Source organism: Winogradskyella sp. KYW1333, from assembly GCF_003335675.1.
Lineage (GTDB): Bacteria > Bacteroidota > Bacteroidia > Flavobacteriales > Flavobacteriaceae > Winogradskyella.
In genome coordinates this window covers 1-57671 of sequence record NZ_QPHL01000015.1, presented here as the reverse complement: position 1 = coordinate 57671, position 57671 = coordinate 1, and the positions used below count along the sequence as shown (strand labels likewise).

56 protein-coding genes, 1 other RNA gene and 1 pseudogene (1 of these 58 running past the window's edge) are annotated in these 57671 nt (G+C 32.9%); 35 read left to right on the top strand and 23 right to left on the bottom strand.

From position 1 onward, the window contains the following. The 5 genes in view from gldG to DUZ96_RS05910 are tightly spaced (at most 32 nt apart) and all read right to left on the bottom strand, a layout consistent with a single transcriptional unit that may run on beyond the window. A protein-coding gene (gene gldG / locus DUZ96_RS05930) for a gliding motility-associated ABC transporter substrate-binding protein GldG (protein WP_114301040.1) crosses the window boundary here: on the bottom strand, positions 1–782 show its 5' portion. It extends 880 nt beyond the left edge of the window; the window shows 782 of its 1662 coding nt (coding positions 1–782); its start codon is at positions 780–782; the stop codon falls past the left edge of the window. Next, positions 775–1242: a hypothetical protein gene (locus DUZ96_RS05925; RefSeq protein ID WP_258774330.1), complete on the bottom strand. Its 468-nt coding sequence runs from the start codon at positions 1240–1242 to the stop codon at positions 775–777. Before DUZ96_RS05925 ends, gldG begins: the two co-directional genes overlap by 8 nt. A gap of 32 nt (positions 1243–1274) precedes the next feature. Then, positions 1275–1997: a gliding motility-associated ABC transporter permease subunit GldF gene (gene gldF / locus DUZ96_RS05920; RefSeq protein WP_114301038.1), complete on the bottom strand. Its 723-nt coding sequence runs from the start codon at positions 1995–1997 to the stop codon at positions 1275–1277. Between the two features lie 9 nt (positions 1998–2006). Continuing rightward, positions 2007–2303 carry a putative quinol monooxygenase gene (locus tag DUZ96_RS05915; protein ID WP_114301037.1) on the bottom strand — a complete coding sequence of 99 codons (297 nt, stop codon included), beginning with the start codon at positions 2301–2303 and terminating at the stop codon, positions 2007–2009. Positions 2304–2306: 3 nt separating this feature from the next. Next, positions 2307–3143 (bottom strand): S-adenosyl-l-methionine hydroxide adenosyltransferase family protein, encoded by an 837-nt coding sequence (locus DUZ96_RS05910; RefSeq protein ID WP_114301036.1) that lies wholly within the window; start codon positions 3141–3143, stop codon positions 2307–2309. A 111-nt stretch (positions 3144–3254) separates the two neighbouring features. Between DUZ96_RS05910 and DUZ96_RS05905 the strand changes: the two genes are divergently transcribed. Next, the gene (locus DUZ96_RS05905) at positions 3255–4208 is read left to right on the top strand and encodes a PhoH family protein (protein ID WP_114301035.1); all 954 of its coding nucleotides are present in this window, start codon (positions 3255–3257) and stop codon (positions 4206–4208) included. A 3-nt stretch (positions 4209–4211) separates the two neighbouring features. Further along, on the top strand, positions 4212–5162 hold the full coding sequence (locus tag DUZ96_RS05900; protein ID WP_114301034.1) for a phosphoribosylaminoimidazolesuccinocarboxamide synthase: 951 nt from the start codon (positions 4212–4214) through the stop codon (positions 5160–5162). Between the two features lie 612 nt (positions 5163–5774). On the opposite strand, the gene DUZ96_RS05890 is transcribed toward DUZ96_RS05900, so the two are convergent. The 3 genes from DUZ96_RS05890 to rlmD are packed head-to-tail and all read right to left on the bottom strand — an operon-like array spanning position 5775 to position 8495. Then, entirely contained in the window at positions 5775–6536 is a 762-nt protein-coding gene (locus DUZ96_RS05890) for a DUF6048 family protein (RefSeq protein WP_220222699.1), read from the bottom strand. Continuing rightward, entirely contained in the window at positions 6502–7041 is a 540-nt protein-coding gene (locus DUZ96_RS05885; RefSeq protein ID WP_114301032.1) for a DUF6452 family protein, read from the bottom strand. The genes DUZ96_RS05890 and DUZ96_RS05885 overlap by 35 nt, the downstream gene beginning before the upstream one ends. A gap of 2 nt (positions 7042–7043) precedes the next feature. Continuing rightward, positions 7044–8495, bottom strand: coding sequence for a 23S rRNA (uracil(1939)-C(5))-methyltransferase RlmD (gene rlmD / locus DUZ96_RS05880; RefSeq protein WP_114301031.1), 1452 nt, complete (start codon positions 8493–8495; stop codon positions 7044–7046). Positions 8496–8790: 295 nt separating this feature from the next. Here rlmD and rocD point away from each other — a divergent pair, with 295 nt between their 5' ends. Next, entirely contained in the window at positions 8791–10068 is a 1278-nt protein-coding gene (gene rocD, locus DUZ96_RS05875) for an ornithine--oxo-acid transaminase (RefSeq protein ID WP_114301030.1), read from the top strand. A gap of 62 nt (positions 10069–10130) precedes the next feature. On the opposite strand, the gene DUZ96_RS05870 is transcribed toward rocD, so the two are convergent. Both DUZ96_RS05870 and DUZ96_RS05865 read right to left on the bottom strand, forming a co-directional pair. Further along, entirely contained in the window at positions 10131–10463 is a 333-nt protein-coding gene (locus DUZ96_RS05870; protein WP_114301029.1) for a CCC motif membrane protein, read from the bottom strand. 22 nt (positions 10464–10485) lie between these two features. Next, positions 10486–10692, bottom strand: coding sequence for a DUF2752 domain-containing protein (locus tag DUZ96_RS05865; RefSeq protein WP_409010765.1), 207 nt, complete (start codon positions 10690–10692; stop codon positions 10486–10488). A 179-nt stretch (positions 10693–10871) separates the two neighbouring features. Here DUZ96_RS05865 and DUZ96_RS05860 point away from each other — a divergent pair, with 179 nt between their 5' ends. Both DUZ96_RS05860 and DUZ96_RS05855 read left to right on the top strand, forming a co-directional pair. Next, positions 10872–11084: a hypothetical protein gene (locus DUZ96_RS05860; RefSeq protein WP_114301027.1), complete on the top strand. Its 213-nt coding sequence runs from the start codon at positions 10872–10874 to the stop codon at positions 11082–11084. Next, on the top strand, positions 11074–11631 hold the full coding sequence (locus DUZ96_RS05855; protein WP_114301026.1) for a Smr/MutS family protein: 558 nt from the start codon (positions 11074–11076) through the stop codon (positions 11629–11631). The genes DUZ96_RS05860 and DUZ96_RS05855 overlap by 11 nt, the downstream gene beginning before the upstream one ends. Here DUZ96_RS05855 and DUZ96_RS05850 read toward each other — a convergent pair whose 3' ends face one another. Further along, positions 11632–12555 carry a hypothetical protein gene (locus DUZ96_RS05850; RefSeq protein WP_114301025.1) on the bottom strand — a complete coding sequence of 308 codons (924 nt, stop codon included), beginning with the start codon at positions 12553–12555 and terminating at the stop codon, positions 11632–11634. Between the two features lie 86 nt (positions 12556–12641). Here DUZ96_RS05850 and DUZ96_RS05845 point away from each other — a divergent pair, with 86 nt between their 5' ends. Next, positions 12642–13787, top strand: coding sequence for a cysteine desulfurase family protein (locus DUZ96_RS05845; RefSeq protein ID WP_114301024.1), 1146 nt, complete (start codon positions 12642–12644; stop codon positions 13785–13787). On the opposite strand, the gene DUZ96_RS05840 is transcribed toward DUZ96_RS05845, so the two are convergent. Both DUZ96_RS05840 and DUZ96_RS05835 read right to left on the bottom strand, forming a co-directional pair. Then, a complete protein-coding gene (locus DUZ96_RS05840; protein WP_114301336.1) occupies positions 13784–16210 on the bottom strand; it encodes a carboxypeptidase-like regulatory domain-containing protein in 2427 nt (808 codons plus the stop codon). The genes DUZ96_RS05845 and DUZ96_RS05840 overlap by 4 nt on opposite strands. 48 nt (positions 16211–16258) lie before the next feature. Continuing rightward, the gene (locus tag DUZ96_RS05835) at positions 16259–17947 is read right to left on the bottom strand and encodes a M23 family metallopeptidase (protein WP_114301023.1); all 1689 of its coding nucleotides are present in this window, start codon (positions 17945–17947) and stop codon (positions 16259–16261) included. Between the two features lie 179 nt (positions 17948–18126). Between DUZ96_RS05835 and DUZ96_RS05830 the strand changes: the two genes are divergently transcribed. The 4 genes from DUZ96_RS05830 to rny all read left to right on the top strand — a co-directional run bounded on the left by DUZ96_RS05830 (position 18127) and on the right by rny (position 20546). After that, positions 18127–18417, top strand: a complete 291-nt coding sequence (locus DUZ96_RS05830) for a hypothetical protein (protein ID WP_114301022.1) — start codon at positions 18127–18129, stop codon at positions 18415–18417. Positions 18418–18435: 18 nt separating this feature from the next. Further along, on the top strand, positions 18436–18723 hold the full coding sequence (locus DUZ96_RS05825; RefSeq protein WP_114301021.1) for a cell division protein ZapA: 288 nt from the start codon (positions 18436–18438) through the stop codon (positions 18721–18723). A 58-nt stretch (positions 18724–18781) separates the two neighbouring features. Then, a non-coding RNA gene (gene ssrS, locus DUZ96_RS05820) (6S RNA) lies at positions 18782–18911 on the top strand. Positions 18912–18968: 57 nt separating this feature from the next. Further along, on the top strand, positions 18969–20546 hold the full coding sequence (gene rny, locus DUZ96_RS05815; protein ID WP_114301020.1) for a ribonuclease Y: 1578 nt from the start codon (positions 18969–18971) through the stop codon (positions 20544–20546). 46 nt (positions 20547–20592) lie between these two features. Here rny and xerD read toward each other — a convergent pair whose 3' ends face one another. After that, on the bottom strand, positions 20593–21501 hold the full coding sequence (gene xerD, locus DUZ96_RS05810; protein ID WP_114301019.1) for a site-specific tyrosine recombinase XerD: 909 nt from the start codon (positions 21499–21501) through the stop codon (positions 20593–20595). 77 nt (positions 21502–21578) lie between these two features. Here xerD and DUZ96_RS12915 point away from each other — a divergent pair, with 77 nt between their 5' ends. From DUZ96_RS12915 to DUZ96_RS05800, 3 genes are all read left to right on the top strand, one after another. Continuing rightward, complete coding sequence (locus DUZ96_RS12915) at positions 21579–21740, top strand: hypothetical protein (protein ID WP_181855239.1); 162 nt, start codon at positions 21579–21581, stop codon at positions 21738–21740. Between the two features lie 131 nt (positions 21741–21871). After that, complete coding sequence (aroQ, locus tag DUZ96_RS05805) at positions 21872–22288, top strand: type II 3-dehydroquinate dehydratase (RefSeq protein ID WP_114301018.1); 417 nt, start codon at positions 21872–21874, stop codon at positions 22286–22288. Positions 22289–22294: 6 nt separating this feature from the next. Next, entirely contained in the window at positions 22295–22771 is a 477-nt protein-coding gene (locus DUZ96_RS05800) for an outer membrane beta-barrel protein (protein ID WP_114301017.1), read from the top strand. 51 nt (positions 22772–22822) lie between these two features. Here DUZ96_RS05800 and lpdA read toward each other — a convergent pair whose 3' ends face one another. Genes lpdA through msrB form a run of 3 tightly spaced genes read right to left on the bottom strand, consistent with a single transcriptional unit; the run spans position 22823 to position 25294 of the window. Next, a complete protein-coding gene (gene lpdA / locus DUZ96_RS05795; RefSeq protein ID WP_114301016.1) occupies positions 22823–24199 on the bottom strand; it encodes a dihydrolipoyl dehydrogenase in 1377 nt (458 codons plus the stop codon). A 56-nt stretch (positions 24200–24255) separates the two neighbouring features. Next, entirely contained in the window at positions 24256–24807 is a 552-nt protein-coding gene (locus DUZ96_RS05790) for a DUF1572 family protein (RefSeq protein WP_114301015.1), read from the bottom strand. Next, positions 24800–25294 carry a peptide-methionine (R)-S-oxide reductase MsrB gene (gene msrB, locus DUZ96_RS05785; RefSeq protein WP_114301014.1) on the bottom strand — a complete coding sequence of 165 codons (495 nt, stop codon included), beginning with the start codon at positions 25292–25294 and terminating at the stop codon, positions 24800–24802. The genes DUZ96_RS05790 and msrB overlap by 8 nt, the downstream gene beginning before the upstream one ends. A gap of 165 nt (positions 25295–25459) precedes the next feature. Between msrB and glgA the strand changes: the two genes are divergently transcribed. The 9 genes from glgA (at position 25460) to DUZ96_RS05740 (ending at position 39406) form a co-directional block, all read left to right on the top strand. Further along, positions 25460–26671: a glycogen synthase gene (gene glgA, locus DUZ96_RS05780; RefSeq protein WP_114301013.1), complete on the top strand. Its 1212-nt coding sequence runs from the start codon at positions 25460–25462 to the stop codon at positions 26669–26671. Further along, positions 26668–27936 carry a glucose-1-phosphate adenylyltransferase gene (locus DUZ96_RS05775; protein ID WP_114301012.1) on the top strand — a complete coding sequence of 423 codons (1269 nt, stop codon included), beginning with the start codon at positions 26668–26670 and terminating at the stop codon, positions 27934–27936. The genes glgA and DUZ96_RS05775 overlap by 4 nt, the downstream gene beginning before the upstream one ends. Before the next feature lie 128 nt (positions 27937–28064). After that, positions 28065–30002, top strand: a complete 1938-nt coding sequence (locus DUZ96_RS05770) for an alpha-1,4-glucan--maltose-1-phosphate maltosyltransferase (RefSeq protein ID WP_114301011.1) — start codon at positions 28065–28067, stop codon at positions 30000–30002. A gap of 2 nt (positions 30003–30004) precedes the next feature. Continuing rightward, positions 30005–31636, top strand: a complete 1632-nt coding sequence (locus tag DUZ96_RS05765) for a trehalose synthase (protein ID WP_114301010.1) — start codon at positions 30005–30007, stop codon at positions 31634–31636. A 4-nt stretch (positions 31637–31640) separates the two neighbouring features. Next, on the top strand, positions 31641–33551 hold the full coding sequence (glgB, locus tag DUZ96_RS05760; RefSeq protein WP_114301009.1) for a 1,4-alpha-glucan branching protein GlgB: 1911 nt from the start codon (positions 31641–31643) through the stop codon (positions 33549–33551). Between the two features lie 152 nt (positions 33552–33703). Beyond that, positions 33704–36109, top strand: coding sequence for a glycoside hydrolase family 31 protein (locus DUZ96_RS05755; protein WP_114301008.1), 2406 nt, complete (start codon positions 33704–33706; stop codon positions 36107–36109). Positions 36110–36191: 82 nt separating this feature from the next. Further along, complete coding sequence (locus tag DUZ96_RS05750) at positions 36192–37022, top strand: M48 family metallopeptidase (RefSeq protein WP_114301007.1); 831 nt, start codon at positions 36192–36194, stop codon at positions 37020–37022. 67 nt (positions 37023–37089) lie between these two features. Then, positions 37090–38424 (top strand): MFS transporter, encoded by a 1335-nt coding sequence (locus DUZ96_RS05745; protein ID WP_114301006.1) that lies wholly within the window; start codon positions 37090–37092, stop codon positions 38422–38424. A 46-nt stretch (positions 38425–38470) separates the two neighbouring features. Next, positions 38471–39406: a hypothetical protein gene (locus DUZ96_RS05740; RefSeq protein ID WP_147267057.1), complete on the top strand. Its 936-nt coding sequence runs from the start codon at positions 38471–38473 to the stop codon at positions 39404–39406. A gap of 52 nt (positions 39407–39458) precedes the next feature. Here DUZ96_RS05740 and DUZ96_RS12910 read toward each other — a convergent pair whose 3' ends face one another. Next, positions 39459–39635, bottom strand: coding sequence for a hypothetical protein (locus DUZ96_RS12910; RefSeq protein ID WP_181855238.1), 177 nt, complete (start codon positions 39633–39635; stop codon positions 39459–39461). Positions 39636–39863: 228 nt separating this feature from the next. On the opposite strand from DUZ96_RS12910, the gene lon reads away from it, so the two are divergent. The 4 genes from lon to cmk all read left to right on the top strand — a co-directional run bounded on the left by lon (position 39864) and on the right by cmk (position 44806). Continuing rightward, positions 39864–42317 (top strand): endopeptidase La, encoded by a 2454-nt coding sequence (lon, locus tag DUZ96_RS05730; RefSeq protein WP_114301335.1) that lies wholly within the window; start codon positions 39864–39866, stop codon positions 42315–42317. Further along, positions 42301–43017 carry a LysM peptidoglycan-binding domain-containing protein gene (locus DUZ96_RS05725; protein ID WP_181855237.1) on the top strand — a complete coding sequence of 239 codons (717 nt, stop codon included), beginning with the start codon at positions 42301–42303 and terminating at the stop codon, positions 43015–43017. The genes lon and DUZ96_RS05725 overlap by 17 nt, the downstream gene beginning before the upstream one ends. A gap of 71 nt (positions 43018–43088) precedes the next feature. Further along, positions 43089–44108: a type IX secretion system protein PorQ gene (gene porQ, locus DUZ96_RS05720; protein ID WP_114301003.1), complete on the top strand. Its 1020-nt coding sequence runs from the start codon at positions 43089–43091 to the stop codon at positions 44106–44108. Continuing rightward, entirely contained in the window at positions 44108–44806 is a 699-nt protein-coding gene (gene cmk, locus DUZ96_RS05715) for a (d)CMP kinase (protein ID WP_114301002.1), read from the top strand. Before porQ ends, cmk begins: the two co-directional genes overlap by 1 nt. A gap of 29 nt (positions 44807–44835) precedes the next feature. On the opposite strand, the pseudogene DUZ96_RS05710 reads toward cmk, so the two are convergent. Continuing rightward, positions 44836–45213: pseudogene (locus DUZ96_RS05710) on the bottom strand (LysM peptidoglycan-binding domain-containing protein). Between the two features lie 228 nt (positions 45214–45441). Here DUZ96_RS05710 and DUZ96_RS05705 point away from each other — a divergent pair. From DUZ96_RS05705 to DUZ96_RS05680, 6 genes are all read left to right on the top strand, one after another. Next, the gene (locus tag DUZ96_RS05705; protein ID WP_114301001.1) at positions 45442–46050 is read left to right on the top strand and encodes a hypothetical protein; all 609 of its coding nucleotides are present in this window, start codon (positions 45442–45444) and stop codon (positions 46048–46050) included. A 255-nt stretch (positions 46051–46305) separates the two neighbouring features. Further along, complete coding sequence (rpsA, locus tag DUZ96_RS05700) at positions 46306–48141, top strand: 30S ribosomal protein S1 (RefSeq protein ID WP_114301000.1); 1836 nt, start codon at positions 46306–46308, stop codon at positions 48139–48141. A 605-nt stretch (positions 48142–48746) separates the two neighbouring features. After that, positions 48747–49286 (top strand): bifunctional pyr operon transcriptional regulator/uracil phosphoribosyltransferase PyrR, encoded by a 540-nt coding sequence (gene pyrR / locus DUZ96_RS05695; RefSeq protein WP_114300999.1) that lies wholly within the window; start codon positions 48747–48749, stop codon positions 49284–49286. A 27-nt stretch (positions 49287–49313) separates the two neighbouring features. After that, positions 49314–50237, top strand: coding sequence for an aspartate carbamoyltransferase catalytic subunit (locus tag DUZ96_RS05690; protein ID WP_114300998.1), 924 nt, complete (start codon positions 49314–49316; stop codon positions 50235–50237). 9 nt (positions 50238–50246) lie between these two features. Then, a complete protein-coding gene (locus tag DUZ96_RS05685; RefSeq protein WP_114300997.1) occupies positions 50247–50579 on the top strand; it encodes a ribonuclease Z in 333 nt (110 codons plus the stop codon). 3 nt (positions 50580–50582) lie between these two features. After that, a complete protein-coding gene (locus DUZ96_RS05680; RefSeq protein WP_114300996.1) occupies positions 50583–51488 on the top strand; it encodes a ribonuclease Z in 906 nt (301 codons plus the stop codon). 8 nt (positions 51489–51496) lie between these two features. On the opposite strand, the gene DUZ96_RS13235 is transcribed toward DUZ96_RS05680, so the two are convergent. Next, complete coding sequence (locus DUZ96_RS13235; protein ID WP_181855236.1) at positions 51497–51808, bottom strand: DUF3784 domain-containing protein; 312 nt, start codon at positions 51806–51808, stop codon at positions 51497–51499. Positions 51809–51877: 69 nt separating this feature from the next. Here DUZ96_RS13235 and pdxH point away from each other — a divergent pair, with 69 nt between their 5' ends. From pdxH to DUZ96_RS05660, 3 genes are all read left to right on the top strand, one after another. Further along, positions 51878–52525, top strand: a complete 648-nt coding sequence (gene pdxH / locus DUZ96_RS05670) for a pyridoxamine 5'-phosphate oxidase (protein WP_114300994.1) — start codon at positions 51878–51880, stop codon at positions 52523–52525. A 190-nt stretch (positions 52526–52715) separates the two neighbouring features. Next, a complete protein-coding gene (locus DUZ96_RS05665; protein WP_114300993.1) occupies positions 52716–53213 on the top strand; it encodes a CAP domain-containing protein in 498 nt (165 codons plus the stop codon). Positions 53214–53233: 20 nt separating this feature from the next. Beyond that, the gene (locus DUZ96_RS05660) at positions 53234–53632 is read left to right on the top strand and encodes a gliding motility-associated C-terminal domain-containing protein (RefSeq protein ID WP_114300992.1); all 399 of its coding nucleotides are present in this window, start codon (positions 53234–53236) and stop codon (positions 53630–53632) included. Positions 53633–53686: 54 nt separating this feature from the next. Here the strand turns inward: DUZ96_RS05660 and DUZ96_RS05655 are convergent, their stop codons facing one another. The 3 genes from DUZ96_RS05655 to DUZ96_RS05645 form a co-directional block, all read right to left on the bottom strand. Beyond that, complete coding sequence (locus DUZ96_RS05655) at positions 53687–55591, bottom strand: OmpA family protein (RefSeq protein ID WP_114300991.1); 1905 nt, start codon at positions 55589–55591, stop codon at positions 53687–53689. Between the two features lie 12 nt (positions 55592–55603). Continuing rightward, positions 55604–56539 carry a type IX secretion system membrane protein PorP/SprF gene (locus DUZ96_RS05650; protein ID WP_114300990.1) on the bottom strand — a complete coding sequence of 312 codons (936 nt, stop codon included), beginning with the start codon at positions 56537–56539 and terminating at the stop codon, positions 55604–55606. Between the two features lie 9 nt (positions 56540–56548). Continuing rightward, positions 56549–57671, bottom strand: a 1123-nt coding sequence (locus DUZ96_RS05645; RefSeq protein ID WP_147267056.1) for a gliding motility-associated C-terminal domain-containing protein, incomplete at its 5' end; no start/stop codon positions are given.

Genomic DNA, 57671 nt, shown 5'->3' with positions numbered 1-57671 from the left:
TATTGATCCAATACTAACTTCTCGTTTTCACTAAAAGCCTGCGTAGGTTTTGCAACTATAATCAAGTCGTAAAACCTTAACTTATCTAAAGTACCTTGTGGATTGCTGGATACACTATCTAAAGTAAATTGTGCTAAATTGTAATAAGGCTTAACAGTTTGAAGGAAATCCGCTATATACAAATCATCTAGCTCACCATTTCCTTTTAAAACTGCTATGTTTTTACTTTTAGGCTTAATTAATTTATTAAAACCATCTGCAAAAGCATATTCTAATGATTGAATAGAGTTCGTAATTTGTTCTGCTAAACCTTTTGTTATACTACGTTTAAGTAAGGGGATTTTAACAGTTTGGTCCTTATAGCTTGCAAATGCCCATGGAAAAATAATCTCTTGAGTAACTTTGCCAGTACTATTGTCAGTATTTATAAAGGGTTCCAGGCCAGATTTTGTTAATTCATCAATATTGAGTTGGCGCGTTGCTTCATCTTCAATAGGATTGATGTAATTAATTAATATCTGATTAGATTCTAGACTGAATTCTTCTAAAATTTGTTTGGTTTCTGAACGGAGTAACCTAAATTCTGACGGAAAATCACCTTCCAAGAACATATCTATAATTAGAGGAGCGTCAATATCCTTAATTAGGTCCTTTGAGGTATCGGATAAAGTATAACGTTTATCCTTAGTAAGATCAAAGCGATGATAAACCTTACTAGCCAAAAAATTAATTATGATTAATCCTAATAAAACACCAACTACATTACGGATATTTTTATTCATCTTCTTTGTTAAACGTTATTTCTTCTTGATAATTTAATATCTTAATGAGTGTGTCATTTTTAAATTGTAACTCCGCACATTCTTTTTGATTATTGAATGCTCCAGGTTCAATTCCTAGACCGTAATTCCATTTATTTTCATCAAGGTCCTTTTTAGCATCATCCCAAGAAAGCCATTCATGTTTACCGAGTATTTCTTCTATTTTGCTTTTTGAAAGCCCAATCAAAGTATCAGATTCAATAGTTTGGTCAATCATTTCATAACGTAGAGCTGGCGTATCTATCCAAGCTTCACTATTAAAATATTTTTGATGATGATAACTACTTATAATATTTATAAATGGGTAAAACACATAGTAATATGCAAACGGAGTCAGTATTAAACTTATTAATATGGTCAGCCACTTACGTCTGTCTACTGTATTTAAAAATAAAAACAATAGTAAAAAAACTACAAACATAAAGATGATTAAAATAGGAGTAATGATCATAGTTATGATTCTTGAATTTTAAGTTTTGTAAACAACAGAAAAGCTATTGAAATACTAATAAAGTAAATAAGATCTCTTGTGTCAATAACGCCTCGACTCATACTGTTATAGTGAGCAGACATTCCTAGATCTTCCAAATAGAATAAATCTCCTAATAAAGCATAATTTGATAAGCCTTCGAAGCCGAAATAAAAAAAGAAACAGATAAAAACTGCTATTATAAAAGCAACAATTTGATTGTCTGATAATGTTGATGAAAATACGCCTATGGAGGTGTAAGCACCAATTAAAAATATTAAACCAAAGTATGACCCAATGGTACTGCCAATATCGATTCCTGTCTCAGGACTACTTAATTCTAAAATTGAATATACATATAGCAACGTGGGCAATACTGCCAATAAAATTAATACTAATGCTCCAAAATACTTTCCTAAGACTATTTGAAAATGAGTCAATGGCTTAGTTACCAATAATTCTAATGTTCCCTGTTTTTTTTCATCACTAAAACTACGCATTGTAACTGCTGGAACAAGAAAAATGAGAATCCATGGTGCTAAAAGAAAAAATGAAGATAGACTGGCTTCACTAGCATTAAAAACATTGAAATTGCCTTTAAACAACCAAAGAAACAAACCATTTAATAAAAGAAAAACACCTATCACCAAATAACCAATAGGTGATGCAAAAAATGTATTTATCTCTTTTTTTAAAATAGCTAACATTATGAATTATTAATTTAAACTTTCAATTTTATCTACACTCCAAGCCTCTGGTTTGCCATTGAAAAATGGTTTTGTTTTTGCCCAAACTGCTTTAAACAGATCTGAATTTCTATAAGCGCTTAATGATTTTTCAGAATCCCAATAACTATATGTAATAAAGATATTTGTATTGTTTTTATCTCTATATAATTCTAATAGATTACATCCTGAAAACGCCCTTATTTTATTTTTATTGATCTCAAAATTAGCAATGAATTCATCAATTCTACTAGGTTCAAAACTCATTTTTACAATTCTTACTAACACAGTCTAAGTTTTATTAAAGTTGACGGTAACGGTATCCATTGTTTTTAAGCCCATTAAGGTAGATGCACTTCCTGTAGTACTGCAATTACTTTTATAAACTGCAATTTCTAGATAATCTGATGAATTAAAGACTACCATTCCTTTGCCTTCATCATTTCGTCTAGATTCCTCAATATCAAAATTTACGATATCGCTGTATTTGTTATAAACCCTACTGAATTTATGGTTGCGAGCAGAAATTTCAAAAGACCTCGTTTTTTGAATGTTTTCAAAAAAAATCCGTTTAATATTGGTAACTACATTACCATAGTTGTCTATATAGATAACACTACCTATAATTTGATTTTTTTCATCATTAACAAAGGGCACTAAATTCTTAATTGGTTTAATGTTGTTAATAACTTTTCCTATAACCTCTAGAGTACCCCCTCGAGCGATATGACAGGCGACTTTTACAAAAATGTCTAAAACAGGAAAACTTGTTTCAATCTTGTCATGTATATTTATTTCTACAATCTTTTCTGGTGCTATTTCAGCGCAAATCATACTCATTATCCCATTGTTTGCACAGATAAAGTAATGGTCGTCTAATTTTATTGCAATATGCTTATTTTCAGGACTTAACTCTGAGTCAATACCTATAACATGAATGGTTCCTTTAGGGAAACTGCTATAAGCATTCAAAATTATATATGCAGCTTCAGAAATATTAAAAGGAGAAACGGAATGAGAAATATCTACAATTTTTGTGTTAGAAAGTTCACTATATATAGCACCTTTAATTGCTCCGGCAAAGTGGTCTTTTTCTCCAAAATCAGTCGTTAAAGTGATTATTGCCATGAATTAATTGTTGATAATTTTTTTAAGAAACCTGATAGTAAAATTGCTAGATTTGTGTGACTACAAAACTAATAAAAGAAAACAGATTAAAATACTAAATCCTTCACGCTTTTGAATGAAATTATACTAGAACTAGAAGAAATTACTCCCAAAGAATTCTTTGGTGCCCAAAATGCAAATATTGAACTTTTAAAGAAGTATTTCCCAAAATTAAAAATTGTTGCTAGAGGTAATAAAATTAAAGCGTATGGCGATGAAGATCTGCTCGAGGAGTTCGACAGAAGGATGATGATGCTAATGAAGCATTTTGGTAAGTATAATAAGCTTGATGAAAATGTTATAGAGCGCATTTTAACAAGTCAAAGTAGTGATGATTATACAACTTCTGCTAAGAGTGGAGAAGTTATAGTTCATGGTGTTGGTGGTAGATTAATTAAGGCACAAACTGTAAATCAGAGAAAATTAGTTGAAAGTATTCGTAAAAACGATATGGTTTTTGCTATTGGTCCAGCTGGTACGGGTAAAACCTATACTGGTGTTGCCTTGGCCGTTCAAGCATTAAAAAATAAAGAGGTAAAACGCATTATACTAACGAGACCAGCAGTTGAAGCTGGTGAGAACCTAGGATTTTTACCAGGTGATTTAAAAGAAAAATTAGATCCTTACATGCAACCGTTATACGATGCATTAAGAGACATGATTCCTCATGAAAAGTTAGACGCATATATAGAGAAAGGTGTTATTCAAATTGCGCCATTGGCTTTTATGAGAGGACGCACATTAGATAATGCATTTGTGATTTTAGATGAAGGACAAAACACTACCCATGCTCAAATGAAGATGTTCCTGACTCGTATGGGTAAAAATGCAAAATTCTTATTAACGGGTGATCCTGGTCAGGTGGATTTACCAAGACGGACCATTTCCGGTTTAAAAGAAGCACTACTTGTATTAAAAAATGTGGAAGGTATTGGGATGATATATTTAGATGATAAGGATGTTATTCGCCATAAGTTAGTGAAGAAGGTAATTGCTGCATATAAGAATATAGAAAATAGAGACTAAGAAATGCGTAAGACCATAATAGATACAAATTTTAATTTTCCTAATCAGAAAAGTGTCTACAAGGGAAAGGTTAGAGAAGTTTATAATATCAATGATGAGCAACTTGTAATGATTGCTACAGATAGATTATCAGCTTTTGATGTAGTAATGCCAAAAGGTATTCCATACAAGGGTCAAATCCTAAATCAAATAGCCACTAAGATGATGAAGGAAACTGAAGATCTTGTTCCAAATTGGCTTTTAGCTACACCAGACCCTAATGTTGCAGTAGGACACCTTTGTACTCCCTTTAAGGTTGAAATGGTAATACGAGGTTATATGTCTGGTCATGCAGCTAGAGAATATAAGGCAGGTAACCGATTGCTTTGTGGTGTGACAATGCCAGAAGGAATGAAGGAAAATGACAAATTTCCTGAACCAATTATTACACCAGCGACAAAAGCAGAAAAAGGAGATCATGATGAAGATATATCACGGGAGGATATTTTAAAACGTGGTATTGTGTCTGAAGAAGACTACCTAACTCTTGAAGACTACACTCGTAAATTATTTCAATGCGGTACCGAAATTGCGGCAGAGCGCGGTTTAATTTTAGTTGATACTAAGTACGAATTTGGTAAAACCAAGGATGGTAAAATTGTATTGATTGATGAAATCCATACTCCAGATTCTTCACGTTATTTCTATGCTGAGGGCTATAAGGAACGACAGGATAGAGGAGAAGCTCAGAAACAATTATCTAAAGAATTTGTGCGTCAATGGTTAATTACCAATGGATTTCAAGGATTAGAAGGACAGTTGGTACCTTTTATGTCCGATGAATATATTGAAACTGTTAGTGATAGATATATTGAACTTTACGAAAATATAACTGGTGATACTTTTGAAAAAGGCGATATATCTGATATTCAAGGTAGGATAGAGGCAAACGTCCTTGCATATCTAGAAAAGTAATTTTTAGATATAATTATTTTTTAAGGTATTTAGATGATGTTCAACATGATAGGCTGTCCACATTATTAATTCTCGCACAGGTATTTTACCCATAAGTGGATGAGGTAAAATGACATCATATAAGTTTTTATAACTTATTTTTTAGTCTTGTACTATAGCTTTTTATTTTCAGTTTGAAGCCTATTAATTATATAATGTTTGTCTTCCAAATTGAGTCTTTTCATTTTTTGAGACCCTTTGAATGTTTTGCCTTTTGATTCCTCAAGTCTTTCATGGTAACGATTTACTATGGCGTCGCAACTCTAACAGGTCTATTCGCTTTTCCGAATCTATATTTTAAGAAAAACTTAGGTAAGCTTAAAGAATTGTTTAATGGTTTTATACTCTGTAAAAGGTGCAGTGCTTGTTCACCTGCTGACCACTTACCTTCAGGTCCTTCGGTCCATTTTTCATCAGGATGATTTTTTAGCCAAGTAATTAATTCAGAGTATTTGCTTTCTAATAATTCTATGATAGATTATTTATCCATAAAGGGAAGGTTTGATAAAGAAAAGAAAGAAAAAAATGAGCAGCCTTAAAATCCTTAACGTGTTTTCAGATAATTAATCGACTTTATTCGTCAGCTTCTTTTTCTTGCACAACAATTTTGTCTTTTTTGAAAATTGGAATTAAATAGGATAGGTTAAAGTTAAATCCAGTGCCAAATCTTCCACTATCGTACGTGCGATTAAATCCTGGAATATATAGGTTTTCAAAATTATTAGGTTCTGTTTCGGTAATAAGTCCTTTGAGCTGTACATTAAAACCAGCATAGAAGTTATTGAACATTTCTGCTTTTATACCGATTTGAATCTCTAGCCATGTCGCAGTGAGACCCTTGAATTCTTCACTTTCATTTATTGAAACCTGTTCATTCCAGTATTGATTATTTATATTATATACACCATAACTATTCAAAGTTTGACTAAACGTACTTGCCCCAGCTCTAAAACCTGCATAAATCATGTTCTCCATGTCTAACCAATTCCTATAGAAGTTAAGATCGATACCACCTTTAAAATAACTTCCTTTCGTAGTATTATTTAAAACTTCGTTCTCAATTGTACGCTCTTCATTTCCAATTTCCCCAGCTAGGTATATGCGTTTTGTTAAACGATAATCACCCATTAGCTCTAACCCTGTATAATTATCATCAACAAATGTTCTGGCAATTTTACTTATATCGGCACCCAAACGAAGGCCATACTTTTGCTTATAAATAAGCGTGTCTTTAACTGTTTCTATTTCTTCGCTTTGGGCTGTTGCAATTAATGAAAACAACAGCATAACTAAAACGCATCTAATGGTAGATGCGAACATGAACTGTGTCTTCATCTTGTACGGTTGATTCAACGATTTCAATATTACTTATCCATAAATCACTATCGGCTTCTACATTTAAAGAGAGTCCAATAAATTGACTCTTATACCCACACGCCCTAGATACATAGACATATTCTGTTGTATATGAAATTTCTATAATATCCATATTTGAATTTGTAGTGTCGTTTTCATCCAATCTCAAATTGGTATCTTTTTCTAAAATGAACCTACTCGTATTGAGTTCATTCTCATTACCTATTAATAAGGGTAATGTTATTTCATTTGTATTTGTATTGAATACTAAGGTCTCATCTAAACTGGTATCAGGATCAGTTACTAAACCTTCCCCATAAACTGAAAGTCTAGACACACTTTTAAGGTCATCCGTATTAACCACATCGTAAAACTCAACAACTAACCTCGGAGTCGTAGAAGTTGTTGCTGCACAAATATCATCGCGTTCACATGCAAACAGAAGAGTGGCTATACTAAGTATTAAAAATTTTATTCTATTCATATTTATTTTTCAAACAGTACCACTGTTTCTATGTGTGCTGTGTGAGGAAATTGATCCACCAAGCTTAGCTTTTTAATTTTATAACCTGCTAACATTAACTGCTCTGTATCTCTAGCTTGTGTTGCTGGATTGCAAGATACATAAACCAAACGTTCTGCGTTGAGGTTTATTATTTTTTTAAGGGTCTTAGGAGCAATTCCGGCACGTGCAGGATCTAATATGATGGTCCTTATTTTATTATAGTATTCTGGATGCTCTGTTAAAAACTTACCAACATCTGCAGCAAAAAATTTTAGGCCATCAATTTTGTTCCGTTTTGCGTTTTCTTTTGCATCTTCAATAGCTGATGCAACAATGTCTACTCCAACGATCTGAGCATTATGGGCTTTACTTGCCAATATTTGCCCAATTGTCCCAGTACCACAGAACAAATCCAAAACAATATTGTTATCTATGGAAGCTTTGTTTTCTAGGGCATAGTCAATTACCTTAGAGTATAATTTTTCCGCGCATTTTGGATTGGTTTGAAAAAAGCTTTTCATACTTATTTCAAAGTTCAGACCAAGAAGTTCTTCAACTATTTTATCATCTCCATATACTAAATTAATTGACCCTGTAGTCGCAATTGTTCTATCACCAATTTCATCATTTATGGTATGCAATAAACCGGCAACTCTCTCTTCAAAAATTTCTACTAAATATTTGGCGAATTTGTCTAAATGAAATTGATCTAAACCATTGGATGTTGTAACTAGGTTAAAAAGAAGTCTGTTGGTGTTATAAGATTTTCTAATCACAAAATACCGAAAGAATCCTTCTTTTTTTGGACCATGCCATGATGGTAAACCACTTTTCTGGCAGTACTCTCTTATGTTTTTAAGATTGTCTTCAACTTGTTGGTCAAAGAGTCCCGAATCTTTATTTAAGTTTTCACCGCACCACCAAAGTCCTCTTCTTTTAAACCCTAGAGTAAACTCATCTACATCGGTTTTCAATTCTCTATCGTATCCAATAGCCGAAAACCCATATTCCATTTTATTTCTATAATGAAAAGTGTTAGGTGAATTTACAAATTCATCTAGCTTTTCCTCAATATTTGAAACCTTCCCAATACGTTTAAAAAGCTCTAACGTACTTTGTTTTTTATAAAGGTGTTGTTTCTCAATGGGTAATTGAATATATGGTGCACCAGGAATGTCTTGGTAAGACACTTCAATTTCGTCTTCTGACGACTTTAAAATTTCAAGAAGTTTACCTTCTGCATATTTTTTACTCGATTTTTTTATCTGTGCCTTTACTAATTGGCCAGGAAGAGTATTAGGAACGAATACTACAAATTCTCCATGTTCGTTACGAATACGTCCAATCCCTTTTCCGCCAAAGGCGTAATCCTCAATTGAAATTTCAATTATTTGTCCACGTTTTACAAATTTGTTGCGCTCTCTTCTTGGCATATATTGGAAAATATGAGTGCAAATATAAGTGCATTTAGACGATCTTTAAATGGTTTGAAAATAAATTTGGTTCTTTTCTAATTTTACAATTATGATGAGAATAAACAACAATTAAAACTTTAGGTACCTTAGGTAAGTGGCAAAATATTAGAATAGGATTTTAAATCAACGGGAATATTTATTAATTTGCACATTCCTAGGGATGATTTCTTTCCCACGCTGAATTTTCGGAACTTCTTCGAAAGAATAAAGGTAGATAAGGAATGGTTATTTTTTAATTTAAAAACGATTTAAAATGGCTGTTTTAGACCACATTTCATCGCAGGAAGCGATGGCACTAGAAAACAAGTATGGAGCCCAGAATTATCATCCGTTACCAGTGGTACTTAATAAAGGAGAAGGTGTGTTTGTTTGGGATGTGGAAGGAAAAAAGTATTACGACTTTTTATCTGCATATTCTTCATTAAACCAAGGGCACTGTCATCCAAAGATTGTAAATGCAATGACAGAGCAGGCGCAACGCCTTACATTAACTTCAAGAGCGTTTTACAATGATATGCTTGGGCGTTATGAAAAGTACGCGACAAAGTACTTTAAATTTGATAAAATGCTACCAATGAACTCAGGAGCAGAAGCTGTAGAAACAGCTATTAAGATTTGCAGAAAATGGGCTTACGAGGTAAAGGGTATTGATTTAAATAAGGCTGAGATTATTGTTTGCAAAAATAATTTCCATGGTAGAACTACAACTATAATTTCATTTTCAAATGACCCTGTAGCACGTCAACATTTTGGACCATATACAGATGGTTTTATTAAAGTTGAGTATGATAATTTAAAGGAATTAGAGCAAGTGCTAAGTTCCAATGAAAATGTTGCAGGATTTTTGGTTGAACCAATTCAAGGTGAGGCTGGTGTATATGTACCTAGCGAAAATTATTTAAAAGAAGCTAAGGCTTTATGTGAAAAGTATAATGTACTCTTTATTGCTGATGAGGTACAAACTGGAATAGCGAGAACCGGTAGATTATTGGCTACTTGTGGCAATTGTACTTGTAAAAACAAAGATTGCTCAGGTACGCCAGATGTAAAACCAGATATTCTTGTTTTAGGAAAAGCGTTAAGTGGCGGTTTATACCCAGTTTCTGCTGTAATGGCTAATAATTATATTATGAAGGTTATACAACCTGGAAACCATGGTAGTACTTTTGGTGGTAATCCTATTGCAGCTGCAGTTGCTATAGCTGCTCTAGAAGTTGTAAAAGAAGAGAATTTAGCAGAAAATGCAGATTACCTTGGAAATCTATTTAGAGCCGAAATGAATAAATATATTAAATGTAGTAATATTGTCAGCTCAATACGTGGTAAAGGATTGCTAAATGCAATTATAATTAATGATGATGAAGATAGTGATACAGCCTGGAATATATGCTTAAAGTTAAGAGACAATGGACTTTTGGCAAAACCTACTCATGGTAATATGATACGTTTTGCACCACCATTAATAATGACTGAAGATCAGTTGCTGGAATGCGTATCGATTATTAAAAAATCATTAAAAGAATTTGAATAAGAATTCGTTTAAGAATAAAAAAAAGCGACCATTTGGTCGCTTTTTTTAGTTATTTAAAATTCTTATTGCCCCATCATTTCTTGCATTCTCTCTTGCATAAGTTCTTGATCTTGTAAGGCTTCCCAACCAAAAGTAACTACTAACCATACGTAAAACAAAACCAAAAGTATACTTAAAACTATACCTATGATACCCATTATTTTTCCAGCTTTAACGTTACCGTAGCCAAGATAATTTTCTGGATTTTCTTTATACAATTTTTCAGATTTAGTAGATATAATAATTGCTACTATTCCGAAAATAATTCCTGGTAATCCGTAACAACAACAACCTACTATTGATAAAATACCCATAACTAGGGCTAGTGTTGCATTAGGTAACATTTGTTTTTCCATGAGAGTTGATTTATTTTTAAGGTTAAAATGTTTTGATTAGAAAACTTATTACAATAATACTAATATTTAAAATAAAAAGACCGAGTAATATTTTATGGCCGTTTTTAAAATGAAATTTTAAATGGATTAGTAAAAAGGTAAACATAGCAATCAACGTGTAAATTGCTGGATACATATATAAAGCAGCAACAAATTTACCTTCAAGAATTAAGGCAATTGACCGTTGCATGCCACAACCCATGCAGTCTACGTTAAATGTTTTTTTCCACATGCAGGGAAGCATGTATTCGTCTATTCCTTTTATCATAAAAAGCATTACGCTAATTTAAGAAATGAAAAATACTTTTAGGGAATTGATTAATAAAAAGTACGTTGTCTTATTTTTGTAGCTCTTAATTCTCTAATAAGATGAACATTTCAAGAATAGTTAATTTATTGGCAATAATTATAGGTGGAGGCATAGCCCTTTATGCGCAAGCAGATGAGAAACAAGATACATATATGTTAATTGCAGGTATCGTTTTATTGATGTTTGGGATATATAGAACTTCAAGAAATATTCCAAGCAAATTTGATAAGCAAGAAGGTGAAACTTTTATTAAATCTGAAGATGAAGATTAGTATAGGTGATAGTGTTGAAACGATTGACGATAACATAAAAGGTGTTGTCAATAATATTTCAGGTTTAGTAGTTACTATCGAAGATGAGGATGGATTTGAAATACAATTTGAAGCTCATGAACTAATTGTTACTTCAACCGATAAAAGGTTAAAGCAAGCTGTGATCAATACCGATATTGACACTATCAAAAAAGAAAAAGAAGTAATAAGGAGAAGACATCAAGCTACCGCAAAACCAAAGCATAGACATGCACCAAAGATAGTTGTGGATCTGCATATACATCATTTAACGGATTCTACTAAGGGTATGACTAATTTTGACATGTTGAATTTACAAGTTAATACAGCTAGAAGGCGATTAGAAAATGCGATCACAAACAGAATACCCAAGATAGTTTTTATTCATGGAGTTGGTGAAGGTGTATTGCGACAAGAATTAGAAACACTATTTAGGCGCTACAATAATGTACAGTTTTATGACGCAGATTATAAAACTTATGGTTTAGGCGCAACTGAAGTAAGGATATTTCAGAATATAAGTCCTTAATTAATCGTTTTCTGTGGTTACATTTTCAATAGGACTAACGAAACTACCTAGATTTATTATTGTAGCATTGATAATATCTAGACCAATATCCTCTAAAATAAAAAAACTTGTTGTTGTCCGGGTGTAGGTGTTATTTATAAAACCAGATTCAGGAAACGCTTCCATAGCTGTTGGGTGATTGTAGAGAAACCTTACAACATTGATACCTTCCTCATTTGGTACAAAATCATTTAACGGATTCTTATCCTCTGTTGGGTCTTCAAGACGCGTTAAAACACCATCATTATCATCGTCATTATCTAAATAATCAGGTTCGTCTTCACCATCTGTATTCCTAGGATTTGTAAATGGATTATTATCTCCATCGTCATTATCATCCTCGTTAATTGTTTTTACATTGTCATTATCATCATCTTCGTCTAAATAATTTGGAATACCATCACCATCAAAATCATCATTGTTAGGATCACCGTCACCATCTAAATCTTCATCTTCTGTTGGTATACCATCATTATCATCGTCCACAATTGTAACTGTTACATTAACATTACCACCATCTGTTTCGTAGTCATCTATAACCACTAAACTAGCATCACTCAATTCATCACATAAAACATTATTACCAATTACATTACTGTATGTTCTATAGTTAAACCTGATACCTGTACCAGAGCCAATTTGTACCATGTGAGGTTCATTTTCAGCAGTTTCATCCGTAAATAAGTAGTCATATGTTGGCTTTGGTAATGATAATATTAAAGCTTCGTTAGGATCATTACGCGTATCGAATAGTAGATAAAAATTCTCAAAGTTATCACATCGATCTAATTCCTCGTCAAATTCTAATTGTACATTAATAATGTCACCATCATCACACGAGGATAAGAAGACTAATAAAATAAGAGCAAAAAAACGACGTGTCATAGAATTAATTTTCAACAAAAATAACGGATTTGTGAAATTATAACGCTGAAGTATTTAATTAATTTTATTTATGATATTTTTGCACCATGAAGTCAGTATATTTAGATAATGCAGCAACAACCGCATTGCGACCGCAAGTGATTGATAGGATGACTGAAGTGTTAAAAGAAAACTTTGGTAACGCTTCATCTACTCATAGTTTTGGACGTTCTTCTAAAGCCCTTTTGGAGCAATGCAGAAAAAATATTGCAAGTTACTTTAATGTATCTCCGGGTGAAATTGTATTTACCTCAGGTGGTACTGAAGCAGATAATTTAGCTTTGCGAAGTGCAGTAAGGGATCTAGGTGTTACTGAAATAATTACTTCTCTAATCGAGCATCATGCCGTTATACATACTGCAGAACAGCTTCAAAACGAGTATGGTGTTAAAATAAACTTTGTTGAAGTTGATATTAATGGTTTTATCAATTACGACCATTTGGAGGAGTTATTAAAAAGAAGTGATAAGGCATTAGTAAGTCTTATGCATATTAATAACGAGATTGGGAATATATTGGATATTGAAAAGGTAGCAAAATTATGTGAATCCTATGGTGCACTATTTCATACGGATACCGTTCAATCGATTGGACATTTTAAATTAGATCTAGATAAAATCCCTGTAGATTTTCTTGCAGCAAGTGCACATAAATTTCATGGCCCTAAAGGTGTTGGATTCTGTTTTATTAGAAAAGAATCTGGCCTAAAACCATTGATTTTTGGTGGAGAACAGGAGAGAGGTTATAGAGCTGGTACAGAGTCTATTCACAATATAGTTGGTATGGATGAAGCTTTAGGGCAAGCCTACAAAAAATTGGAAAAGGAACATGAATACGTGCTAGGTTTAAAATCATATTTTATAGAAAGACTTCAGCACATAATACCGAGGGTAGGTTTTAATGGAGGATGTAATGATTTAGAAAATAGTACATATACACTTGTAAACATATGTTTACCAATTAATCCTGAAAAAGCACCTATGCTACAGTTTCAATTAGATTTAAAAGGAATAGCCTGTTCTAAGGGTAGTGCATGCCAAAGCGGTAGTAGTCAACAATCACATGTTCTGAGCGCTATCCTTAATAAAGATGATTTAATGAAACCTTCTGTTAGATTCTCGTTTAGTAGTTTTAATACAAAAGAAGAACTAGATTATGTAATAGATGTATTGAATGAATTTGTAAATTCCTAAAATCTAGCAGACAAGCGTAAATTAAAAACACGAGGCGTCAGGTAATTAGGAATAGCAAACTGACGTTTACTATATACATCTCTAACCCAAGTATTGGTAATAGAATTTTGGTTATTGAACATGTTGTAGATTTCAAAACCAATCGAGAATTCTTTAAATGCTTTTTTCCAATTACTTCTGTACCTTCTTTCAGGATTTACGATTTCGTATGAAATACCTAAATCTGCACGACGGTAGTCTCTAAGTCTAATTTGAAAATCATAAGGATCGGCGTAACTAGGTGAACCGCCCGGAACTCCGGTATTATATACTAAATTTAAATACATTTTCAAATCTGGCATGTTAGGTACATAATCTTGAAATAAAGCACCAAATTTTAATCTTTGATCGGTTGGTCTTGCTATATAACCTCGATTATCAATATTTTCTTCGGTTTTTAAATAACCAAAACTAAACCATGATTCTGTACCAGGTACAAATTCCCCATTTAACCTCATATCTAACCCATAGGCATAGGCCTCTGCATTATTTTTGGCTCTATAACGAATTCTCACATTTTCCAAGGTATAAGGATTTACATCGGTCATACCTTTATAATAGGCTTCAGTAACCAGTTTGAAAGGTCTATCCCACATCTCAAAACTATATTCGTTACCAACAACAATATGAAATGATTTTTGTGCTTTCACATTTGGTTGTACAACACCGGATGAATCTCTTAACTCCCTATAAAATGGTGGTTGGTAGTAAAGTCCTCCTGCTATTCTAAAGAGCATGTCTTTATCCCAATTTGGTTTAATTGCAAATTGAGCTCGAGGGCTAAAAACTGTTTGTGTGTTTGATTCAATCCCCACACCGCTAACTGTCCAATTGTGTGCTCTTATACCTGCATTGTAGAAAACTTCATTGTCACCCCAAGAGGTACGTTTACTGTATTGAGCAAACGCTTGAATTCTCTGAATTTTTGCTCTGTTGAGCGCTCTAATATTTTCAAAAGCGGTTAATGGTCCTGAAAATGGTTCGTAAGGCTGTAAGTTTGGTTGATTAAAATTTGGCGGTCTAATAGAGAAACCTGCTGAGTCAATAACTTCATATTCAACAAGTCGATCGCGAATATCTTCATCGGTATACTTAATTGACCACTCCACAGTACTTTCTTCGTCAACACTGTAATCTCCGCGATGTTCAACATTAACAATAAAAGCATCTAATTCATTCCTAGCATGAGTTAATTGAGAACCTATACCTTCACTAAATTCAACTTCACCTAAATCATCATCTCCAATATTGGTATTTACTTCACCTAATCGGTATTGAGCAAAAATATCGAAGAATTCTTGTTCAACTGTATGATAAGCAGAACCAATAAGTTTAAGTGTGAGATCATCATTTACAAAATAACTGGCTTTAAATGCTCCAAAATAAGTTTGGTATTCGTCCTCTTCTTGTCCATCATAAAACACTAAAAGAGCTACAGGTTGTTCTAAAGTACCAAAATTGGTCTGTCTATTTTCTGGTTGAAAGTTATACTTGTTTAATGAAATATTTCCTAAGAAATTTAGATGAAACTTATCAGAAAAACGATATGTAAGATAAGTTTGTGCGTCCGCAAAAACAGGTTCAACATTTCCATCGGTTTCAAGATTGTTTAAAATTAAACTATTGTCTCTATATCTAACTCCAGCAATACCAGAGAATTTACCATCTTTAGAAACTGTCTCGCCAGCTATACTTCCACCGAGCAAACTAAGATCAGCCCTAATTCCAAAATCCACAGGATTACGATAGGTAATATCTAATACTGAGGAGAGCTTATCACCGTACTTAGACTGAAAGCCTCCAGCAGAAAAATCAACGTTTGCAACTAAGTCTGTATTGACAAAACTTAAACCTTCTTGGTTACCAGATCTTATTAAAAATGGTCTGTAAACTTCAATTTCATTGACGTAAACTAAGTTTTCATCAAAATTTCCACCTCTTACAGAATATTGTGTGCTCAGTTCGTTCGATATATTCACACCTGGTAAAGTCTTAAGGATATTTTCTACTCCAGGCTGAGCACCTTTTATAGTTCTAATAACCTTTGGGGCAATTGTTGTAACACCATTTACTTTTTGTCTAGTACTACTGGTCAATACAACAGTAGCTATTTGCTCTACTTCTTGCTTCATAACAGGATTAAACTCAACTTCCTGCCCATTTTTTAAATTAAAAACCTGAAGAATACGTTTGTGACTAATATGCGTGAATTCTACCGATACCTCTTGACCAGAAGATATCTTTAATTCGTAAAATCCATTAATATTTGTAGCAATTCCTTCTCCAGTACTTGCTTTGATATTTACTTCGCTTATCGGGTAATTATTCTCATCTAGTATTACACCTCTTATAGTAGCTGATTGTGAGAAGGACAAGAGTCCTATCAAGAGGGTGACGAATATTATTATATTAGAGCGTTTCAATAGATTAATTTATTTTCTAAAAAAGGTTGCTTCAAATGTAGAACTATTTCCAACATTATCCGTAACAATAATTTTTAAATCATTCTTGGTATCCTTGACAACATTATCATTAAAATCGTGTATTAAAGATTTTGTTTTGTAATCGTATTCCATCAGGATCCATTTGCCATTTACAGTTGCTCTATATTTGCTTATCCCTGACAAATCATCATCAATTTTAATTTTGAGGTAACGGTATTTGCTTAACCACTTTTTCCGTTGGAAATTTAAGGGTTTAATTGTAGGAGCTATTGTGTCCATTGCTAGGGTATATGTTCCAAAAATCTTACTGCCAGCACTTAGTGTATTTCCTTTTCTAGTTGTGTAAACGTAGCTGGGTTTTTTGTAATACCCATATAATCTGGCAATAAATAATTTATCCTGATGTTGAATTTTGTAATTGCTTATATCATAATTAATATAAAAATTCTTCTGAAGTGGTATTTTGTCTTCATGTAATTGAAGCGTATCTGAACTTACACTAAAATCGATCCATTCATCATCGTACACTGTATTTTTATAAAAATTTACTGTGACATTTTCAGAATTTAATTCTGTACTTCGATCACTATAAACTAATGATTTCCCACTAATAATTTCCTCTAATTTTATTTGAAGTTCTAGTCGTTTTCCTTTAATGGGAATGTTAACCCATGTTTCATTCTGTTTATAATCTCTTATCCTAATTTTGTATACTGAAGAGGTGCTGTCTTCAACTTTAACAAACCCACTGTCATAGGCATCTTTATACAAACTTAGAGGGTTGTTAGGTTCAATAAAAAGTTTTTGAATTCTAGATTTTTTGGTCTTCCAGTACTCATAGTCAATCAATCGCTTAATATGCTTCGTTTCATTAAAACTGAAACGTTTAAAATCGATCTCAAGGCTTTTGTTACCATTAAAAAAAGTTTGTATGTTGCTTACACCATTGCTGTTTGGAGCAAGATCTTGTTTGTCATAGGTTGTAACTCCAAATCCTATATCTCCTTGAGCTGTAATTTTTTCAACCTCATAATCACCATTTTTCTTAGGTATTAGTCTCAATGGTACGCGCTTATTTTTACCATTAATCAAAGCATCCTTATTTTTCGGATAAGCATAAACTCCAATAACAAATGGTGCTTTGGTATCTTTAATATCAATACCAAAAAGCATTGGGTTAATTGGTCTTTCCTGATTGTCCCTAATTTCAAAATGAAGGTGTGGTCCACCAGAACCACCAGTATTTCCAGAATAGGCAACTATCTCATTGACATCTACTTGCAACTCTTCAGGTCCCGGAAATACTTCAACCTCATAACTTTCCTTTTGATATTGACACATTTTGATGTATTCTTCGATTCGCTTTGAAAATTTTTGCAAATGACCGTAAACAGTAGTATAACCATTAGGATGTGTTATGTAAAGTGCTTTTCCATAACCAAAATGAGATATCTTAATGCGACTTACATATCCCTCAGCAGAAGCATACACTTTTAGACCTTGTTTGCGCTGGGTCTTAATGTCTAAACCACCATGAAAGTGTGAAGATCTTAATTCTGCAAAGGTGCCTGAAAGTACAAGTGTTATATCTAGAGGGTTGTTAAAATAATCTTGAGGGTACTCTGATTGCGAATACAAGGAAGTGCTTAAAAAAAGTAGAATCAGAAGTTTTTTCATTAAAAATTTCAATAGTAGCTAAAATATTAATTTGAATAAGAATTGCAAACTCAAAAACACTAATATTTTTCTTAACGTTTTTATTTATGGATCGTTATTGTAAACAAAAATAATTGTAAAAGAATTGTGTTTTTACATTTGGTATGTTAACTTTGTTTAAATAGTATTGAATTACTTTAATGAGTAAAATTGAAGACATTGTAGATGCCTTAGAGAATAAAATCAGTAAGGTTTTGCACAAGCAAGAAGTTTTAAAGCAAACCAATGCAAAACTAGCTGAGAGATTGGAACAACATCAACAAAAATTCTTAGAACAACAAGAGGAAATAGCTTCTTGGAACGAGAAATACGAAACACTCAAAATAGCAAATTCAATGCTTGGTGGTGACGAAAATAAACGAGATACAAAGCTCAAAATAAATGCACTTATTAGAGATATTGACCATTGTATAAGTCAACTCTCAGAATAAAGTTGTAAATTAGACTAGATGTCAGATCAATTAAAAATTAAACTTTCAATAGCAAATAGGGTTTATCCATTAACTATAAATCCAAAGCAAGAAGAGGGTTTGAGAAAGGCTACTAAAAAAATTGAAGCCATGATAGGACAGTTTGAGCAAAATTACTCTGTAAGAGATAAGCAAGATGTGTTAGCAATGTGTGCTTTGCAATTTGCGGCTCAAGTAGAGCAAAAGTCAATAGATAAGGAATATGTTAATGAAGAAGTTCAGCAGAAGTTAGAAGCTTTAAATGGACTTTTAAATAAACATATTTAACTCGTACGTTCTTTAAAATACAAAGGTTACTGCCTACATTAGTTATATTTTTTGATAAACTCAACGTTAATTCTTTAAAAAGGGTGAGTTAAAGTTGTAAAATTGTGCTGTTAGTGCTAAACGTGTTTTGGTATCTTAGACAGATTTTTGATCAGCTTGTTAGCCCTAAACTTGTTTTTAAGGAGTTTATACAAAATCCAAAATTGATGTAGGCTTTTTTTATATACTAATACTAAACAACAAACATGGATACTAACACAATTTTATATATTGTTGGAGGCGTAGTTTTAGGATTTATATTAGGTTTAATAATTACCAAATCAATGGGTAAGGGAAGGGCATCAAAGTTAATGAAGGATGCTGAAATTGAATCTAAATCTATTCTCAAGCAGGCTAAAACTGATGCCGAAGCGCTAAAGAAAGACAAAATATTACAAGCAAAGGAGAAGTTTATTGAACTTAAGGCAGAGCATGAGAAGGTAATTTTGTCTAGGGACAAAAAAATGGCAGAATCTGAGAAGCGCATAAGAGATAAAGAATCTCAAATTTCAAACGAATTATCAAAAGCAAAAAAATCTAACCAATCACTTGAGAGTAAAATTAAAGATTACGACTTCAGGTTAGAATTTTTAGAGAAGAAAAAAGTTGAAGTTGAAAAGGCTCATAAAAGCCAAATAAAGCAACTAGAGGTAATTTCACAACTTTCTGCTGAGGAAGCTAAGGAACAGCTTGTAGAATCATTAAAGGAGGAAGCTAAAACTGATGCTATGGCTTTTGTGCAAGATAGGTTAGAAGAGGCTAAGTTAACTGCTCAACAAGAAGCTAAGAAGATCATTATAAATACCATTCAAAGAATTGGTACTGAAGAAGCCATTGATAATTGTGTCTCTGTTTTTAATATAGAATCTGATGATGTCAAGGGTAGAATAATTGGTAGAGAAGGAAGAAATATTAGAGCTATTGAGTCTGCCACAGGTGTAGAAATTATTGTTGATGATACTCCAGAAGCAATTATTCTTTCTTGTTTTGATTCTGTCCGAAGAGAAATTGCAAGACTGTCGCTACACAAATTGGTTACTGATGGTCGGATACATCCGGCACGAATTGAAGAAGTGGTTAGAAAAACTCAAAAACAGATTGAGCAAGAGATTATTGAAGTTGGTAAGCGTACAGTGATTGATTTAGGTATTCATGGTTTGCACCCAGAATTAATAAAGATGGTTGGTCGTATGAAGTACCGTTCGTCTTATGGTCAAAACTTATTGCAACACTCACGTGAGGTTGCTAAACTTTGTGGTATTATGGCTGCAGAATTAGGATTGAATCCAAAGTTAGCTAAGCGAGCAGGACTTCTTCATGATATTGGTAAAGTCCCATCATCAGAGGCAGATATTGAAACACCACATGCAATTTTAGGAATGCAATGGGCAGAGAAATACGGAGAAAAACCAGATGTTTGTAATGCGATTGGTGCACACCATGATGAGATTGAAATGACAACCTTACTTTCTCCAATAATACAGGTTTGTGATGCTATTTCTGGCGCAAGACCAGGCGCAAGACGACAAGTACTAGATTCTTATATCCAAAGGCTCAAGGATTTGGAGGACGTCGCATTTGGATTTACCGGTGTAAAGAAAGCTTATGCTATTCAAGCTGGTAGAGAGCTAAGAGTAATTGTTGAAAGCGAAAAAGTATCAGATGATAAAGCCGCAAGTTTGTCATTTGAGATTTCACAAAAAATCCAAACCGATATGACTTATCCTGGGCAAGTTAAGGTTACTGTAATAAGAGAAACGAGAGCAGTAAATATTGCCAAATAATAAGAACTTAAATAGAACAAAAGCGTTCAATTTTTTGAACGCTTTTTTATTTTCTAGGATGAAATTTATTTAAGACATCGCTTAAATGCGATCGATCTACGTGCATGTAAATCTCTGTTGTGGTGATGCTCTCATGACCCAACATCATTTGTATAGCTCTTAAATCTGCTCCATTTTCTAACAGATGTGTAGCAAAAGAATGTCTAAAGGTGTGAGGAGAAACATTCTTTTTTAACCCTGATTTTTCAACTAATTTTTTGATAATCGTAAAGACCATTGCTCGCGTAAGTTTCTTCCCCTTGTAGTTTAAAAACAACACATCTTTAGAATCCGGTTGAACTTGTATTTTATTTCTAATGTTTCTCCAGATATTTATGAATTTCTGTGTGTTTGAACCAATTGGGACAAACCTTTGTTTATCTCCCTTTCCTGTTACTTTTATAAACCCTTCGTCAAAAAATAAATCAGAGATTTTCAATTCAATTAATTCACTAACTCGAAGTCCACAACTATATAAGGTTTCAATTATTGCTCTATTGCGCTCACCAAGGTTAATGCCTTGGTATTGATAACTAAGATCTATGGTTTTAATCAGTAAATCAATATCCTCAACTGAAAGTGTGTCTGGTAGTTTTCTTCCAATTTTTGGTGATTCTATTAAGTCAAGTGGATTTGCTGTTCTATAATTTTCAAAGATTAGATAGTCAAAGAAATTACGTAGACCAGAAATAAGTCTCGCTTGCGATCTAGGATTAATAGTTTTTGAAATAAAGTAAATAAACTGTTTTACAGTATCATCATCAATGGATATGGGATTTTTAGTACTCGAATGGTCTTCTAAGTAATTTATTAGCTTTTTAATATCATAGCTATAATTCTCAATGGAGTTTTGAGATAACCCACGTTCAATTTTGAGATAGTGTTGGTAATCAATTAGTGCATTTTGCCATTTCATTAGTTAAAAATAAAAAAAACACTTTACCAATAGCGTAAAGTGTTTTTTAATTTTTTAAAAGAATTATTGAACTAAAAATGGACACCCAAAAAGTACAGCTCACAATTCATTCGGATTCAGAGGGATCGATTGGCTCCAACACTGCAATTGTTGAATTTTTGGATGGTATTAATACCATTAAAACAATGACAAACCTTAAGAAGCGTAAAATAACTCGTATAGATTTGATTAAAAAGTAAATTATCTTTTTTTAATTAGACTTTTAATGTTGGAGGAGTGTTTTTACTATAATACTTAATCAAAAGTTTTAACTGAACTAAAGCTAAACTGCTTTGGTTTTTTTATACTCTTATTTTAATATCTTTACTTCATGAAGAAACTGATAATAATAAATGGGCCAAATTTAAACTTACTTGGCAAACGTGAGCCTGAAATTTATGGCTCTCAAACATTTGAGGACTATTTTAAAAATTTAAAGTCTAAATACAACAATTTTAAATTAGAATATTATCAGTCTAATATAGAAGGTGAGCTTATAGACAAACTACAAGAGGTCGGTTTTAATTATGACGGAATTATTTTAAATGCGGCCGCGTACACACATACTTCAGTTGGTATTGGCGATGCAATAAAAGGTATTGAAACACCTGTAGTAGAAGTTCATATATCCAACACCTTTTCTCGTGAGGAATATAGGCATCACTCTTATATTTCACCTAATGCAAAGGGTGTTATTTTAGGTTTTGGTCTAAAAAGTTACGACCTCGCAATTGAAAGTTTTTACTAATTGTATATGAATAAGTTTTTACTTACCATTTTCTGTTTAATATTCTATTTAAGTTATTCCCAGGCACAGACAGACTTCGGAGTTAAGGGTGGTGTAAATATTACCTTCTTTAAAGTAGATGAAATTAACTTTGGTGAATATCCTGATACAGAAATAGGCTTTTATGGTGGTTTTTTTGCTGATTTTGAAATTGATGCTAATCTACATATTCAGCCCGAATTATTGTATATAGGTATAAGCGATTTTCAATTCTTAAATGCCCCAGTTTATTTAAATTATAATGTCAACAACCAATTTCATATACTGATTGGACCTAGTTTAAATTACTTTTTTGATTTCTTTTCTAACAAGTTCAAGGTACGTGCAGACATAAGTTTGGCTTATGATTTATCTTCAAACCTCGATTTGCATATGAAATATACTTTAGGCTTTGAAGAACTTTCGCCAAATGTTATGTTTCTCGGTTTAGGATATCGACTATAAAAAAAGCGACTCAATTGAATCGCTTTGTATAGTCTTAGTTATTATAAATAATTACAGGTGTATCACTTCATCATAAGCATCTGCAACAGCTTCCATAACAGCTTCGCTCATTGTTGGGTGAGGATGGACCGCCTTTAGAACTTCATGACCTGTAGTTTCTAATTTTCTTCCTAATACAGCTTCAGCAATCATATCTGTAACACCAGCTCCAATCATATGGCATCCGAGCCATTCACCATATTTGGCATCAAAAATCACTTTAACAAACCCTTCTTTGTTTCCTCCAGCACTTGCTTTTCCAGATGCAGAAAAAGGAAATTTACCAACTTTGATTTCATAGCCTTGCTCTTTCGCTTGTGCTTCGGTAAGCCCTACACTTGCGATTTCTGGAGAACAATAGGTGCAACCTGGAACATTTCCGTAGTCTAAGGCTTCAACATGATGTCCCGCAATTTTCTCAACACAAAGAATACCTTCTGCTGAAGCTACGTGAGCCAAAGCTTGTCCTGGTGTTACATCTCCAATGGCATAGTAACCAGGTATATTGGTTTGATAATAATCATTAACCAGTATTTTGTCTCTGTCTACCGCTACCCCTACATCTTCAAGTCCTATATTTTCAATATTAGATTTTATTCCTACTGCAGATAATACGATGTCAGCTTCTAATACTTCTTCGCCTTTTTTAGTCTTAACAGTTGCTTTTACGCCTTTGCCAGATGTATCAACAGAAGTAACCTCAGCAGAAGTCATAATTTTAATCCCAGATTTTTTAAAGCTACGTTCTAATTGTTTAGATACTTCATCATCCTCAACAGGAACAATTTTTGGCAAATATTCTACAATGGTTACCTCTGTACCCATTGAATTATAGAAATATGCAAACTCAACACCAATGGCACCAGAACCAACAACTATCATTTTCTTAGGCTGTTTGTCTAAGGTCATTGCTTGTCTGTAGCCAATTACTTTTTTTCCGTCCTGAGGTAAACTTGGCAATTCGCGAGAACGTGCTCCAGTAGCAATTATAATGTGGTCAGCAGAGTATTCGGTTCCGTCAACGTCAATTTTTTTACCTGGCTTTAATTTTCCAAATCCTTCAATGACATCAATCTTATTCTTTTTCATTAAGAATTTCACACCATTACTCATGCCTTCAGCAACACTGCGACTGCGCTTTACAACAGCATCAAAATCATGTTTTGCATCTTTTACGTTTAAACCATAGTCTTGAGCATGTTTAAGATATTCAAATACCTGTGCAGATTTTAGAAGAGCCTTTGTAGGAATACATCCCCAATTTAAACAAACACCCCCTAAACTTTCTTTTTCTACTACAGCAGTTTTGAAGCCTAATTGAGATGCTCTTATCGCTGTCACATAACCACCTGGACCACTTCCTAGTACTATTACATCGTATTTACTCATGCGTAATTTTTTAGTTGAAATTTAAGGGTACGAATTTACGAAACGAAAATGTAATATTAAAGGTCTTCAGTAAAATGTCTTTGACCTTTATCTTTTGCAAATTTTTCTTGGTTATATGTTTTAGATTCTCCTTTAGATATTGACAACGATTTCCAATCTTTACCTTTAACAAGTTTACCTATATATACAATTTGGCCTATATGATAAGCATAGTGCATCATTTGACGGTTTAAGGCTTCGGTGACTGTATGACCTTGGTTTCTAATATAAACTATATGGTTTAGGTCATTATTATTAATTGCGTCAAGTGTGTTAAAAAGACAACTCCAGCCCTTGTTCCATGAATTAAACAGATCTTCCTTGTTTGAATAGTTGTCAATGAATTCTTTATCACGTTGACGCCATTCTTTTTCTCCGTCTTCTGTTAAAAAGTTGGTCCAACGACTGAGCATATTGCCAACAAGATGTTTTACAATAATTGATATTGAATTTGAATCTTGCGTGAACTGAATTTTTAGTTCTTCAAATGACAGTTGCTCAAAAGTTTTATCTCCTATGCTTTTATAATACTCAAATTGTTTTCTTACGCTATCTAAATAACTAATCATCTCTCTTTTTTGAAGGAATAAAATTTAAGGCAGCACCATTAATGCAGTGTCTTTGACCAGTTGTATTTCTAGGACCATCATTAAAAACATGACCCAAATGGCCACCACACGTTGCACAATGCTCTTCTGTGCGTGCATAACCAATGTTGTAATCTGTTGAAAAAGCAACATTCCCTTTTATTTCTTTATCAAAACTTGGCCAACCAGACCCAGAATCAAATTTATGTTCACTTTTAAACAATGGTGTATCGCATGCGACGCAATAATAAACCCCATCTTCATAATTCTTGTTAAATGGACTTGAAAATGCCCGTTCTGTACCCGCTTTCCTTAAAACGTAGTATTGCATATCCGTAAGCTGTTTTTTCCATTCGGCATCAGTCTTGGATATAGGATAAGTTTCTTTTTGTTTTGTTTCTTTTTTTTGAGCGGAACCATCACAACTATAAAAAATTGCTACTAAGGTTAAAATCAATATCTTTTTCATGCTATAAAATTATAAAAAAAGCGAGTTAAAATTGTCGCAATAAAAGTTAAAAGCTTACTAAACCGTTTTCGTTTATTTTATTGTTAAGTATTACATTTTTTTGATTAATTTAAATAACTCTTTTGTTTTTTTGTAGTCGAATTTAATCACTCAATAGATTTTTTGATGAAAGTATTGTTTTTAACTAGAGAATTTCCACCATATGTTTATGGAGGTGCTGGAGTACATGTTGAATATTTGGCTAAGGAATTAGCTCAATTAATGCAAGTTGATGTTAGGGCATTTGGAGACCAAAAAATCGGTAACTCAAAACTTAATGTAAAAGGTTATCCATTTGAAGATGGACTATTTGAAGATAGCGATGCCAAGTTAAAATCTATTTTTAAAACATTAAGTACAGGTTTACATATGAATGCGGATCTGATTGATGCGGATGTGGTTCATTGTCATACGTGGTACTCTCATTTTGCCGGAATTATGGCAAAATTGTGTTATGGTACGCCTCTAGTGGTAACTACACATTCTTTAGAACCCCTTAGGCCATGGAAGAGAGAGCAGTTAGGTCTAGGTTACGACGCATCGTCATGGATTGAAAAAACTGCTATTGAGATGGCTGATTGTTTAATTGCTGTTTCTGAAGAAACAAAAGAAGATGTTATAAAGCACTTTGATGTAGATGAAAATAAAATTGAAGTAGTTTATAATGGTATTGACTTAAAGGAATATGTTGTTGTTAAAGAAACCGATGTTATAGAATCATATGGAATAGATCAATCTAAACCTTATGTGTTATTTGTAGGCAGGATCACTAGACAAAAAGGAATTATTCATTTGGTAAATGCAATAAAATATATAGATCCAGATACTCAAATTGTATTATGCGCAGGTGCTCCAGATACTGAAGAAATTGCTATGGAAATGGAGGATGCAGTTGCTGAGGCATCAGAATCTAGGAATAATATCTTTTGGATTGATAAAATGTTGGATAAGAAAGATGTTATACAATTGTATTCTAATGCTTCTGTTTTTTGTTGTCCTTCTATATATGAACCATTTGGAATAATAAATATTGAGGCTATGGCTTGTGAAACGGCGGTTGTAGCAAGTGCAGTTGGTGGAATAAAAGAAGTAGTAGTTGAAGGCGAAACAGGATTATTAGTGAATTTAGAACAACAAAAAGTTGCTCCTTTTGAACCTGTTAATCCAGATAAATTCTCAAAAGATTTAGCTGATGGAGTTAACAAATTAATTAATGATAAAGAACTAAGAGATCAAATGGCCATAAAGGGAAGAAAAAGAGTAGAAGACTTTTTTGACTGGAAATCCATTGCAAAACAAACAAAATCGATATATAAATCTATAATACAAGACAAATGATAAATGACAAAGTCTTAAGCATAATTTTAGGAGGAGGTCAAGGATCTAGACTGTATCCATTGACAGAAAAAAGATCTAAACCAGCTGTGCCAATTGCAGGAAAATATCGTTTGGTGGATATTCCTATTTCAAACTGTATCAATTCTAGTATAAAACGGATGTATGTTTTGACACAGTTTAACTCGGCATCATTAAATAGGCATATTAAAAATACATATCACTTTAGTTTCTTCAGTTCTGCATTTGTAGATGTATTAGCAGCAGAACAAACAATTGCTAGTGATAAATGGTTTCAAGGCACTGCCGATGCCGTAAGACAAAGCTTGCATCATTTTTTAAGACATGACTTTGAATATGCGTTAATCTTATCTGGAGATCAATTGTATCAAATGGACTTTAATGAAATGATTGAGGCACATGAGGCAAGTGGAGCAGAAATTTCAATCGCAACACAGCCAGTAAATGCAAAGGAAGCAACATCATTTGGTATACTTAAAACAGATCAAAATAATTTTATATCATCATTTATTGAAAAACCAAACACTTCGCTTTTACCAGATTGGACGTCACCTGTGAGTGAAGACATGAATAAAGTCGGAAGAAATTACCTAGCATCAATGGGAATTTATATATTCAATAGGGAACTTTTGGTAGAATTATTAAAAAATCCGGATACGGTAGATTTTGGTAAGGAAATTATTCCAGGAGCAATCAAGAATCATAAAACATTGAGCTATCAATTTGAAGGATATTGGACGGATATAGGTAATATTGATAGTTTCTTTGAGGCTAATCTTGGATTAACAGATGAAATCCCAAAATTCAATCTTTATGATAACGAACAGCGCATTTATACAAATGCTCGAATATTACCAACGTCAAAAATATCAGGGACATTATTAGACAGAACTGTAATTTCTGAGGGTTGCATGATTCATGCGGCTAAAATAGAGCGTTCCGTTATTGGTATTCGATCCAGGATTGGAGCTGAATCAACAGTAATCAACTGTTATATGATGGGTAATGATATGTACGAGTCTCTTGAGGAAGTTCAAGAAAAAAAGATAAATATCTTTATGGGTATAGGAGAACGATGTTTCATTAAAAATGCAATACTTGATAAAAACTGTAGAATTGGTGACGACGTTAGGATTAATGGAGGTAGTCAATTAAAAGATAAAGAAACTAAAAATTATCTTATTAAAGATGGTATTGTGGTAGTAAAAAAGGATTCTATTATTCCCTCTGGTACGATTATTCAATAGTAATTACACCTTTAATTATAAATACTTATACAATTCAAACGTTATAGTTTAATATGCTATATTTTATCTTTTTTATTTGTCGATAATGTATAGTACTTTCGCTATGTAAATAACAATTAACCAGCATTATGCAAAATCAAAAACGTGTAGTAATAGACGCAGTTTCACCACAATTAAATTGTGGGGAATTTTTTATAAAACGTATTAAAAATGAAATTGTAAATGTAGATGCTCATGTATTAGTTGATGGACACGATGTCATTGTCTCATCTGTACTTTATAAACACGAGAATGAGCGTAGATGGAGAGAGGTAAGAATGCACCATGTAGGAAATGACGAGTGGAAAGCATCTTTTCAAGTTGAGAAGCGAGGTTTCTATTCTTATAAAGTTCAGGGATGGGTGGATCATCCATTAAACTGGCAACATGGAATTGAAAGGAAAATTGATGACAATCAGCATGTAAAATCTGAATTATTGGAAGGGGTTACATTTTTAAAGCCATTATTAAAAAAGGTTTCTAAAGAAGATCAAGAATACCTAAAATATTGTATTGATTGTTTTAACAATGATGCTCATTATGACGATGCTATTAAGGAAGCAATATCTCATAAACTTCATGGTATTTTTGTTAACTATCCAGCTAAGTTTCATGCAAATGAGTCAGAAGAACTAAAGGTTTATGTAGATAGGAAGAAAGCACTGTTTAGTACATGGTATGAATTCTTTCCAAGATCATCTTCTGAAGTAGTTGGTCAGCACGGTACATTTAAAGATTGTGAAAGACTGTTGCCAAGAGTTGCAGAGATGGGCTTTGATACTTTGTATTTCCCACCTGTTCATCCTATAGGTGAGGTAAATCGTAAAGGCCAAAATAACACAACTGAAGCTAATGATAATGATGTAGGTTCTGCTTGGGGAATAGGATCAAAACATGGTGGCCATAAAGATTTGCACCCGCAATTAGGAAAACTTAGCGATTTTAAAAGATTAATTAAGAAGGCTAAGGAGCTCAATATTGAAATAGCTATGGACTATGCGTTGCAGGCTGCTCCAGATCATCCATGGGTAAAATCTAATCCAGATTGGTTTAAATGGCGACCTGATGGTACCGTTCAATATGCTGAAAACCCACCTAAAAAATATCAAGATATATTACCTATTTATTGGGAAGGTAAAGAGTATGAATCGCTTTGGAATGAGTGTTTGGATATACTTCTGTATTGGATTGATTGTGGTATTAATATCTTCAGGGTTGATAACCCACATACAAAACCTTATTATTTTTGGAATTGGGCAATATCAGAGGTGAAAAAGAAGCACCCAGACGTTATTTTCTTAGCGGAGGCTTTTACAAAACCAAAGGTAATGCAACAATTAGCTAAGCAAGGCTATACCCAATCATATACATATTTCACGTGGAGGAACAATAAGCATGAGTTAATTGAGTATATGACAGAATTGACTCAGACTGATCAACGTGAATATATGCGACCGAATTTTTGGCCAAATACACCCGATATCAACCCATATCATTTGCAAGGAGCCAATGAATCAAAATACATCCAGCGCTATGTGCTGGCAGCAACTTTAAGTTCTAATATTGGGATTTATGGACCTGTATTTGAACAACAGTTGGATGAGGCTATTCCAGGTAAGGAAGAATATTACATGTCTGAAAAATTTGAAGTAAAACATTATGATTGGAATGTTCAAAACAAACTTACTTCCATAATATCTAAGGTAAATGCTATTCGTCATGAGCATGAGGCATTGCAGCAGACAAATAATATTAAATTTTGTCATGTAGAAAATGATAATCTTTTAGCTTTCTATAAATGGAACGATTCAAAAACAGATGAACTTCTTATCATTGTAAGTCTAGATCAATACTACGCACAACAAGGTACAGTGCAATTACCATTGCATGAAATTGGCGTTCATTCTGGACATCAAATTACTGTAAGTGATTTGGTAACAGGAAGTAGTTATAATTGGTATAATGAGTGGAATTTTATAGAGTTACATCCAACATTGCCATTTCATATATTTAAAATAAATAAATAGTAATGTCTAAAAAGAAATCCACAACCGTTGATCTTAAGACACCGTACAATTTTAATGTACAGTGGGAGGAAATAATGGAGAATGAGGATTTCATCAAAATATTTCTCTCTGATATTCTTGAAAACTATATAATAAAGCAGAGATGGTATGGTGGTAAATCTAGTAGGTTGAAATATATTGAACTTGCTGAGTATTTTCGGATTCAGCAAAATGAAGAAGCATATTATGGTTTAATACTAGAGGTAAATTTTTATGAGGCATTTTTTCAGCATTATTTTTTACCTATTGCATTTGTTTCAGACGAGAGTTTTGCAAAGGACGATCGTTTACTTCCTATTAGTATTCAAAATCAAGAAGGATTTATTATTGATGCTGTAAATCTAGAAGCCTTTAGAAAGGTTGTTTTTGAGCGTATCTTAACGGCTGTACCAAAGGATAGAACGCGTGTTCAGTATAAAAAGAGCTCAATATTTAAGGATTGTATATATGAATCATCTCGATTCATGGGAATGGAACAGAGCAATACATCCATAATCTATAATGAAAAGTATGTTTTAAAATTCTTCAGAAGAATTTATGCAGACCGAAATCCAGATTATGAAATGAGCCGTTTTCTTTCCGAAAAGAAAGATTTTAAAAATACTCCAGCCTATTTAGGTTGTGTGCAAATAAAAGATCATGAAAATACTAATATTACTATTGCCTTAATGAATGAAATGGTGCCTAATGAAGGTGATGCTTGGGAATATATGCTTCAGGAACTACATAAGATTTTTTTAAATTTAGAATATAAGAATATAAGGATAGATCGTTTGCCACATACTGAAATGTTTGAGCGATTGGATATAAGAGATATTCCACCACAAATTATTGTTTGGGCTGGACTTAATGTGTTCACAAAGATTCAGACATTGGCTAAGCGAACGGCAGAAATGCATATAGCATTGGGTTCAGAATTTGAAGATACTTCATTCACGCCAACACGTTTTAATGGTGACTATACGGTTTGGTTAAAAAACAGATTATTATATCAATTTCAGAATCGATTGAATGCTATAGAGAACAACCTTCATAAGTTAGAAGGATTAGCGCTTGAACTAGCTAATGAGTTTCTTGAAAAGAAAAATGAAATTAGAAAACGCTTTGTAAAGTTTGATTGGACTAAGTTAAAAGGTGAACGTTTAAGGGTTCACGGCGATTATCATTTGGGACAGATCTTGGTAAAGGATGACGATTTCTACATTTTAGATTTTGAAGGTGAACCTGAGAGTACTATTAGAGACCGTAAGGTGAAACAGCCACCATTAAAAGATGTTGCAGGCTTATTTAGATCGTTTCATTATGCAATATATGCGACAATATTCAACAATTTAGATAATTACACACAGAGTAAAGAAGCACTCTTTGAAGCTGGAGAAATATTATATCAATATTTTATTGGATTGTTTTTAGGTACTTATGTACAGGAGATACAAGATGCAAACATCAATATAGGTTATCAACAAGAACGCATCTTTTTGCTTAAATATTCATTGCTTGAAAAAGCAGTTTATGAATTGGGTTACGAACTTAATTCACGCCCAAGATGGGCAGTGATTCCACTAAAAGGAATTTCAAATATAATCAACCACTAATTTTATGGCAGAAGTAATTGCACACAGCTTATTCACTGATTTTGATATAGATTTATTTAAATCGGGTAAACACTATCGCCTATACAAAAAATTTGGTTCGCATATGACTACTGTTAATGGTGTAGAAGGAACCTATTTTGCAGTTTGGGCACCAAGTGCAAAAATGGTATCCGTTGTAGGAGACTTTAATTATTGGTTAGAAGGAGACCACAAACTTAATGTACGTTGGGATGGCAGTGGAGTATGGGAAGGTTTTATCCCAGAAGTAGGTAAAGGAAATGTATACAAGTATAAAATTCACAGTCATCATAACGATATTAAAACAGAAAAAGCAGATCCTTATGCAAGACGCTGCGAGCATCCACCCAATACAGCTTCAATAGTTTGGGATGACAATTACAAGTGGAAGGATACTAAATGGATGAAAAAGCGTAAGGTTCACAATGCGCTAAATGCACCTTATTCGGTTTATGAAGTACATTTGGGTTCATGGAAAAAACAGTTGGAAGAAAATAGATTTCTTTCTTATAAAGAATTATCGGATGATCTAGTGAAATATGTAAAGGAAATGAACTTTACGCATGTAGAATTGATGCCTGTTATGGAATATCCTTATGATCCATCTTGGGGTTATCAACTTACAGGTTATTTTGCACCTACGTCTCGTTTTGGTTATCCTGAAGAATTTAAATTACTAGTTGATAAACTACACCAAAATGACATTGGTATTATTTTAGATTGGGTACCATCACACTTTCCAGAAGATACTCATGGTCTTGGTTTCTTTGATGGTTCAGCATTGTACGAGCATCCGGATAAGAGAAAAGGGTATCATCCAGATTGGAAGAGTTTGATTTTTAATTACGGTCGTAATGAGGTTAAATCTTTCCTAATCAGTAATGCAATTTTTTGGTTAGATCAATATCATGCTGATGGTTTGCGTGTTGATGCTGTGGCATCTATGTTATTTTTGGATTATAGTAGGGAAGACGGTGAGTGGGAACCTAATATGTTTGGTGGTAGGGAGAATTTAGAAGCAATTTCCTTTATGAGGGAAATGAATGAAGCGGTTTATTCTACATATCCAGATGTACAGACTATTGCAGAAGAATCTACGTCTTTTCCAATGGTGTCAAAGCCTACAAGTATTGGAGGATTAGGGTTTGGAATGAAATGGATGATGGGATGGATGCATGATACCTTACAGTATTTTGCTAAAGAACCTATTTATAGAAAACATCACCAAAATGATTTAACCTTTAGTATGACCTATGCGTTTACCGAGAACTTTATGTTACCATTGAGTCATGATGAGGTGGTTTATGGAAAGCGTTCCATATTAGGTCGTATGCCTGGAGATGAATGGCAAAAATTTGCTAATTTGAGATTGCTCTACTCATATATGTTTACTCATCCAGGAACAAACTTATTATTTCAAGGTGCTGAATTTGGTCAGAGTGAAGAATGGAATTTTCAACAAAGTCTAGATTGGCATTTGCTTCAATATGCGCCTCATAATGGTGTGCAGGCATTAATAAAGGATTTAAATATACTTTATAAAAATGAACCAGCACTTTACGAAAAGCAATTTTCAGGTGAAGGATTTGAATGGATTGATTATAACGATTCGGAGAATTCGGTCTTAGTGTATATTAGAAAAGGAAACGATGAATCAAATGATTTAGTTATCGCTTGTAATATGACGCCTGTACCGAGGGAAAATTATAAAATGGGAGTGCCTAGAAAAGGCAAACTAAAAGAAATATTTAATAGCAACCTAAAAAAGTATTTCGGTAGTGGTGAATACAAGAATAAAGTGCAATCCACAAAACCAGAATCTTGGCAATTCAGGGATAATTCAATAGATGTAAATATTCCACCCTTAGGCGCAGTAGTTTTAAAATACACTCGTTAAAATCTTATTATTTTGATATAAAAATTGTGAGATAAATAAAATAACTAACCGAAAACGTTATAGTTAACAATTCTATATAATTAGACTATTATACACTTTCTTAAGTTCTATTTTTTCCGTTTTTTTACGTGTTTTTTGATTAAAATCATGCTATGATTACAAATACAGAATTAGAAAATAAAGGGAATCAGTTCCCTTCAAAAATAATAGGCTTTGAAAAGGATGTTGATAAATTATATTTCTCAACGGATAATGATGTTATTCTTCAGTTAACAGTAGTTAGAGATAGTCTGCTCAGATTCAGATATACAACAGTGGGTAATTTTGATAATGACTTTTCGTATGCAATTACTAAATACGCTAGTACTGGTTATAATAAACTAGAAATTGAGGAAAACGAAGATTGTTATATTGTAATAACGTCAAAATTACGTTGTGAGATTTCTAAAGAAAGCCTAAGGATATCATTATTCGATGTTAAGGATGGTGTACTTATAAATGAAGATGAAATTGGATTTCACTGGGAGGAAAGTTATCAATATGGAGGCAATATTGTTAAAATGAGTAAAGTCTCAAATGATGGTGAAAGCTATTACGGACTTGGAGACAAACCAAATCATTTAAATCTTAAGGGAAAACGCTATAATAATTGGGTAACTGATTCTTATGCTTATGGTAAGGATACAGACCCTATTTATAAGGCTATTCCATTTTATACAGGTCTTCATCATGACAAGGCTTATGGTATTTTCTTTGATAATACTTTTCAAACGTACTTTGATTTTGCGCAAGAAAGACGTAATGTCACAAGCTTTTGGGCACAAGGAGGGGAAATGAACTATTACTTTTTCTATGGTCCAAAAATGAGCGATGTCGTAGAAAGTTATACTGACTTGACAGGAAAACCACATGAATTACCACCATTATGGGCACTTGGTTTTCATCAATGTAAATGGAGTTATTACCCTGAGAGTAAAGTAAAAGAAATTACTTCTACGTTTAGAAAACTTAAAATTCCTTGCGATGCTATTTATTTAGACATTGATTATATGGATGGTTTCCGTTGTTTCACATGGAACAAGGAATATTTTCCAGATCCAAAGGGAATGGTGAAAGAGCTTAAAGAACAGGGCTTTAAAACCGTTGCTATAATTGATCCGGGAATTAAAATAGATAAGGACTATTCTGTATTTAAAGAGGCTCTAGAAAAAGATTATTTTTGTAAGCGTGCGGATGGACCATATATGAAAGGTAAAGTTTGGCCAGGTGAATGTTATTTCCCTGATTTTACAAATCCAGAAGTAAGAGATTGGTGGTCTGGTCTGTTTAAAGAACTAATCGAAGAAATAGGTATTAAAGGAGTTTGGAATGATATGAACGAACCTGCGGTAATGGAAGTTCCTAATAAAACATTCCCAGATGACGTACGTCACGACTATGATGGTAATCCTTGCAGTCATAAAAAGGCTCACAATGTATATGGTATGCAGATGGCAAGAGCCACTTACCAAGGATTAAAAAAATATAGCTATCCTAAGCGTCCATTTGTTATTACAAGGGCAGCATATTCTGGCACCCAGCGATATACGTCGACTTGGACAGGTGATAATGTAGCTACGTGGGAACATTTGTGGATTGCTAATATCCAAGCCCAACGACTAGCCATGTCTGGTTTCTCATTTGCAGGTAGCGATATAGGAGGTTTTGCTGAGCAACCACAAGGTGAACTTTTTACGCGTTGGATTCAACTTGGAGTATTTCACCCATTTTTTAGAGTACATTCATCGGGAGATCATGGCGATCAAGAACCATGGGCATTTGATGAGGATGTAACTGATATTGTTAGAAAATTTATTGAAATTAGATATCAGCTCTTACCATATCTGTACACTGCATTTTATAATTATGCTGATCATGGGACACCTATCTTAAAATCTTTGGTACTCTATGATCAAGAAGATGTACACACCCATTATAGAACTGATGAATTTATTTTTGGTGAGCAAATATTAGCTTGTCCTGTTTTAGAACCAAATGCTAAAGGACGCAGAATGTATGTGCCTCGAGGCAACTGGTATGACTACTGGACTGATGAGATTGTAAAAGGAGGTAAAGAAATGTGGGTTGACTCTGATATTGACAGTATGCCAATCTTTATTAAAGAAGGTACAGTCATTCCTAAATATCCAATACAACAATATGTAGGTGAAAAAAACATCGACGAAATAACATTAGAAATCTATTACAAGAAAGGTAAAGAATCTAGTGAGTTGTATAGCGATGCTAATGATGGTTTTGATTACAAAAAGGGAAGATATAGTCTTAGAACCTTTAAATTAACAGGTAGAACAAAAGAACTTATTATTAATCAGCACAAAGAGGGTAAATTTATTACACCATACGAAACCTTTAAAATAAAAGTTCATGGTCTACCATTTGAAATTGGTGAAATTCAGATAGATAATGAGAAAATCTCATTGAATCATTTAGTGTCCAATGGAACAAGCTCCTTTGTTGTGGATAAGAATTTCTCAGAGTTGCATATAATTAGTAAATAAATAAGTGACCAAATCATAATTTTCGGGTCAAATTGATGAATTCATTTTTGTAAATTAGTATTCGTCATAAAAACCATTAGCGATGCGACTTAAAAAAATATTACTAACTGTTGGTGTTATTGCGGTGATTGTATCATGCGCAACCAATCCATTCACTGGAAAAAAAACGATGGCCTTTGTGTCAAATGACCAATTATTCCCAGCAGCCTTTGCTCAGTATAGTCAAGTATTAAGTGAAAACAAGGTAATCACCGGTACATCTGATTCCGATATGATAACGAGAGTTGGTCAAAGAATTGCCGTTGCTGCAGAACGCTGGTTAAATGCTAATGGCTACCAAGGATATTTAGACGATTACAAATGGGAATATAAGTTAATCGAATCAGAACAAGTAAACGCTTGGTGTATGCCAGGTGGTAAAATTGCCTTTTATACTGGGATTTTGCCGATTGCTCAAAACGAAACAGGTGTTGCTTCTATAATGGGTCATGAAGTTGCACACGCTTTAGCAAATCACGGACAACAAAGAATGAGCTCCGGTATACTCCAACAGGCTGGAGGTGTAGCTGTTGCAGTTGCTACCGGAAACGAAAGTCCAGAGAAACAACAAATGTGGATGCAGGCTTATGGATTAGGTTCTTCTATTGGTGGTGTTTTACCTTTTAGTAGAGGGCATGAGACTGAAGCTGATAAGATAGGATTATATTTAATGGCAATGGCTGGTTATAATCCTGATGAAGCAGCGGAGTTATGGAAGCGTATGAAAGCAAATAGTGGAGGTCAAGCACCACCAGAGTTCTTAAGTACACATCCAAGTAATGATACAAGAATTCAAAATTTACAAGCATTAGCACCTGATGCTAAAGCAGAAGCTAAAAAATTTGGTATAACCTCATTTAGACCTCTAAATTAAGATAGATTTCATATTATTTGATTAAATTAGAAGCTGTTCTTAGGAACAGTTTTTTTAATACACAAATATGAGCAATCTTAAGAAAGGAAGTAAAAAATTATTGCATGCTTGGGCATTTTATGATTGGGCAAATTCAGTTTATCCACTGGTGATTTCATCGGCAGTATTTCCTATATTTTATGGAGCACTAACCATAATCAAAGACGAAGAAACTGGTAGAATATTAGATGATACTGTTACTTTTCTAGGATATGAGTTTAATAATGATTCCCTAATTAGTTATGTAACAGCTTTCAGTTTCCTTATTGTTTCATTTCTATCGCCAATTCTTTCAGGTATTTCAGATTATGTGGGTAACAAAGAATCATTTATGAAGTTCTTTTGTTATTTAGGTGCTTTGTCTTGTATTGGTTTGTATTGGTTTTCTTTGGAGAATATAGTTTTTGGAATGCTTTGTTATGTATTTGGTTTAGTAGGATTTTGGGGAAGTCTTGTATTTTATAATTCATATTTACCAGATATTGCTTATCCTGAACAGCAAGATAAGGTTAGCGCAAAAGGCTTTTCATTAGGTTATATAGGTAGTATGATTTTACTCCTTTTAAACCTTGTGATGATATTAAAATACGGATGGTTTGGTTTTGAAAGTGAAGTGCAACCAACTAGGATAGCCTTTATTTTAGTTGGAGTATGGTGGATATTATTTGCGCAGTATACTTTTAAATATTTACCAACAGGAACGCATGAAGGCCATAAGGTCACTAAAACTGTATTAATGTCTGGCTTTAATGAATTAAAGAAAATATGGATTGCTCTAAAGTCTAACAAAATTTTAAAACGTTATTTGTCTGCTTTTTTCATCTATAGTATGGCAGTTCAAACTATAATGATAGCTGCAACATATTTTGCTGTTGAAGAATTAGACTGGGGAAAGCAAGATTCTACGACAGGGTTGATTGTTAGTATACTTTTAATACAATTAATTGCAGTATTTGGTGCTAATTATACAGCGAAATTATCAAAAAAGATTGGGAATATTAAAGCCTTGATATGGGTAATATGCATTTGGATTCTTATTTGTGGTTTTGCTTATTTTGTAACTACACCTACTCATTTTTATATTACCGCGGCTTCGGTCGGTTTGGTTATGGGTGGCATTCAAGCTTTATCTAGATCAACATATAGCAAATTAATACCTCTAGGTACTGAGGATACAGCATCCTATTTTAGTTTTTATGATGTTGCCGAGAAAATAGGTATAGTAATAGGTATGTTTATGTACGGTTTTGTTGCAAGTATAACTGGTAGTATGAGGTATTCAATATTGTTTTTAATTACCTTTTTTGTAATAGGATTAGCTATTCTTAGTACAATTAAGAATGTTTATATTGTCGAAGAGTAATCTATACCATATTTATTTATAAAAATATTCTTAATTTTATCATGCTATGATAAGGAGAATATTAATACTGTTTTCGTTCATGTGGCTATTTATGGCAATTACTTGTGATAATGAACCATATGATGGAGATGTTATTGTCAATGATATTGACAATTGCCTAATGGCCGAAGAATTAACTACTCAAGCCTTAATTGGCTTTGCTAATAGCGATATTGAAAGTTATAATTTATTATGTCAGGCCTATCGAGATGCAATTGAAAATCAGATTGAAATTTGCGGTGACGAATATGGTTATTTACAAGATATAATTGATGGACTAGGTGACTGCATAATTGATGATAATAATACTACAGAATGTGAAATGGCGGTGGTGGCATCTGCCTTGGCTTTGGAAGTATTAGAAGATGCTATCAGTGTTGAATATATGGCTGCTTGTATAGCTTATCGTGAAGCACTTGAAAACCAAATTTTTAATTGTGGAGATGATGGTACTTTATTAAATAAAATTTTGGAATTAGGTAATTGTGAACCTGATATATTTAATGTAGTTGGAGATTGGAAACTTATAGTTTGGCAATCTGATATTCCAAGGGATATTGATAGTGATGGGATAGAAACAAGTGATTATTTAACAGAGATTGATTGCTTTAATAATGAAACAGCTTCATTTAATTCTGATGGTACAGGGACATTGTATTACAGAGAATCTATGGAAATAGAGGTTAGTTCTCCAACAAATGATCCTTCTGATCTTGAATATAGTATTGAATGTTATGAGGATATTAGAACGTATGGATTTACTTGGACACAAGAAGGTGATTCAATTACCGTAACATTAAATAGCGATGGAACTGTATTAGATTTTTTTAGAAATGGAGATGTAATATTTGTAGCAATGAGAGACTTTTTCGTAGCAACAAGTACGAGCTCAAATGTAGACGATATTATCCAGGACATTATTTGGGCATATGTTCAGTTCTAAAAAAAAAACCACGTCAATAAATCGTGGCTTTTCATTTTTGGTTGCATTTCTTTTAATTACTAATATCTCCAGAACCAACCAAGGGTAACTTAAAGTCATCTGCATCGATTGTACCTTGATTATTGATCATTACCTTGTTATATCTGTTGTAAACTTCCAACTGTGCAGGTTGGTTTCCAGAATTACACTGCAATAGTAACTGTTCGATATCTTGATTGGTTGATGTCAAAAAAATAATTGCTTTGTTATATAGATGATACTAATCATTCAGTGTTACAGTTTAATTAAAAAAAGTTTTAGTATAAATACAGGTAATGGCACAACAATTGAAATTATATAGATATGAATAACTTTGAATATCCTGTAATTACTTGATATTCAACATAAAGTTAATTATTAATATTTTTAATAAAATGCTATTCGAATTTTTTTAATGACAGAATGGCTTGTAAATAATATGAAAAAATCTAATTTTTTAAGTCTTGACAGTTTGTCATTTCAGGATTTTGATGAAAACTCAGAATTAATTCCTTTAATGACTCCTGAGGATGAAGAACTTATAAATAAAGAATCATTACCCGAATCTTTACCAATTTTGCCACTTCGGAATACTGTTTTGTTTCCTGGAGTAGTAATCCCAATTACTGCTGGACGTGATACATCAATAAAGTTAATTAATGATGCAAATAATGCTGGTAAGGTAATCGGTGTTGTTGCACAAAAGGATGAAACTGTAGAAAATCCTTCAGCAAAGGATATTTATAAGACTGGTACAGTTGCGAGAATATTAAAGGTTCTTAAAATGCCAGATGGTAATACTACAGTTATTATTCAAGGTAAAAAAAGGTTTCAGATTAATGAGATTATATCTGAAAAACCTTATTTGTCTGCAACTATTTCAGATCTGCCTCAATCAAAACCTTCAAATGATAATAAAGAATTTGCAGCGATTATTGATTCCATTAAGGACTTGTCTTTAGAAATAATTAAGGAAAGTCCAAATATCCCTACAGAAGCAACATTTGCCATTAAGAATATAGAAAGTAGTTCATTTTTAGTCAATTTTGTGTCTTCAAACATGAATCTCAAAGTTGCTGAAAAACAAAAACTGCTAGAAATAAATGATCTTCAAGAACGAGCTTTAGAGACGTTGCGTTTCATGAATATTGAATATCAGAAGTTGGAGCTTAAAAATGATATTCAAAACAAGGTTCAGAGCGATATGAATCAACAGCAACGCGAATACTTTTTACATCAGCAACTTAAAACTATACAAGAAGAATTAGGTGGTGCAGCTTCTTCTGGACAAGAAATTGAAGAAATGAAGGTTCGAGCCAAAGAAATGAAGTGGGATGAAAAGGTGAAAAACCACTTTGATAAAGAGTTGGCCAAAATGCAGAGAATGAATCCTCAGGTGGCTGAGTATTCTATTCAAAGAAATTATTTAGATCTATTTTTAGATTTACCTTGGAATGAATATAGTAGTGACCAATTCGATTTAAAACGCGCAAAACAAATCTTGGATCGCGATCATTTTGGTTTAGATGATGTGAAGAAACGTATCATAGAATACTTGGCTGTTCTGAAGTTGCGTAACGATATGAAATCTCCAATCTTATGTCTTTATGGACCTCCAGGTGTAGGAAAGACGTCGTTGGGTAAGTCAATTGCTGAAGCATTAGGCAGAGAATATGTGAGGATATCTTTAGGAGGATTACGTGATGAAGCTGAAATTAGAGGTCATAGAAAAACTTATATAGGAGCTATGCCTGGAAGAATCATTCAGAGCTTAAAAAAAGCAGGCACTTCAAATCCTGTCTTTGTTCTGGATGAAATTGATAAATTATCGTCAGGTCATCAGGGAGACCCATCATCGGCAATGTTAGAGGTTTTAGACCCAGAGCAAAACAATGAATTTTATGATAATTTCCTCGAAATGGGCTATGACCTTTCAAAGGTAATGTTCATTGCTACTTCAAATAGCTTAAATACCATTCAACCAGCATTAAGAGATAGAATGGAAATAATTAATGTCACTGGTTATACTATAGAAGAGAAGGTAGAAATCGCTAAACGCCATCTTTTACCCAAGCAACTGGAAGAGCATGGTTTGGATTCTAGTGCTTTAAAAATTACAAAACCTCAATTAGAAAAAATTGTTGAAGGATATACACGTGAATCAGGAGTAAGAGGATTAGAAAAGCAAATTGCAAAAATGGTACGCTATGCCGCAAAGAATATAGCAATGGAAGAGACTTACGATGTAAAGGTATCTAATGAAGACGTTATTGAAGTTCTTGGAAGCCCTAGGCTAGAAAGAGATAAATACGAAAATAACAATGTTGCAGGTGTTGTTACAGGACTTGCTTGGACACGAGTTGGTGGTGACATATTATTTATCGAATCTATTTTATCCAAAGGAAAAGGAAGCTTAACAATTACAGGTAACTTAGGAAAAGTGATGAAAGAGTCTGCGACTATAGCGATGGAATATATTAAGGCCAACGCAGATAAATTAAACATTAATCCAGAGGTGTTTGATAAGTATAATGTTCATATCCATGTACCTGAAGGAGCTACACCGAAAGACGGTCCTAGTGCTGGCGTGTCAATGTTAACATCTTTAGTATCTTTGTTTACGCAACAAAAAGTAAAGAAAAGTTTGGCAATGACAGGTGAAATTACTTTACGCGGAAAAGTTTTACCTGTAGGTGGAATTAAGGAAAAAATATTAGCTGCTAAGCGTGCAAGAATAAAAGAAATTTTACTTTGCGAAGATAATAAACGTGATATCGATGAAATTAAACCTGAATATTTAAAAGGTTTAACCTTTCATTTCGTAAAGGAAATGAGTGATGTCATTGATATTGCGATTACAAATCAAAAGGTTAGAAATGCTAAAAAGTTGTAAACTTTATTTTGCATTCTCATTCTTCATTCTTAATGTATTTTTATCATTTGGTCAAGAGATTGAGTATAAGGACGTAATATTAGACGGTAAATCAGCTAAATTAAACGTTGCAACCGGAGAAATTACTCTCGTAAAGCCAAAGGAGGTATTAAAGTTCAAAGACACTAGTGTACAAAAAGAAGATTTTCAAAAAGATTTTCATATTGTAAATGAAGGAGAAACTTTATTATATATTTCAAAAAAGTATGGTGTATCTATTAATATCCTTAAAAAGGCCAATGGCTTAGAAACTACACTCATTGATGCTGGAGAAAAATTAAGAATAAGAAATTTTGATAATTATAATCCTCAAACCAGTAAACCAATTTCAAGAGGAGTTCATAATTTTAATTCAGATTTTCATTCAGTTAAAAATGGGGAAACCTTATATGGTATTGCCAAGCGCTATGAGATTGATATAATTACTTTAAAGCAAGAGAATAAATTAAATTCCAACACCATTAGTGAAGGTCAAAAGCTTCAAATTAGAAATTTTGATCTTTCAAAGGCTATAAATTCAACCCAAATATGGGTTGTAAAAGTGGGTGATACATTGTGGAGCATAGCATCCAAAACAGGAACAACCGTTAGTAAGCTTAAGCGTATTAATGGTCTTCAAGGCGATGTAATTAAAGTAGGACAAAAACTAGTTCTAAAATAGAATTCTATTCATCCAAAAAATAAAAATTACATACTCTCGTTTTAAGATAGATTTAGTTATTTTGCAAATCTATGATGAAAGGGATTTCTAGCTTGTTATTGATACTTTTTTCGTTGCCATTATTTGGCCAATTAGGTGGTGAATCTACTTTTCAGTTTCTAAATTTAGTATCCTCTCCAAGACAAGCCGCATTAGGCGGTAAAATTATAACAAATTTTGACCATGACGTTACAGAAGCATTATATAATCCTGCGTCTATTAACAGTGCCATGAGTAATCAGTTGGCAGTTAACTACTCAAGTTATCTTGGAGGAATAAGCTATGGAACAGCGGCATATGCTTATACTTGGGACAGGCACGTCCAAACCTTTCATTTTGGGGTGACTTATATTAACTATGGCAGTTTTGATGGTTACGATGTTAATGGTATATCTACTGGGTCATTTAATGGTAATGAAGCTGCAATATCATTGGGCTACAATTACAATATACCGTTTACGGATTTTTATGTTGGTGCAAACCTTAAGATAATTACCTCTTTATTAGAACAATATAATTCAATTGGTGGCGCGGTTGATTTAGGTGTCATGTATATAAATGAAGATTTAGATTTTCATGCAGCTCTAACTGTAAGGAACTTAGGGGCTCAATTCACAACATATGCTGGGCAAAACGAACCACTACCTTTTGAGGTTAATTTTGGTATGTCTCAAAAATTGGAGAATGTACCATTGAGATGGCACCTTACATTAGAGAATTTGCAAGAATGGCCTATAGGTGTTGCTAACCCCTCAAGAGCAATCACTGATTTAGATGGAAATCAGACTCAAGAAAAAGTGAGTTTTTTTAATAATGTATTAAGACATTTAATTCTGGGAGCAGAATTATTCCCGGAAGGTGGCTTTAATTTAAGATTAGGTTATAACTTTAGAAGGTCTGAAGAATTAAGAATAGTTGACCAAAGAAGCTTTTCGGGTATTTCTGTTGGAGTTGGTATAAAACTAAATAAAATGAGATTTAGCTATACTCATGCAAGATATACCAGTGCTTCAAATACTAGTTTTTTTGGATTACAGATAGATTTAGAGTAATGAATAAAATAGTTATTGCCATAGATGGATTTTCCTCAACAGGAAAAAGTACAATTGCGAAACGTTTGGCCAAGCAACTAAATTATATTTATGTTGATACTGGTGCAATGTATAGAGCAGTAACTTATTTTGCATTAAAAAATGACTTCATCAAAAACAAGAAGTTAGATTCCGAAGCACTTATTAGTAGCTTAAAGGATATTAATATATCATTCAAGTTTAATGATGAACTTGGTTTCGCTGAGGTTTATCTAAATGGAGAAAATATAGAATCAGAAATTCGCACATTAGAAGTTTCAAGTTATGTAAGTCCTGTTGCCACTCTTTCTCAAGTCAGAAGAAAATTAGTAGAGCAGCAACAGCTTATGGGAAAAGGGAAAGGGATCGTAATGGACGGAAGAGACATTGGTACCGTAGTTTTTCCAGATGCAGAGTTGAAAATATTTATGACAGCTTCAGTTGAGACACGAGCTAAGAGAAGATTTAAAGAACTTTTAGAATGTGAACATAACTTGAGTTATGATAAAGTTTTAGAAAATGTCATAACACGGGATCGAATTGATTCAACAAGAGAAGATTCACCTTTAGTTATTGCCGATAACGCTATCGAGATTGATAATTCTGATCTTAATATAGAAGAACAAGTTGAAACTATTTTAAAACTAGTAAATAAGTCTATAAAAAAAGACCTTACGTAGTAAGGCCTTTGATTAATTTGTTATTTCCATTATAAATTCGGTATAATTAATTCTTGATCTGGATAAATCAAATTAGCATTTTTTAATATATCAGAATTAGTAGAAAATATTTCTTTATACTTCTTTGCATCACCATAATAGTGCATAGCAATCTTTCCTGAAGTTTCACCTGAAGCAACCGTATGTCTTGCATAAATAATTTGATCTACAACTTTAATGTCTGCTATAATATCATTTGGGTTATCTACATCAATTTCCTTGATTTTATCCCAAAGAAGATTTTTTTAATATTGTGTAGATGCAGTACCCCAAACCTTTAGTTTACCTTCAGATTCTTCAATCTTTCCGTCTTGAATATTTAATTGTTGTCCTAAGTCTAATACATCTTGGTATTTTGCCTTTACCATAATTATTAAGATTTTTATTTGTTAAAAGTTAGGTAAATATATCAATTTAATTACCCAAAAATTAGTTCTTTAGCTTCAAATTGATGCACTATTTTTAAGACACAGTTTTTTTAATTAAGACACTAAAAAGAGTATTTTTTCAGGTCAGAAAATAAAAACCATATATTTTGGGGTTTTTAAAATTGGATTATCTTTGAGGTAATTCCAGCGATCAGAAAATTTGAAGATATGAAAAGGTCTAATTACACATTAATTATACTTAGTTTATGGCTAACAGCCTGTTCTTTTGGTGATGATGATGGAGGTAACCAAGAACTACCTTTTGAGGTTACTATCATACCGGATATAACGGTACAGGTAGGTGAAGTTCTAAATAGACCACCAGGTTCTGATATTACAGATTTGGTTAATTTTGGTCAACCAAGCGGAGTATCTTCATCCGATTTTACTTTAGAGGTTCAATTTGGTCAACGCATAATTTTTGATCAACCTTCATCTGGATTAGGATTAAATCAAGGAATTTTATATTCTAGACTTGCATTTTTTGAGGAAAACCCTGCTGATTCTGGTGTTTTTGATGTACCAGTTGACACATTAGATATATATGGTTCTCTATTTGATAAATCAGTTGCAGATCCTGGATCAGGTAATGCAGTTGAATTTCAAGGAGATAATAATAGAAGTTTATCTAGTTTTTTAAATCTAGAAGTCATTGGTCAAGACAATACTGAAGAACTAGAATATAAATACGAAATTGAAGTCGCTATATATGATGATGAGACTGTAGTTGGTTATTATGTCATTGACCCTAAACTAATTGTTAAGGCAAACGATTAGAGAATAATTATCCAATTAATATAATGCCTTAAAAGTAAATTAGATATGTACTCTTAAGGCTTTTTATTTTTATTTTTTTAAACAATCTAAATAAATTGCTAGTGGTTTTGTAAAAGTCCGATTTTATTGTACTTTTGCAGACCTTTTTGGTGGACAATTGGAGAGTAAAAAAGGAAATAAGATAAACAAAAATAACTTCTGGAGCTTTTCCACCATTCTTTCAAAAGATACAGAATACAAATTTTAATCAGCAAAATGGCTGAAAAGAAAACAAAAAAAGCTGAAGTTGAAGTAACTGAAGCTACTACAGTTGAAGCTCCAGTAGTCTCTGAAGCTCAAGCAAATCCAGAAAAATTCTTAAAGGAGTTCGATTGGCACAATTATGAAGAAGGAATTGAGCAAGTTGCGGACAAAAAGTTAGAAGAATTTGAAAAATTAGTATCTGAAAACTTTGTAGACACTTTAGATGATGAAGTTGTTGAAGGAGAAGTAATACACATTACAGATAGAGATGCTATTATTGACATTAACGCAAAGTCAGAGGGTGTAATTTCTCTTAATGAGTTCCGTTACAATCCAGATTTAAAAGTTGGTGATAAAGTTGAGGTCTTAATTGACGTTCGTGAAGATGCAACTGGTCAATTGGTATTATCTCACAGAAAAGCTCGTGTAATTAAAGCATGGGATAGAGTTAATAACGCACATGATACTGGTGAAATCGTTAACGGTTTTGTAAAATGTAGAACCAAAGGTGGTATGATCGTTGACGTTTTTGGGATTGAAGCTTTCTTACCAGGATCTCAAATTGATGTTAAGCCAATTCGAGATTACGATCAGTATGTTAATAAAACTATGGAATTCAAGGTTGTTAAAATAAATCACGAGTTCAAAAACATAGTAGTTTCTCATAAGGCTCTTATAGAGGCGGATATTGAAGAACAAAAGAAAGAAATCATTGGTCAGTTAGAAAAAGGTCAAGTATTAGAAGGTGTTGTTAAAAACGTTACTTCTTACGGTGTATTCATCGATTTAGGTGGTGTAGATGGTTTAGTCCATATTACAGATTTATCTTGGTCTAGAATTAACCATCCAAATGAAATTGTAGAATTAGACCAAAAACTTAATGTTGTAATTTTAGATTTTGATGAAAACAAATCAAGAATTCAATTAGGTCTAAAGCAATTATCTAAGCATCCTTGGGAAGCATTAGGAGAAGAGGTAAAAGTTGGTGACAAAGTAAAAGGAAAAGTAGTAGTAATTGCAGATTACGGTGCTTTTGTTGAGGTTGCCGAAGGAGTGGAAGGATTAGTTCACGTCAGTGAGATGTCTTGGTCAACGCATTTACGTTCAGCACAAGATTTTGTTGCTGTAGGAGATGAAATAGAAGCGGTTATCTTAACCCTAGATAGAGAAGATAGAAAAATGTCACTTGGTATTAAGCAATTAACACCAGATCCTTGGACTGATATCACTTCTAAATACCCTTCAGGTTCCAAGCATTCAGGTATAGTACGTAACTTTACTAATTTTGGAGTATTTGTTGAATTAGAAGAAGGTATCGACGGATTAATTTATATCTCTGATTTATCTTGGACTAAGAAAATTAAGCATCCATCAGAATTCTGTAACGTAGGTGATAAGTTAGACGTTGTGGTATTGGAGTTAGACGTTGAAGGACGTAAATTATCTCTTGGACATAAGCAAACAACTGAAAATCCATGGGATAAATATGAAAAAGAATTTGCTTTAGGAACTTCTCATAATGCAGCTGTAGCTGAAATCGTTGATAAAGGTGCAACTGTTAAGTTTAATGAGGATATTGTTGCTTTTATACCATCTCGTCATTTAGAGAAAGAGGATGGTTCTAAACTTAAGAAAGGTGAAGAAGCAGAATTTAAGATCATAGAATTCAATAAAGAATTTAAACGTGTTGTAGCTTCTCATACAGCAGTATTTAGAGAAGAGGAAGCTAAGATCGTTAAGAAAGCTGTTAAAAGAGCTGAGGCTCAAGCAGCAGAAGCTAAGCCTACCTTAGGTGATGCAAACGATGCTTTACAGGCGCTTAAAGATAAAATGGACGGGAAGAAATAATTCTCTCATTAAATTTAAAAAAAAGCCTTTCATTGTGAAAGGCTTTTTTGGTTAGGGAAGGTTTCTTTTTAGCTTAGTTGAATAATTCCTTACAATATTGGTCAGCCATACAGTGGCCAGAAAATTCTGGTAAAACATCTTCAATACCATTGAAAACTATTTCTTGCCATTTTTTTTGGCTTATCAAAATATATTGGTATTACCTTATTCCCAAAGCATACTAACTCTAATTACATTTTGTTTTAATTCTAGGCAGACCGCATATGTGAACCTGTCAAAAAGCCTAATCTTCCTGAGTAAATTTTTAGACCGTGGTGAATACCAAATGCCATACTATTATAGGCTATCTTTTTCTCATATTTTTGTTTGGCTTATAGAGATGGTACACTTGTTATAGTTACTGTTAATGAAGATTCTAATTTAATTTTAGGCGCAGAAAGATAGTTATTAGTATACCATATTTGGTGTGATAAAAGTCATTTTTAATCAACATATTTGAAGAATTATGGAAGTCTTAATTTCATATCTCCTTTTATGCAGATTCTTTAATTTGATTCTCAAATTATTTAACTTAACTTTGCCATCCAGCATTGATTGGATAAATTATGAGTCAAAAAGTTTTACTTAACTCTAAAGAAGTCAGCATTACACTCCACCGATTGGCTTGCCAACTTATTGAAAACCATGATGATTTTACTGATACAGTTCTAATAGGACTTCAACCAAGAGGAAAATATTTAGCAAATCGCTTGGCGAAAATGCTTAAAGAAGATTATAAGATTAAAAATGTAGAAATAGGTCACCTCGATATTACATTTTTCCGTGATGACTTTAGAAGAGGTGAAAAACCGCTCGAAGCAAATACTACCGAAATAGATTTTATAGTTGAAAACAAGAATGTAGTATTTATTGATGACGTGCTTTATACTGGTAGAAGTATAAGATCTGCATTAACCGCAATTCAATCTTTTGGTAGACCGAACAATATTGAGTTACTAACACTAATTGATAGAAGATTTAGCCGTCATCTACCAATACAGCCTAATTATAGAGGGCGACAAGTAGATGCAATCGATCATCAAAAGGTAAAGGTAAATTGGGTAGAAAATGAAGGAGAAGATGCAGTGTATTTGATAAATAAATAAAAGTGACTGCAAAAAGTAGATATATATATGAGTGAATTAAGTGTTAACCACTTATTAGGAATTAAGTATCTCAAAAAGGAGGATATAGAACTGATTTTTGAAACAGCAGATCAGTTTAAAGAAGTGATTAATAGACCAATTAAAAAAGTTCCTTCACTAAGAGACATTACCATAGCAAATTTATTTTTCGAAAACTCAACTCGAACAAAATTGTCTTTTGAACTTGCTGAAAAGAGATTGTCTGCAGATGTAATCAATTTTTCCGCTTCACAATCATCAGTTAAAAAAGGAGAAACTTTGGTGGATACGGTTAATAACATTTTATCAATGAAGGTTGATATGGTTGTTATGAGACATCCAAATCCTGGTGCTGGTGTGTTTTTGTCAAAGCATGTTAATGCAAGTATTATTAATGCTGGAGATGGTGCTCATGAACACCCAACCCAGGCCTTGTTAGATTCATATTCAATAAGAGAAAAGTTAGGTGCAATAAAAGGTAAAAATGTTGTTATTGTTGGTGATATTTTACATAGTAGAGTGGCATTATCTAATATTTATGCCTTGCAACTTCAAGGTGCCAATGTCATGGTTTGTGGGCCTAAAACATTAATTCCTAAATATATTAAAGAACTTGGCGTAACAGTTGAAACGAATTTAAGAAAAGCATTAGAATGGTGTGATGTAGCCAATATGCTTAGAGTACAAAATGAACGAATGGATATTAGCTATTTTCCATCAACTAGAGAATATACCCAGCAATTTGGTGTAAATAAGGACATATTAAATAGTTTAAATAAGGATATAGTAATAATGCACCCAGGACCAATAAATCGTGGAGTAGAGATAACAAGTGATGTGGCAGATTCTAAGCAAGCTATAATTTTAGATCAGGTAGAGAATGGTGTCGCAATTAGAATGGCAGTTATTTATTTATTGGCATCAAAAATTTAGCAATAGGATATGGTAATCGATAGAGACGGTAACATAACTATTATAACACAAGAAAAAGCTTCGGTAAAAACACTCGTAAACAATATTCAACAGGGTTATGATAAGTTCAAAACTTATCATTTAATTGTAAACCTTACATGTATTGAAAAAATTCAATTAGAAGATATTATTGAGTTTCTACGCTTAAGTAATAAGCATAGAGGTGATAAAAAATCATTTGTTATAGTAACAGATATGGTTGATCTAGACGAGATGCCCGATGAAATAGTTGTGGTACCAACTACACAAGAGGCATACGATATTATTGCGATGGAAGACATTGAGCGAGATTTAGGATTTTAATAAATGAAACTCACCATATTAGGCTGTCATAGTGCTACACCAAGGACCAATACAAATCCAACGTCTCAAGTGTTGGAAATTAAAAATCACATGTTTCTTATTGATTGTGGTGAAGGGACTCAGGTGGAACTACGACGGCATAAGATCAAGTTTTCCAGGATTAAGCATATTTTTATATCTCATCTTCATGGCGATCATTATTTTGGTTTAGTTGGTCTAATTAGTACGTTTAGACTTTTAACTCGAGAAACTGAGCTTCATATCTATGCGCCAAAAGGATTAAAAAAAGTTATTACACTGCAAATGAAGCTCTCGGATTCTTGGACTAACTACCCATTAATTTTTCATGAGCTAGATTCTAAAAAATCGGAATTAATTTTTGAGGATGACAAGATAGAAGTACATACCGTTCCATTAAATCATCGTATTTATACCAATGGCTTTTTATTTAAGGAAAAACCTTACGAACGTAAATTAGACATGAAGGCTGTATTAAAAGCCAATATAAACATGGCTTATTTCAGAAAATTAAAACAAGGTGCTGATGTAGTTAATGAGGATGGAGAGCTAATTAAAAATGAAACTGTAACACTAGACCCAAGGCCAACAAAAAGTTATGCCTATTGCAGTGATACTAAGTATAGCGAAGACATAATACCGATTATTAAGGAGGCTGATGTTTTATATCATGAATCAACGTTTTTGAATAAGAATGAAGACTTATGTAAGGTAACAAAGCATAGCACGGCAAAACAAGCTGCTACAATTGCTAAAAAGGCATCAGTAAAAACTTTGGTACTAGGGCATTACTCAACTAGATATAATGGATACAGCTTATTTAAGAAAGAGGCTCAGGAGGTTTTTGAGAATGTCTTGCTTGCCAAAGATGGAGTTTCTTTTGAGTTTTAGTTAAAGTCTTATTTTGCTTTAAAACTATTATTTGTGTATATGGAAGTAATAATCAATCCTAAAACAATACGTGTACAAATCACTAAATAAATATAGTGTGCTTTAATATCTAAATTAACTAGAATTATACAAAGCACTGGTGTTGTTAATCTTGTTACTATTAAATCGGTCATGAGAAATCTAGAAAGGCTTTTAATGTCAATTTTAGCTTTTTCTTCCACACTTAAAGAGTTATGACCCGCTATTAAATCATGGTTTCGATTAATAAGCAGAGCACATACTATGAGAATAGTACATATTAAAAACTGACTAAGAAACAATTGTTTAATTTAGCTTTGAAAAATAATCAATTTACTAATTGAAAAAAATTGAATTATCTCAGTAATACTATGGAAAAAGACTTAGGTGATTACAGAAAATCTTACGAAAAAGGGGAATTATTATTAGAAAATATACCTGAAAATCCTCTAGAACTTTTCAGGAATTGGTTTATAGAAGTGGATACTCATTTTAATATTGATGAGGCAAATGCCATGACTATATCTACAATTGGTTTAGATGGATACCCAAAGAGTAGAGTAGTGCTTCTTAAAAAATACACTTATGAAGGATTCATTTTTTATACAAATTATGAAAGTGAAAAAGGCAAAGCCATTAAATCTAATCCAAATGTGTGCTTATCGTTTTTTTGGCATTCAGCAGAGCGCCAAGTAATAATTAAAGGTAAAGCAGAAAAGATATCAGGAAATTTGAGTGATGGTTATTTTGAAACTCGTCCAAGGGGTAGTCAGTTAGGTGCCATAGTGTCAAACCAAAGTGAGCCAATTGCCAATAGAAATATTCTGGACGAAAAACTAAAGATTCTAGAAAAGAAGTACGAAGGTAGAGAAATAAAACGACCTGAGTTTTGGGGTGGTTATATTGTTAGACCAATAGAAATAGAATTTTGGCAAGGTCGGCCAAATCGTCTTCATGATAGAATTAGATACAAATTTCAAGAGGATTATAATTGGAAAATTGAACGTCTCTGCCCTTAGTTTTAAAAAATCGATAAAAAGTAAAAAAAATCGGTGAAAAACTAAAATAAATTGATTCTGGAGGTATTTTATCGATGTTTTGCAATAAAAAACGATAAAATGCATGCTGTTCATCGAATTTAACATTTTTTTAACAAAATTACTTTAGTAGGCTTATAAATTAGTAATCCCAAACTAAAATAACCTACTCATGAAAGTATTTAGAATCTTGCCTGCTCTGGCTCTGATTGTATTTTTAAGCTTAACATCATGCTCTACGGAGAGCGTGGCGGAAGATAGAATTGATTCCATTGATGTGCCAGTTGCACCAGTTGCTAAGCAAATTGAAATTGAGATAATGGAGCTGATAAATCAGCATAGAATATTGGAAGGATTAAATCCATTAAATGATCATAGAACAGTTAAAGCTGTTGCTTATACACATACTGATTATATGATAAAAGTGGAGAATGTTTCTCACGATAACTTTTTTCAAAGAAAGCAAAGTTTACAAGCTAATGCTGCTGCGGCAATAGTATCAGAAAATGTAGCATATGGTTTTAGTAATGCAGAATCAGTTGTTGGAGCTTGGTTAAATAGTCCAAGTCATAAAGAAAATATTGAAGGTGATTTCACAGATTTTGATATTTCAGCCGAACAAAACAATGAAGGTAAATGGTACTTTACTAATATCTTCATCAAACGATAATATAATTTAAATAAAGTAAAATGAAATCATTCTATTATTACATTTTTTTATTCTTTTTTTTATTCTCCTTTTGTCTTTTTGGTCAAGAAAAGTCTACTCAATTTATTACAATTATTCCTAGCGAAACTGAAGAAGAATGTAGTGCACCCATGGATATTGTTTTATATAAAAATAATAATGAATTCTACGAAGTATACGGAATTGAAGAAGAAATTTATACAATAGAATTAGAAATTTACAACAGATTTGGAGACAAAATATATTACTCAAATAACTATAAAAATGACTGGAAAGGTAGTTCATTTAATTCATTAATTGGTAATTCTCAGAAGGCTCCCTCAGGAACTTATTTTTATACAATTAATATTAAAGGTACTGATATAAAACCATCTACTGGGGCAATCTATTTAGCATTTTAAGGTTAAATTTTTATAAAAATAAATCACGGCTTACAGCTTGCAGTAATTTAAAATTTACTGCTTTACAATGTAAAAATAAGATCTTCTATTTAATTGATGTTCTTCCACTGTACAATCAATATTATTTACACATTTATTTAATAGCTGTGTTTCGCCGTAACCTATGGCACTTTCTATTCTATCTTTACCTATACCTCTTGAAACTATATAATCTCTTGTAGCCTTTGCACGTTTGTCCGATAGTTTCATATTATATCTATCTCCTCCACGACTATCCGTATGAGACTCAATTTTAATAACCATTTCTGGGTGTTTTCTCAAGATATCAACAATATTTTCTAACTCATATTGAGCATCAGTTCTAATATTCCATTTATCAAAATCAAAGAAAATAGGATTAATAACTATTTGATTATCCATAATTAGAGGGACTAATTTTAAATCTGCTTTATTTATTTTTTCATTAGTATTGTCTACTATTATGCTTTTTTTGTCCTCTTTGTAATCTAACTTGTTAGCGATTATTGTATACGGTTCATCACATTCAACAGTAAAAGAAAATTCACTTTTATCTCCAGTATTAAGTTCATCAACAACCTTCCCTGTTTCATCTATTAGTCTAACATTTACATTAGTTAGAAGAGTTCCAGTATCACTATCAGAAATGGTTCCTGTAATCAGTTGTTTACATTGTAAAATACTAAAACTATAAATGTCATCACCACCTTTACCATCTGGTCTGTTAGAAGAGAAGAATCCTCGTTGAGTGTCAATATCGATAAAGAAGGCAAAATCATCATAACCACTGTTGTATGGGGCACCTAAGTTTTCAGGTTCCTCAAGATCTCCTTTAAGAATATTAGACTTAAATATATCTAATAGGCCAAGATTCAAGTATCCATCTGAAGAGAAATATAATGTATTATTTTTTGAAACAAATGGGAACATCTCACGCCCTTCAGTATTAATATTTTCACCTAAATTCTCAGGCTTTCCATAGGTTCCGTCGTCATTAATAGATACTGAGTATATATCAGTTTGACCAATGCCACCTTCACGATCTGATACAAAATATAACATTTTGTTGTCAGGACTTAAGGCAGGATGTCCAGTAGAATAGATTTTATCATTAAATGGTAATTCAATAATTTTTGTCCATTGATCACCAACTAGGGTAGCCTTGTAAATTTTTAGATGTACAGTTCCTTTTTTGTCATATGCCAACTTATTTCTCTTTGTTACGTTGTCTCTCGTGAAATAAATGGTTTTTCCGTCATTGGTTATAGCGATTGAAGCCTCGTGAAAATCTGTATTAATATCATCAGATGATATTTTTGCAATAGAACCATAAGTTTTAATATTAGAGGTATCTGAAATTGTTAATTGGTATAAATCTAAAAAGGGTTCTTTGTTCCAGCTATAAACTTTATTTTCATTATCTCTTGCAGAGGCAAAATAAAGTTTGTCATCATGTATGAATGAACCGAAATCCGAATTTTCAGAATTAAAAGGAACATTTTCAACATTAACAATAACTTTATATTTAGAAGTTAGCATACTGTAAATATCAACTTCATCAGGATTATATCCTTTCAATCTGCTGTCTCCCACCTGAGCAGCCCTTAATTCTTTAAACCATTTATCGGCTTCTTTATAATTGCCGATACTCCTTAGACATTGTATGTACTTATATAAATACTCAGGATCAATGTTTTTATGCTCAGTTAAGGCTACACCATACCAGTATGCGGCTTTGTCAGAAATTGAATTATTGTAGTAAGCATCACCTAATCTTGTAAGTACATGAGAACTCATGTCGCCCTTTTCAACTGCTTTTTTGTATAGTTCAATGGCTTTATAATAATTGAAATTATCAAAAAACTTATCTGCTAACTTCTTTTGTGCAAAAGAAAATGTACAAATTAAAGTTAATATGAGAACTGATATTCTTGTTTTCATAATGCGTTTCTTTTAGAAGTATCTTGGTGATTTAATTCGTTTACTCTTAAACACCTCAAACATGAGTAGAACTTCATGTGTTCCACTTGTATAAGGTCTAATATCTGATATTGGATATTCATAGGCGTAACCAATCCTTAGTTGTTTTGATACCTGAAAATCGGCAATTCCTCCTATGGCCGCAGCAGACTCATTAATTCTGTAACCTCCTCCTATCCAGAATGTCTCATTGAACAAAAAGTTTGCTGAAATATCAAAAGATAAAGGAGCTCCATTTGTAGCTTTTAATAAAACCGATGGTTTAAGCTTTGTTGTTTTGCTTAAATTGAATACATAACCACCAGTAAAATAGTAACTTATACGTTCTAATGCCACATAATCGATATTACCACTTCCGCCATTATTATAATCAGTATTAAGGATTCTTGGGGCTGAAAGACCAAGGTACCAACGTTGAGAATGCCAATATATTCCGGCACCGACATTAGGACTCCATCTGTTTGATACATTGTTAAAAAATGGATCGTTTACAACAGAAGGATCGTTAAGCAACTCTTCATCTAAGCTATAGTGGGTAAACCCGCCTTTTATACCAAAGGCCAATTTAGAATATTCACTTGTAGGTATTGTATATGAAAAATCACCATAGATATATGAAAAATTTTCATATCCCAATTTATCATTGATAAAGGAAAGACCTACACCAACCTGCTCATTTCGCAATGGAGAATGAACTGACAATGTTTGTGTTTCTGGACCACCTTCTAAACCAACCCATTGACTTCTGTGCAGACCAACGGCACTAAAAGTTTCTCTACTTCCCGCATAAGCTGGATTTATTGAGATGGTATTAAACATGTATTGCGTAAATTGAGGTAACTGCTGTCCAAAAGAGGCAGTAATTCCCAGTATAAAAACTACAATACTTAAAAGTCTATTCAGTTTCATCGGTTAAGTTTATTTATCGGTTGCTACATAGATTGGGCCAGCAAAAGGTTCTAACCCACTATTTCTTAAATTAATTACGTAGTAGTAAGTACCTGTTGGGACTTTGTCAGAACTTCCTACTGATGAGTTATTAGAGTTACCATTCCAATTATTTTGGTAATTGCTAGACTCGAATATTTTTGCACCCCATCTATTAAAGATTTGTAGTTCAATAATAAATCCACAATCTTCAACACCTGTTATTGTAAAGAATTCATTGTAGTTGTCTCCATTAGCTGTAACCGTTTTAGATATTACAACATTATCTTGACCACAAGCTAGTACCACACAATCGTCATCAATAGTAACATTAACCTCTACTTCTGTTGGACATGATCCTTCGGTGATTGAATACATAAATGTGTAAATTCCAACTTCAACAGTTGAAGGGTCGAACATGCTTCCATTGATTGTAGCATCTCCAGAAACAACGCTCCATATACCGTTCATATTAAAATCACCAGATAATAAGTCGAATAAATCAAACTCTGTATCTAGTATACAGAACGAACTGTCAAAAGTATTAATTACATTACTAATCTCCACGGAAACATTCTGAGTGAATATTGCTTCATTTCCACAATCATCAACTACTGTCCATGTTCTAATTATCTCGTAATCCTCGAAGTCATTAGCTTGAGTTGTTACCTCTTCAAAAGTAACCTCGATATCTGTAGAACACGCATCTTCAAAAACAAGATTTGGAACTTCAGGTATATCATCACATGCGGCCGTAACATTTTCGTCAAATGGTGTTACTAGCGCTGGAGGCGTAGAATCTTGAACGGTAATAATTTGAGTATGAACGGTAGAATTATCACATGCATCAGTTGCTGTCCATGTCCTAGTAATTATATAATCACCAACACAAGCACCATTGTCAATAACTTCAACAAATGTTACGTTAGCATCACCACAATTATCTATAGCTAGTAATTCTTCTGCATCTGGTATTTCATCACATTCTACATCTATATCTCCTGGGAGAGTTGATGTAAACGTAGGCGCAGTAGTATCAACTACGGTAATGGTCTGAACAAACGATGTTGTATTGTCACAAGCATCAGTAAGTGACCAGGTACGTGTAATAACA

Coding starts and splice junctions, on each gene's coding strand:
- DUZ96_RS05925 (WP_258774330.1), bottom strand. CDS start 1,242: ATGTTTGTAGTTTTTTTACTATTGTTTTTATTTTTAAATACAGTAGAC.
- gldF (WP_114301038.1), bottom strand. CDS start 1,997: ATGTTAGCTATTTTAAAAAAAGAGATAAATACATTTTTTGCATCACCT.
- DUZ96_RS05910 (WP_114301036.1), bottom strand. CDS start 3,143: ATGGCAATAATCACTTTAACGACTGATTTTGGAGAAAAAGACCACTTT.
- DUZ96_RS05900 (WP_114301034.1), top strand. CDS start 4,212: ATGCGTAAGACCATAATAGATACAAATTTTAATTTTCCTAATCAGAAA.
- DUZ96_RS05890 (WP_220222699.1), bottom strand. CDS start 6,536: ATGAAGACACAGTTCATGTTCGCATCTACCATTAGATGCGTTTTAGTT.
- DUZ96_RS05885 (WP_114301032.1), bottom strand. CDS start 7,041: ATGAATAGAATAAAATTTTTAATACTTAGTATAGCCACTCTTCTGTTT.
- rlmD (WP_114301031.1), bottom strand. CDS start 8,495: ATGCCAAGAAGAGAGCGCAACAAATTTGTAAAACGTGGACAAATAATT.
- rocD (WP_114301030.1), top strand. CDS start 8,791: ATGGCTGTTTTAGACCACATTTCATCGCAGGAAGCGATGGCACTAGAA.
- DUZ96_RS05870 (WP_114301029.1), bottom strand. CDS start 10,463: ATGGAAAAACAAATGTTACCTAATGCAACACTAGCCCTAGTTATGGGT.
- DUZ96_RS05865 (WP_409010765.1), bottom strand. CDS start 10,692: ATGCAACGGTCAATTGCCTTAATTCTTGAAGGTAAATTTGTTGCTGCT.
- DUZ96_RS05860 (WP_114301027.1), top strand. CDS start 10,872: ATGAACATTTCAAGAATAGTTAATTTATTGGCAATAATTATAGGTGGA.
- DUZ96_RS05855 (WP_114301026.1), top strand. CDS start 11,074: ATGAAGATTAGTATAGGTGATAGTGTTGAAACGATTGACGATAACATA.
- DUZ96_RS05850 (WP_114301025.1), bottom strand. CDS start 12,555: ATGACACGTCGTTTTTTTGCTCTTATTTTATTAGTCTTCTTATCCTCG.
- DUZ96_RS05845 (WP_114301024.1), top strand. CDS start 12,642: ATGAAGTCAGTATATTTAGATAATGCAGCAACAACCGCATTGCGACCG.
- DUZ96_RS05835 (WP_114301023.1), bottom strand. CDS start 17,947: ATGAAAAAACTTCTGATTCTACTTTTTTTAAGCACTTCCTTGTATTCG.
- DUZ96_RS05830 (WP_114301022.1), top strand. CDS start 18,127: ATGAGTAAAATTGAAGACATTGTAGATGCCTTAGAGAATAAAATCAGT.
- DUZ96_RS05825 (WP_114301021.1), top strand. CDS start 18,436: ATGTCAGATCAATTAAAAATTAAACTTTCAATAGCAAATAGGGTTTAT.
- rny (WP_114301020.1), top strand. CDS start 18,969: ATGGATACTAACACAATTTTATATATTGTTGGAGGCGTAGTTTTAGGA.
- xerD (WP_114301019.1), bottom strand. CDS start 21,501: ATGAAATGGCAAAATGCACTAATTGATTACCAACACTATCTCAAAATT.
- DUZ96_RS12915 (WP_181855239.1), top strand. CDS start 21,579: ATGGACACCCAAAAAGTACAGCTCACAATTCATTCGGATTCAGAGGGA.
- aroQ (WP_114301018.1), top strand. CDS start 21,872: ATGAAGAAACTGATAATAATAAATGGGCCAAATTTAAACTTACTTGGC.
- DUZ96_RS05800 (WP_114301017.1), top strand. CDS start 22,295: ATGAATAAGTTTTTACTTACCATTTTCTGTTTAATATTCTATTTAAGT.
- lpdA (WP_114301016.1), bottom strand. CDS start 24,199: ATGAGTAAATACGATGTAATAGTACTAGGAAGTGGTCCAGGTGGTTAT.
- DUZ96_RS05790 (WP_114301015.1), bottom strand. CDS start 24,807: ATGATTAGTTATTTAGATAGCGTAAGAAAACAATTTGAGTATTATAAA.
- msrB (WP_114301014.1), bottom strand. CDS start 25,294: ATGAAAAAGATATTGATTTTAACCTTAGTAGCAATTTTTTATAGTTGT.
- glgA (WP_114301013.1), top strand. CDS start 25,460: ATGAAAGTATTGTTTTTAACTAGAGAATTTCCACCATATGTTTATGGA.
- DUZ96_RS05775 (WP_114301012.1), top strand. CDS start 26,668: ATGATAAATGACAAAGTCTTAAGCATAATTTTAGGAGGAGGTCAAGGA.
- DUZ96_RS05770 (WP_114301011.1), top strand. CDS start 28,065: ATGCAAAATCAAAAACGTGTAGTAATAGACGCAGTTTCACCACAATTA.
- DUZ96_RS05765 (WP_114301010.1), top strand. CDS start 30,005: ATGTCTAAAAAGAAATCCACAACCGTTGATCTTAAGACACCGTACAAT.
- glgB (WP_114301009.1), top strand. CDS start 31,641: ATGGCAGAAGTAATTGCACACAGCTTATTCACTGATTTTGATATAGAT.
- DUZ96_RS05755 (WP_114301008.1), top strand. CDS start 33,704: ATGATTACAAATACAGAATTAGAAAATAAAGGGAATCAGTTCCCTTCA.
- DUZ96_RS05750 (WP_114301007.1), top strand. CDS start 36,192: ATGCGACTTAAAAAAATATTACTAACTGTTGGTGTTATTGCGGTGATT.
- DUZ96_RS05745 (WP_114301006.1), top strand. CDS start 37,090: ATGAGCAATCTTAAGAAAGGAAGTAAAAAATTATTGCATGCTTGGGCA.
- DUZ96_RS05740 (WP_147267057.1), top strand. CDS start 38,471: ATGATAAGGAGAATATTAATACTGTTTTCGTTCATGTGGCTATTTATG.
- lon (WP_114301335.1), top strand. CDS start 39,864: ATGAAAAAATCTAATTTTTTAAGTCTTGACAGTTTGTCATTTCAGGAT.
- DUZ96_RS05725 (WP_181855237.1), top strand. CDS start 42,301: ATGCTAAAAAGTTGTAAACTTTATTTTGCATTCTCATTCTTCATTCTT.
- porQ (WP_114301003.1), top strand. CDS start 43,089: ATGATGAAAGGGATTTCTAGCTTGTTATTGATACTTTTTTCGTTGCCA.
- cmk (WP_114301002.1), top strand. CDS start 44,108: ATGAATAAAATAGTTATTGCCATAGATGGATTTTCCTCAACAGGAAAA.
- DUZ96_RS05705 (WP_114301001.1), top strand. CDS start 45,442: ATGAAAAGGTCTAATTACACATTAATTATACTTAGTTTATGGCTAACA.
- rpsA (WP_114301000.1), top strand. CDS start 46,306: ATGGCTGAAAAGAAAACAAAAAAAGCTGAAGTTGAAGTAACTGAAGCT.
- pyrR (WP_114300999.1), top strand. CDS start 48,747: ATGAGTCAAAAAGTTTTACTTAACTCTAAAGAAGTCAGCATTACACTC.
- DUZ96_RS05690 (WP_114300998.1), top strand. CDS start 49,314: ATGAGTGAATTAAGTGTTAACCACTTATTAGGAATTAAGTATCTCAAA.
- DUZ96_RS05685 (WP_114300997.1), top strand. CDS start 50,247: ATGGTAATCGATAGAGACGGTAACATAACTATTATAACACAAGAAAAA.
- DUZ96_RS05680 (WP_114300996.1), top strand. CDS start 50,583: ATGAAACTCACCATATTAGGCTGTCATAGTGCTACACCAAGGACCAAT.
- pdxH (WP_114300994.1), top strand. CDS start 51,878: ATGGAAAAAGACTTAGGTGATTACAGAAAATCTTACGAAAAAGGGGAA.
- DUZ96_RS05665 (WP_114300993.1), top strand. CDS start 52,716: ATGAAAGTATTTAGAATCTTGCCTGCTCTGGCTCTGATTGTATTTTTA.
- DUZ96_RS05660 (WP_114300992.1), top strand. CDS start 53,234: ATGAAATCATTCTATTATTACATTTTTTTATTCTTTTTTTTATTCTCC.
- DUZ96_RS05655 (WP_114300991.1), bottom strand. CDS start 55,591: ATGAAAACAAGAATATCAGTTCTCATATTAACTTTAATTTGTACATTT.
- DUZ96_RS05650 (WP_114300990.1), bottom strand. CDS start 56,539: ATGAAACTGAATAGACTTTTAAGTATTGTAGTTTTTATACTGGGAATT.